This window comes from Acinetobacter towneri, assembly GCF_001758345.1.
GTDB lineage: Bacteria > Pseudomonadota > Gammaproteobacteria > Pseudomonadales > Moraxellaceae > Acinetobacter > Acinetobacter towneri_A.
Genome location: NZ_MKQS01000001.1, coordinates 1 through 57,671 on the forward strand (window position 1 = coordinate 1; position 57,671 = coordinate 57,671).

General features: G+C 40.6%; 49 protein-coding genes and 2 pseudogenes (1 of these 51 running past the window's edge). 33 read left to right on the forward strand and 18 right to left on the reverse strand.

What is annotated here, in order from left to right; all coding sequences use genetic code 11:
• The 6 genes from BJN41_RS00005 to BJN41_RS00030 form a co-directional block, all read right to left on the reverse strand.
• Positions 1 to 212 (reverse strand): transposase (locus tag BJN41_RS00005; protein WP_141730344.1); only part of this gene is annotated, 212 nt, incomplete at its 3' end.
• A gap of 182 nt (positions 213 to 394) precedes the next feature.
• Positions 395 to 3,034 carry a bifunctional aconitate hydratase 2/2-methylisocitrate dehydratase gene (locus BJN41_RS00010; protein ID WP_070151966.1) on the reverse strand — a complete coding sequence of 880 codons (2,640 nt, stop codon included), beginning with the start codon at positions 3,032 to 3,034 and terminating at the stop codon, positions 395 to 397.
• A 295-nt stretch (positions 3,035 to 3,329) separates the two neighbouring features.
• The gene (locus BJN41_RS00015; RefSeq protein WP_070151968.1) at positions 3,330 to 3,599 is read right to left on the reverse strand and encodes a hypothetical protein; all 270 of its coding nucleotides are present in this window, start codon (positions 3,597 to 3,599) and stop codon (positions 3,330 to 3,332) included.
• A gap of 198 nt (positions 3,600 to 3,797) precedes the next feature.
• A complete protein-coding gene (locus BJN41_RS00020; protein ID WP_019838252.1) occupies positions 3,798 to 4,157 on the reverse strand; it encodes a hypothetical protein in 360 nt (119 codons plus the stop codon).
• 114 nt (positions 4,158 to 4,271) lie between these two features.
• Positions 4,272 to 8,783, reverse strand: coding sequence for a translocation/assembly module TamB domain-containing protein (locus BJN41_RS00025; protein WP_070151972.1), 4,512 nt, complete (start codon positions 8,781 to 8,783; stop codon positions 4,272 to 4,274).
• 21 nt (positions 8,784 to 8,804) lie between these two features.
• The gene (locus BJN41_RS00030) at positions 8,805 to 11,603 is read right to left on the reverse strand and encodes an autotransporter assembly complex protein TamA (RefSeq protein ID WP_070151975.1); all 2,799 of its coding nucleotides are present in this window, start codon (positions 11,601 to 11,603) and stop codon (positions 8,805 to 8,807) included.
• A 172-nt stretch (positions 11,604 to 11,775) separates the two neighbouring features.
• Here BJN41_RS00030 and BJN41_RS00035 point away from each other — a divergent pair, with 172 nt between their 5' ends.
• Both BJN41_RS00035 and coq7 read left to right on the forward strand, forming a co-directional pair.
• On the forward strand, positions 11,776 to 13,095 hold the full coding sequence (locus tag BJN41_RS00035) for an MFS transporter (RefSeq protein WP_070151978.1): 1,320 nt from the start codon (positions 11,776 to 11,778) through the stop codon (positions 13,093 to 13,095).
• Positions 13,096 to 13,099: 4 nt separating this feature from the next.
• Positions 13,100 to 13,735: a 2-polyprenyl-3-methyl-6-methoxy-1,4-benzoquinone monooxygenase gene (gene coq7 / locus BJN41_RS00040; protein ID WP_070151981.1), complete on the forward strand. Its 636-nt coding sequence runs from the start codon at positions 13,100 to 13,102 to the stop codon at positions 13,733 to 13,735.
• Positions 13,736 to 14,055: 320 nt separating this feature from the next.
• Here coq7 and BJN41_RS00045 read toward each other — a convergent pair whose 3' ends face one another.
• From BJN41_RS00045 to BJN41_RS00065, 5 genes are all read right to left on the reverse strand, one after another.
• Positions 14,056 to 14,493 (reverse strand): 2-amino-4-hydroxy-6-hydroxymethyldihydropteridine diphosphokinase, encoded by a 438-nt coding sequence (locus tag BJN41_RS00045; protein ID WP_070151993.1) that lies wholly within the window; start codon positions 14,491 to 14,493, stop codon positions 14,056 to 14,058.
• Positions 14,450 to 14,830 (reverse strand): dihydroneopterin aldolase, encoded by a 381-nt coding sequence (gene folB / locus BJN41_RS00050; RefSeq protein ID WP_070151996.1) that lies wholly within the window; start codon positions 14,828 to 14,830, stop codon positions 14,450 to 14,452. The genes BJN41_RS00045 and folB overlap by 44 nt, the downstream gene beginning before the upstream one ends.
• A 152-nt stretch (positions 14,831 to 14,982) precedes the next feature.
• On the reverse strand, positions 14,983 to 16,281 hold the full coding sequence (locus BJN41_RS00055; protein ID WP_070152663.1) for an ABC1 kinase family protein: 1,299 nt from the start codon (positions 16,279 to 16,281) through the stop codon (positions 14,983 to 14,985).
• 58 nt (positions 16,282 to 16,339) lie between these two features.
• Positions 16,340 to 17,068, reverse strand: coding sequence for a HesA/MoeB/ThiF family protein (locus BJN41_RS00060; RefSeq protein ID WP_070152666.1), 729 nt, complete (start codon positions 17,066 to 17,068; stop codon positions 16,340 to 16,342).
• 325 nt (positions 17,069 to 17,393) lie between these two features.
• Positions 17,394 to 18,164, reverse strand: a complete 771-nt coding sequence (locus BJN41_RS00065) for a 3-hydroxyacyl-CoA dehydrogenase (protein WP_070151999.1) — start codon at positions 18,162 to 18,164, stop codon at positions 17,394 to 17,396.
• Positions 18,165 to 18,853: 689 nt separating this feature from the next.
• Here BJN41_RS00065 and BJN41_RS16035 point away from each other — a divergent pair.
• The 3 genes and pseudogenes from BJN41_RS16035 to BJN41_RS00075 all read left to right on the forward strand — a co-directional run.
• Positions 18,854 to 19,010, forward strand: a pseudogene (locus tag BJN41_RS16035) (AraC family transcriptional regulator); the annotation flags it as partial.
• A gap of 304 nt (positions 19,011 to 19,314) precedes the next feature.
• Entirely contained in the window at positions 19,315 to 19,665 is a 351-nt protein-coding gene (locus tag BJN41_RS00070; protein WP_070152002.1) for a hypothetical protein, read from the forward strand.
• 198 nt (positions 19,666 to 19,863) lie between these two features.
• The gene (locus tag BJN41_RS00075) at positions 19,864 to 20,775 is read left to right on the forward strand and encodes a bestrophin family protein (protein WP_070152005.1); all 912 of its coding nucleotides are present in this window, start codon (positions 19,864 to 19,866) and stop codon (positions 20,773 to 20,775) included.
• Between the two features lie 110 nt (positions 20,776 to 20,885).
• On the opposite strand, the gene prmC is transcribed toward BJN41_RS00075, so the two are convergent.
• Entirely contained in the window at positions 20,886 to 21,719 is an 834-nt protein-coding gene (gene prmC / locus BJN41_RS00080) for a peptide chain release factor N(5)-glutamine methyltransferase (protein ID WP_070152008.1), read from the reverse strand.
• Complete coding sequence (gene prfA / locus BJN41_RS00085; protein ID WP_070152011.1) at positions 21,719 to 22,807, reverse strand: peptide chain release factor 1; 1,089 nt, start codon at positions 22,805 to 22,807, stop codon at positions 21,719 to 21,721. The genes prmC and prfA overlap by 1 nt, the downstream gene beginning before the upstream one ends.
• Before the next feature lie 383 nt (positions 22,808 to 23,190).
• On the opposite strand from prfA, the gene BJN41_RS00090 reads away from it, so the two are divergent.
• The 5 genes from BJN41_RS00090 (at position 23,191) to BJN41_RS00110 (ending at position 26,869) form a co-directional block, all read left to right on the forward strand.
• The gene (locus tag BJN41_RS00090) at positions 23,191 to 23,616 is read left to right on the forward strand and encodes a glycine zipper 2TM domain-containing protein (RefSeq protein WP_070152014.1); all 426 of its coding nucleotides are present in this window, start codon (positions 23,191 to 23,193) and stop codon (positions 23,614 to 23,616) included.
• Positions 23,617 to 23,862: 246 nt separating this feature from the next.
• Positions 23,863 to 24,387: a hypothetical protein gene (locus tag BJN41_RS00095; RefSeq protein WP_070152017.1), complete on the forward strand. Its 525-nt coding sequence runs from the start codon at positions 23,863 to 23,865 to the stop codon at positions 24,385 to 24,387.
• Positions 24,388 to 24,609: 222 nt separating this feature from the next.
• Positions 24,610 to 25,614 (forward strand): LLM class flavin-dependent oxidoreductase, encoded by a 1,005-nt coding sequence (locus tag BJN41_RS00100; RefSeq protein ID WP_070152020.1) that lies wholly within the window; start codon positions 24,610 to 24,612, stop codon positions 25,612 to 25,614.
• 72 nt (positions 25,615 to 25,686) lie between these two features.
• A complete protein-coding gene (locus tag BJN41_RS00105) occupies positions 25,687 to 26,124 on the forward strand; it encodes a hypothetical protein (RefSeq protein WP_070152023.1) in 438 nt (145 codons plus the stop codon).
• Between the two features lie 190 nt (positions 26,125 to 26,314).
• Positions 26,315 to 26,869: a flavoprotein gene (locus BJN41_RS00110; protein WP_070152025.1), complete on the forward strand. Its 555-nt coding sequence runs from the start codon at positions 26,315 to 26,317 to the stop codon at positions 26,867 to 26,869.
• Positions 26,870 to 26,983: 114 nt separating this feature from the next.
• Here BJN41_RS00110 and BJN41_RS00115 read toward each other — a convergent pair whose 3' ends face one another.
• A complete protein-coding gene (locus BJN41_RS00115; protein WP_019837977.1) occupies positions 26,984 to 27,820 on the reverse strand; it encodes a pyruvate, water dikinase regulatory protein in 837 nt (278 codons plus the stop codon).
• Positions 27,821 to 27,975: 155 nt separating this feature from the next.
• Between BJN41_RS00115 and ppsA the strand changes: the two genes are divergently transcribed.
• The 11 genes from ppsA (at position 27,976) to dnaB (ending at position 39,548) form a co-directional block, all read left to right on the forward strand.
• A complete protein-coding gene (gene ppsA, locus BJN41_RS00120) occupies positions 27,976 to 30,354 on the forward strand; it encodes a phosphoenolpyruvate synthase (RefSeq protein WP_019837978.1) in 2,379 nt (792 codons plus the stop codon).
• A 74-nt stretch (positions 30,355 to 30,428) separates the two neighbouring features.
• Positions 30,429 to 31,226: an RDD family protein gene (locus BJN41_RS00125; RefSeq protein WP_019837979.1), complete on the forward strand. Its 798-nt coding sequence runs from the start codon at positions 30,429 to 30,431 to the stop codon at positions 31,224 to 31,226.
• 302 nt (positions 31,227 to 31,528) lie between these two features.
• Positions 31,529 to 32,602, forward strand: coding sequence for a ubiquinol oxidase subunit II (gene cyoA, locus BJN41_RS00130; RefSeq protein WP_070152028.1), 1,074 nt, complete (start codon positions 31,529 to 31,531; stop codon positions 32,600 to 32,602).
• Positions 32,603 to 32,605: 3 nt separating this feature from the next.
• Positions 32,606 to 34,594 (forward strand): cytochrome o ubiquinol oxidase subunit I, encoded by a 1,989-nt coding sequence (cyoB, locus tag BJN41_RS00135; RefSeq protein ID WP_070152031.1) that lies wholly within the window; start codon positions 32,606 to 32,608, stop codon positions 34,592 to 34,594.
• A gap of 3 nt (positions 34,595 to 34,597) precedes the next feature.
• Positions 34,598 to 35,215, forward strand: a complete 618-nt coding sequence (gene cyoC, locus BJN41_RS00140) for a cytochrome o ubiquinol oxidase subunit III (RefSeq protein WP_019837982.1) — start codon at positions 34,598 to 34,600, stop codon at positions 35,213 to 35,215.
• Positions 35,215 to 35,541: a cytochrome o ubiquinol oxidase subunit IV gene (locus BJN41_RS00145; RefSeq protein ID WP_004973158.1), complete on the forward strand. Its 327-nt coding sequence runs from the start codon at positions 35,215 to 35,217 to the stop codon at positions 35,539 to 35,541. Before cyoC ends, BJN41_RS00145 begins: the two co-directional genes overlap by 1 nt.
• 10 nt (positions 35,542 to 35,551) lie before the next feature.
• Positions 35,552 to 36,430, forward strand: a complete 879-nt coding sequence (gene cyoE, locus BJN41_RS00150; protein ID WP_070152033.1) for a heme o synthase — start codon at positions 35,552 to 35,554, stop codon at positions 36,428 to 36,430.
• Positions 36,431 to 36,784: 354 nt separating this feature from the next.
• Positions 36,785 to 37,174 (forward strand): 30S ribosomal protein S6, encoded by a 390-nt coding sequence (gene rpsF / locus BJN41_RS00155; protein WP_004973153.1) that lies wholly within the window; start codon positions 36,785 to 36,787, stop codon positions 37,172 to 37,174.
• 11 nt (positions 37,175 to 37,185) lie between these two features.
• On the forward strand, positions 37,186 to 37,413 hold the full coding sequence (gene rpsR, locus BJN41_RS00160) for a 30S ribosomal protein S18 (RefSeq protein WP_004719336.1): 228 nt from the start codon (positions 37,186 to 37,188) through the stop codon (positions 37,411 to 37,413).
• A 9-nt stretch (positions 37,414 to 37,422) separates the two neighbouring features.
• Entirely contained in the window at positions 37,423 to 37,869 is a 447-nt protein-coding gene (gene rplI, locus BJN41_RS00165; RefSeq protein ID WP_004973150.1) for a 50S ribosomal protein L9, read from the forward strand.
• 233 nt (positions 37,870 to 38,102) lie between these two features.
• The gene (dnaB, locus tag BJN41_RS00170; protein ID WP_004973149.1) at positions 38,103 to 39,548 is read left to right on the forward strand and encodes a replicative DNA helicase; all 1,446 of its coding nucleotides are present in this window, start codon (positions 38,103 to 38,105) and stop codon (positions 39,546 to 39,548) included.
• A 20-nt stretch (positions 39,549 to 39,568) separates the two neighbouring features.
• On the opposite strand, the gene BJN41_RS00175 is transcribed toward dnaB, so the two are convergent.
• Complete coding sequence (locus BJN41_RS00175) at positions 39,569 to 40,135, reverse strand: hypothetical protein (protein ID WP_070152669.1); 567 nt, start codon at positions 40,133 to 40,135, stop codon at positions 39,569 to 39,571.
• Positions 40,136 to 40,597: 462 nt separating this feature from the next.
• On the opposite strand from BJN41_RS00175, the gene alr reads away from it, so the two are divergent.
• Entirely contained in the window at positions 40,598 to 41,674 is a 1,077-nt protein-coding gene (alr, locus tag BJN41_RS00180; RefSeq protein ID WP_070152036.1) for an alanine racemase, read from the forward strand.
• Between the two features lie 179 nt (positions 41,675 to 41,853).
• Here the strand turns inward: alr and BJN41_RS15070 are convergent.
• Positions 41,854 to 42,068 (reverse strand): annotated as a pseudogene (locus BJN41_RS15070) (IS30 family transposase); the annotation flags it as partial.
• 258 nt (positions 42,069 to 42,326) lie between these two features.
• Here BJN41_RS15070 and BJN41_RS00185 point away from each other — a divergent pair.
• Complete coding sequence (locus BJN41_RS00185) at positions 42,327 to 43,505, forward strand: acetyl-CoA C-acetyltransferase (protein WP_070152039.1); 1,179 nt, start codon at positions 42,327 to 42,329, stop codon at positions 43,503 to 43,505.
• Positions 43,506 to 43,673: 168 nt separating this feature from the next.
• On the opposite strand, the gene BJN41_RS00190 is transcribed toward BJN41_RS00185, so the two are convergent.
• Entirely contained in the window at positions 43,674 to 44,273 is a 600-nt protein-coding gene (locus BJN41_RS00190) for a hypothetical protein (protein ID WP_004973138.1), read from the reverse strand.
• A gap of 398 nt (positions 44,274 to 44,671) precedes the next feature.
• Between BJN41_RS00190 and BJN41_RS15695 the strand changes: the two genes are divergently transcribed.
• Positions 44,672 to 45,670 carry a helix-turn-helix transcriptional regulator gene (locus tag BJN41_RS15695; RefSeq protein ID WP_070152042.1) on the forward strand — a complete coding sequence of 333 codons (999 nt, stop codon included), beginning with the start codon at positions 44,672 to 44,674 and terminating at the stop codon, positions 45,668 to 45,670.
• Between the two features lie 345 nt (positions 45,671 to 46,015).
• On the opposite strand, the gene mnmG is transcribed toward BJN41_RS15695, so the two are convergent.
• On the reverse strand, positions 46,016 to 47,896 hold the full coding sequence (mnmG, locus tag BJN41_RS00200) for a tRNA uridine-5-carboxymethylaminomethyl(34) synthesis enzyme MnmG (protein ID WP_070152044.1): 1,881 nt from the start codon (positions 47,894 to 47,896) through the stop codon (positions 46,016 to 46,018).
• Positions 47,897 to 48,149: 253 nt separating this feature from the next.
• Between mnmG and BJN41_RS00205 the strand changes: the two genes are divergently transcribed.
• From BJN41_RS00205 to BJN41_RS00245, 9 genes are all read left to right on the forward strand, one after another.
• Positions 48,150 to 48,506, forward strand: coding sequence for a hypothetical protein (locus tag BJN41_RS00205; protein WP_019837989.1), 357 nt, complete (start codon positions 48,150 to 48,152; stop codon positions 48,504 to 48,506).
• Between the two features lie 209 nt (positions 48,507 to 48,715).
• On the forward strand, positions 48,716 to 49,627 hold the full coding sequence (locus BJN41_RS00210) for a bile acid:sodium symporter family protein (protein ID WP_019837990.1): 912 nt from the start codon (positions 48,716 to 48,718) through the stop codon (positions 49,625 to 49,627).
• Positions 49,628 to 49,715: 88 nt separating this feature from the next.
• The gene (locus BJN41_RS00215; RefSeq protein WP_019837991.1) at positions 49,716 to 50,597 is read left to right on the forward strand and encodes a bile acid:sodium symporter family protein; all 882 of its coding nucleotides are present in this window, start codon (positions 49,716 to 49,718) and stop codon (positions 50,595 to 50,597) included.
• Positions 50,598 to 50,852: 255 nt separating this feature from the next.
• The gene (gene prmA / locus BJN41_RS00220) at positions 50,853 to 51,755 is read left to right on the forward strand and encodes a 50S ribosomal protein L11 methyltransferase (protein WP_070152047.1); all 903 of its coding nucleotides are present in this window, start codon (positions 50,853 to 50,855) and stop codon (positions 51,753 to 51,755) included.
• Between the two features lie 16 nt (positions 51,756 to 51,771).
• Positions 51,772 to 52,626 (forward strand): DUF3426 domain-containing protein, encoded by an 855-nt coding sequence (locus tag BJN41_RS00225; RefSeq protein WP_019837993.1) that lies wholly within the window; start codon positions 51,772 to 51,774, stop codon positions 52,624 to 52,626.
• Positions 52,627 to 53,016: 390 nt separating this feature from the next.
• Positions 53,017 to 53,286 carry a DNA-binding transcriptional regulator Fis gene (fis, locus tag BJN41_RS00230; protein WP_001086304.1) on the forward strand — a complete coding sequence of 90 codons (270 nt, stop codon included), beginning with the start codon at positions 53,017 to 53,019 and terminating at the stop codon, positions 53,284 to 53,286.
• Positions 53,287 to 53,378: 92 nt separating this feature from the next.
• Complete coding sequence (gene purH / locus BJN41_RS00235) at positions 53,379 to 54,953, forward strand: bifunctional phosphoribosylaminoimidazolecarboxamide formyltransferase/IMP cyclohydrolase (RefSeq protein WP_019837994.1); 1,575 nt, start codon at positions 53,379 to 53,381, stop codon at positions 54,951 to 54,953.
• Positions 54,954 to 55,121: 168 nt separating this feature from the next.
• On the forward strand, positions 55,122 to 56,405 hold the full coding sequence (gene purD / locus BJN41_RS00240; RefSeq protein ID WP_019837995.1) for a phosphoribosylamine--glycine ligase: 1,284 nt from the start codon (positions 55,122 to 55,124) through the stop codon (positions 56,403 to 56,405).
• A 787-nt stretch (positions 56,406 to 57,192) separates the two neighbouring features.
• Positions 57,193 to 57,671: the 5' portion of a MetQ/NlpA family ABC transporter substrate-binding protein gene (locus BJN41_RS00245; RefSeq protein WP_070152050.1), read on the forward strand. It continues 394 nt past the right edge of the window; the window shows 479 of its 873 coding nt (coding positions 1–479); the start codon lies at positions 57,193 to 57,195; its stop codon lies beyond the right edge, outside the window.

Consider the following 57,671-nt stretch of genomic DNA (forward strand, 5'->3'; position numbering starts at 1 on the left):
TGAGTAGGATCCTGCACGGCACCCTCATGATGGCTGAAGATCCTGATCCAACGACTGACAAGGTTGGCATTAATACTATGTTGCAGTGCGACCGAAGCGATCGAGGTATTAGGATTTTTACAGGCATTGACAATACTGAGTTTGAATTCTTTGCTGTATGTTCTGCGTTTTTTAGCAACAGGAGGTGTTGCTGAATATATATCCATGTTCATGGATTAAGTCCCCACTTGTTTTTAGGTGGGAACTAAATTAAGGCTTATAGGATCGCTTGGTAAGGCTGTGTTAGCCGGATGCTTACAAAATAAGGGCTGAATGATCAGCCCTTATTTTAGCTTGCTTATTGCTCAACACTCGAACAAATCATAGATTAGCTCTTGTGTTTGCTTTTCCCAACTTAGGTCAACTGAGCAGCAGCAATTTTCTTGGTGTCTACTTTCGCAGCAGCGTCTGTATAGCTTTCCATCTGGTCAAAGTTCAAGTACTTGTAGATGTCAGCAGACATGCTATCGATTTGAGAAGCGTACTGTTGGTATTCTTCTGGTGTTGGTAACTTACCAAGTACCGCAGCAACAGATGCAAGCTCAGCAGAAGCTAAGTAAACGTTCGCACCTTGACCTAAACGGTTCGGGAAGTTACGTGTAGAAGTAGATACTACAGTTGTGTTCGGTGCTACACGCGCTTGGTTACCCATACATAATGAACAACCTGGCATTTCTGTACGCGCACCCGCTTTACCATAAGTGTTGTAGAAGCCTTCTTCCATAAGTTGACGCTCGTCCATACGAGTTGGCGGCGCTAACCATAGACGAGTAGATAAAGAACCACCAGGAACTTTGTCTAATAACTTACCAGCAGCACGGAAGTGACCGATGTTTGTCATACAAGAACCGATGAACACTTCGTCAATTTTGTCGCCTTGAACGTCAGAAAGAAGTTTTGCATCATCTGGGTCGTTCGGGCAGCAAAGGATTGGTTCTTTGATGTCAGCAAGGTCAATTTCATACACTTTCGTGTATTCAGCGTCTGCATCAGCTTTAAGAAGTGATGGGTTCGCTAACCATTTTTCCATGTTCTCAACACGACGAGCCATAGTACGCGCATCGCCATAACCTTCAGAAATCATCCACTTCAGCATGGTGATATTTGAACGAAGGTATTCAGCAACTTTCTCTTCAGAAAGTGTGATAGAACAACCTGCAGCTGAACGCTCAGCAGAAGCATCAGACAATTCAAATGCTTGCTCAACAGTTAAGTCAGTTTCCATTTCTGTTAAGTCGATTTCTAAGATACGACCAGAGAAGATGTTTTTCTTACCTTTCTTCTCTACAGTTAAGTCACCTTCTTTAATTGCGTAGTAAGGAATCGCATGTACAAGGTCACGTAAAGTGATACCAGGCTGCATTTTACCTTTGAACTTCACCAGTACAGACTCAGGCATGTCAAGTGGCATAACACCAGTTGCTGCAGCGAACGCTACAAGACCAGAACCCGCAGGGAAAGAAATACCAATTGGGAAACGAGTATGCGAGTCACCTCCAGTACCTACTGTATCTGGCAGAAGCATACGGTTTAACCAAGAGTGGATAATACCGTCACCTGGACGTAAAGAAACACCACCACGGTTCATGATGAAGTCAGGAAGCGTGTGTTGCATTTGAACGTCAACTGGTTTTGGATACGCAGCGGTGTGACAGAAAGATTGCATCACTAAGTCTGCAGAGAAACCTAAGCAAGCTAAATCTTTTAATTCGTCACGCGTCATTGGACCTGTTGTATCTTGAGAACCAACAGTAGTCATCTTAGGTTCGCAGTAAGTACCTGGACGAACACCTTGACCTTCTGGAAGACCACAAGCGCGACCTACCATTTTTTGAGCTTGAGTGAAGCCTTTACCAGAGTCAGCAGGTTGTACTGGAGTACGGAACAAAGTAGATGGTGCAAGACCTAAAGCTTCACGCGCTTTAGTTGTCAAACCACGACCAACGATCAAGTTAATACGACCACCCGCACGTACTTCGTCTAGAAGCACTGGAGTTTTAAGTTCAGATTCAGCGATTTGTGCGCCGTCTTTGAACGCTGTTACTTTAGCAGCAGCATGGTCGATTTTAAGCGTGATTTCATCACCCATGTTCATGTTAGAAACATCGATCTCAACAGGTAACGCACCCGCATCTTCCATTGTGTTAAAGAAGATTGGCGCAATTTTACCGCCTAAGCAGTAACCGCCTTCTTTTTTGTTTGGAATGTGTGGAATTTCGTCACCGAAGAACCAAAGTACAGAGTTTGTTGCAGATTTACGGCTTGAACCTGTACCTACAACGTCACCGACGTAAGCAACTTGGTTGCCTTTGGCGATCAATTCTTTGATTTGGCTTAATGGACCAACTTCACCAGGAACTTCTGGGTTGATGCCATCACGTACGTTTTTCAACATCGCATTTGCGTGCAATGGAATGTCTGGACGGCTCCATGCGTCTTGTGCAGGTGACAAGTCGTCAGTGTTGGTTTCGCCAGTAACTTTGAAGACTGTAAGTTTGATTTCTTCAGGAACATCTGGACGCGATGTGAACCACTCAGCATCAGCCCAAGATTGTAAAACTGCTTTCGCGTTTTCGTTACCTGCTTTTGCTTTGTCTGCTACGTCATGGAATGCGTCAAATACAAGCAAAGTTTTTTTCAATGCTTCAGCTGCTAAGCCACCTAATTCAGCATTGTCTAAAAGGTCTACTAAAGGTGCTACGTTATAACCACCAAGCATTGTGCCTAGTAAGTAAACAGCACGCTCTTTAGAAACGAGTGGAGAGGTTGCTTCACCTTTTGCTACAGCAGCTAAGAAAGCAGCTTTAACGTATGCCGCTTGGTCAACACCTGCAGGCACACGGTTTTCAAGCAAATCAACCAAGTAAGCTTCTTCGCCTGCTGGTGGATTTTTTAATAATTCAACTAATGCAGCAGTTTGAGCATCATCAAGTGGCTTCGGTGGGACTCCGAGTGCGGCACGTTCTTCAACGTGTTGGCGGTAAGCTTCTAGCACGGTGTTATTCCTCTTTTTTAAAAAATTATTTGTGAATTCCTGCTTTTAAAGCATCACAAACAATATGGACTGCAAAATTTTACTAAACTTCCGGTTAAAAGTTAATGCAACTAGAGTGTTTCTTTGTGATGCCCATTATTTTATAACTAAATGATGCGCATATTTTCAATTTACAGGTAAAACATGTCTTAATTTTAACTTTTTCGGTATTTACACTAACTTTTCACCTAAAGTTTAACGCGTAAAAAAGGCAACACTCATGTTGCCTGTTCTAATTAATGAATGATATTCCACCTTAGTGTACTGTTGTGGCTTGAAGATAGTGCTGTAATTGTTCACGACTACCTTCAAACTTGACTTGAATTTCATCTTCATGCAGCATGCAATGTTCTGCGCTGGTAAATGTAATTTGAACTTGATATATCTTTGCAAGTGCATCAATTTGCTGACGTAAGTATAACCGATCACCTAAACTCAACACATAATAACTGCCGCCAATCACCGCGACACCTTGTTCATCTTCTAAGAGCAAATCTGCATTCTGCAGGTAAGCAACTACTTCCATTATGCGCTCCTACTGTTGTTGTTTTTTTATTATTCATGAAAAAGATAAGCATTACTAGTTTTAAGATTTAGATCTTGTCACAATTTATTTGTTATTTATTGTGTTTTAGACATTTGATTAACTTAGGCTATTTATCAGTAAAAAATAGTTAAAACATCAAAACATGTTTCAATTTTATTTAACAAAAAAACCGTTTCTTTAGAACGGTTTGTAATTAGGCATTTTATCATGCGGTGTTGCAATACATTTTTCGGTAAATTTAGCACGGACTTTTTCACGTGCTGCATCAACATCAGCATTAATTTCTTCAATTGGTAATGCATAGACTTGCGCAATAATCTCTAAGATAAAATTACGGGTAATGTCATCTTCAATTTTATTGGCATGCTCTATGGCACTTTCTTTTTCAATCGCATTTTGACGATCTAGCATAATGGTACGCGCTGCGTTGCCAACACTTCGACAATAGCCTTGCCATTGTTCTTCTGGGGTTAAGGGTTTCTTTTCTGCACAGCCCATTAATGCAAGCACTGCAGTCACCACTAAAATCTTTTTCATTGAAGCTCTCCTGTTGTGCTTATGATAATCAAAAGTTGGCATAAATACGCAACCATCCATACACAAGTTTGAAAAATGCGCTCGAGTTGAATACATTTTAAAGTAAGGTTGCTTTTAGAAACGCCAGTTATAGAAAATATCCACAGCGCGTTCTAAAGCTTGGCTGGCTTCCAAATACAATCGTTTGTTCATTTGATAACGCAAAGTCAATTTATTGACAGGTGTGAAAACTCCGACACCGTAACGGATAAACAAGTCTGGGGTGATATAACCCGTCAAACTGACTTGGGTATCATCTCCTGTACCCTGAGCATCAAGCGCCAAACCACTTAAACCGAAAGTACGCCCAATTTGATTGGTCAAGGCACGTGTACCCCCTAAGCCCATACTAATACCAGCCGCGGCAATGGTATTGTTGACGTCTGACTTAAAGCTTTCGGTCTGACTCAAGCCACTGGTACCTTCATTGATACGACCTGTAATCAAGGCATTTAATGCTTCTTGTTCAGATAAGCCTGCATCGTTATACACCTGAATATTCGGACTACTGGCTGTGCCTGTGACTCTAAAGCCGACCATACTGCCCTGCACGTTTTTATTGGCATCCATGTCTAAAGTTGGGTTAGAAATTGGGCCATTAAAACGCGCAATTGCACGGTTCAAATCCAGACTTTGTCCATAGGCTTCAATTTTCACACGTTGGCTTACCCCAATCGCACCATTGGCACGCATTGCAGTTTCTAAACCACGTTGGGATAAATACAAACGTCCAAGCAGTGGAATACGACTATTAAACCCTTGGAAAATAACCCGATCACCCAAATTCAGCTCAAGGTCGGCACGAATATCCCATGGACGAGCTGAACGCAACAATGCCAGCTGATCTTGTCCCTCATGCACCACACGCACATCCGAAGATACGTTGATCACAGGTGAAGAAACTTCAGGCATAGAAATCAAAGCTCGAGGTACATCCACACGCCCTTTTAAATTCAGTTTTTTCTGGAAAGGTAAAACATCTAACGATACATCTGGCGTAACCGTTGCAGTAATCAGTGGTGCTTGACGAATCAATAAATCTTTACCGTTTAGATTTAACTGAATTCGTGGCTCATTTTTCCAATCTACATTGCCCGTTAAACGGCCAACACCACCACCACTGTTAAATGCACCATTAATACTTGCCTGATCTTGGCGTATAGATGAATAAAGCTGCACATTGGTCAGATTTACAGGTAAAGAAATCATGCTGATCACACCATCTTTCAGGCGCATTTCACCTGTGAGCAATGGTGATGTTAAAGTCCCGTTGACTTTCCCTGCAAAAGACAAAGTCCCTCCCATTGTGCGCACATCGGCAATAAACGGTTTAAAAACTTTGAGTTGTACCTGATCAAAGGCAATTTCACCGCGCATTGGCATATTTTTAGCGTAAGGATCAATTAGTACATTTGCATAACCCGTACCAATTTCAGGCGTTTTCACATCTACACGCAATTTCAGCCCTTCGGCAATGCTTTTTGCGACCACAGCCACTTGTTCATAGCGCAAGGTAGAGCCAATATCTTGCGGATCGTCCCCAGCAAGTCCAATGACGCCATCACGCGTTACCAAATGAGCATCAATTTTTGGCTTTTGACCTTTTGCCCATGCCGCTTTGGCATATCCATTGACCTTACCTGTAATCGCCAAACCTTCAGGCATAAATGCAGAAAAGTCATTTAAGTCTAAGTTTTGAGTTACAAATGAAGCATTGGCTTTGGTTTTACTCACACGAATAGGTTGATCAAAACACAATTGACTTTGCTGACTCATCCAGCAATGCGCACCGACATACAGCTCATTGGTTTTATGTTGATAAATGACGGCTGCGTTTTGGCGCTGCGCTAAATGGGTTCTTAAAGAGTCAAAATCCCCTTTCTGAATTTGTCCCATCCAATCATTTTGTGCATTTAAACCACCTGCCAATTGCACATAAAACTTACTCAGCTTATTTTCGGCTTCAAGTTTTAAAATATGCGCCTGACGTGTACCTGCCAAAGAAATTTGACCGTGATCAATGCCGCGGTTACCACTGCGTAAATTTTCAATGGATGCCTTCATCAGTCTTGGTGTATTTTCTGAAGTTGGCAACTCACCTTGTAGGCGCAATTTACGCACACTAAAAATATTATTAACACTAAACTCATCAACAGCAAGATTGGCAGTGGCTTGTAAGCGTGGCTGCGACTGTACGTTGATATAGCCATAAGCACGCCCACGCAACCCTGAATAAATTTCGTATAAAGCAGGCGCATTGACTTTAATACGCAGATTTTGAGCATTCCCCGTCGCTTGTAATTGATTTTTGGCATAAGACAAAAATAGATTATTGGCTTCAAACTGTCGTGGAAAAAAGCCTTTTTGATTGTCATCAATCAACAAAGCTAAATTACCTGTACCACGTACAGGTTTATTATTGAGCATGCCTGCCAAATTCAGCCGCTCAATATTGATCCGTTTTTGAGTGTCTGACCAAATACCCTCGGTGCGAATGTTGCCCGATAATTCACCACGAACACTGGACACAAAATAGTGCGGTTTAAAGCGAATTAATGAGGCATTTAAACTCCAACCTATGCCATTATTCAAATGCAGCAAACCATCCGCCACAATTTGCCCTGCAACACCATTATGGCGTAAGTCGCTAATTTTAATTAGTTCAGGTGTACCTGATAATTTTAGTTTTAAATATCCTTTACTGCCTTGAATGCCACTGGCATTTAAGCCACCATCGTAATTTACAGCAAAACTTTTAAAGCCACCGCCAGCTTTGATATCATGGAATAATAATGCGATGGTGCTTTGCCCAGTTAAGTCTACGTTTTCGTTTTGGTTGACCAAACGCCCTGTTAAATTAATATCTTTTAAATTAATAATTTGCTGATTCGGCAATGCAAAACCATTGGCTTTAAACTGCCCATTCAACACATTAACAGGTGCTGCGGTGCTAATGCTTTGTGGGTTAAAGTTTTTTGCAGCCAATACTGCATTCCATTTCAACTGACTTTTATCGGTTGGTAAATCAATTACGGCGCTGCCTGCCAAATGACTATCTGCGGTATCAAATTTAAAATTGGGAATATTTAAGCGATTATTTTTTAAATTCAGTTTGGCTTGGTACATACCTGCAGGTAACATGGTTTTTTCATGTGTGCTGACTTTAGTCGCCACAAAAATATCTTGCTGACCTTCTACTAAGGCCAATTGCACATCACCCGATTCACTTTTTAACCAACCCACATACGGCACTGCACGGTCAATATTATTCCAACGCACATCCAATACCATTGGACTCGCCGCTTTACCTTGTGTAGGATTTTGGTCTAGTTTTAAGTTCCATGTTTCAAATCGGTCAAAATCAACTTGTGCAGTTAAATGTGTACCTTTTTCCAAATGACCTTTAGAAGTCAAATTGGCATCTAAACTTGGCGGTAAAAAGTCTTTGACCACTTGAGGAATTATTGGATCTTTAGGATTAATTTTATCCAAACGCCCTGCTAAATCCCAACTCACTTTTTGATCCCAACTGACGATACCCGCCAAGTTAGCTGCACCTTGCATGAGTTGTGCATTTAAATTACTGATATTCAGTTGATGAACTAAATCGGTATACATCAAACCTGTATATTGACCTTTAGGAATGTTTTTACCACTCAAATCCGTATTGACATCAATATCTAAACGGTTAATGTCGCCTTTAAATTTGGCTGCGCCCGCTTGAGTAAAAAGTTCCTGCTCGGTCAAAATCGGCCAACGGTAGTCTTTAAATTGTAACTCACCAAACATGGGCACTTGTTTGCGCATAGGGTGCAACACCACCCATCCTGTGAGCAAGTCAGGCGTATTTGTTGCAACACCTGCCTGAACTGTATCAAGCGTGCCTTTGCCAACCACCTTAATATCGTGAATATTTAAGCTGTTATGTAAAGATGGAATATTTAAAACCCCCACCACATTAAGCGGATATTTACCCTCAAACTTCATATTGCCTGTGGCATTACGTACATTCAAATACTCCATATCCATCTTGGAGTCTTCAAATTTAAGCTCTGTACCCGACCATAAGGCATTGTTTAAATGAATATCGTAAAAATCGATCTGAGTTCCAGAAGCGGTTTGAATCAATAAATGATCGACATCGGCAGTGTCTAAACGCAAAACAAAAGGTAAACGGATTTCATTGAATTTGAATGGATCATCACTCGGCGGGCCTTTTGGATAAATCCGCAGATTACGCACATCGGCACGGTTAAGATGGATTTCTTTATCTAGTATGGCACGCCAACCAAGAATGACATCGGCACGGTCAATTTTGACATCAACAGGTTTTAAGCTGACGATGATATTGCGCAAAATAATCCCGCGCCATAAATTACCGCCTTCATATTCATATTGAATAATTTCTTGGCGCTGCAACACACTATCTAATAAGAACTTTGACCCACGGTCTGTTGAGAACATCAACACCAAAGCGGACACCAATAACACCAGCATCAACAGCAGTGACAGTAAAACACTCCTGAGTATTCGACGCTTTTTAGGTGGCGTTACTGGGATTTCTGGTTGCTGTTCAACTTCAGCCATAATGTTCTCTAAGTCTTAAATTTATAGTTGAGAGCCAATAAAGAAATGTAAACGGATTGGATGATTGTCATCTGAAATGCCAGAAGCCACATCTATCCGAATTGGACCAATCGGTGATGCCCAACGTACCCCTAAACCTACGCTATATTCGGTGTCGTTGCTAAAGTCTTTATCGTAAGCATTACCAAAATCACTAAATACGGCTGCGCGCCAACCCTCTTTAAATTGATAGTTATATTCTAATGAACCCACTGCCAAAGCCTGACCACCAATTTTAAAGCCTTCGATTTGTGGTGATAAAGACTTATAGTCAAAGCCACGTAAAGACTGGTCGCCACCGGTAAAATAACGCAAGTTATACGGCACTTTATTAAAATCTTCGGTGTAGATATAACCTAAGTCACTGCGCCCGACAAACTGATGGTCGTCATTTTCACCAAATGAATATATAAAACGCCAACCTGCATTCAGAATGGCTAAATCTGCATCACTGAGCAGTGATTCACTTCCTAGTTCTACTTTATAAATTTGACGGAAACCTTTGCTTGGATTAACACGACGGTTGCTGTCGGTACGTGAAACTTCATAGCCAAGCAATAACGATTGTTGCTCGACATCCCCATTGGCAATAAACGCATCAGGTTTAGTTAAAAACACAGTGCCATCTTCGGTCAAGCGATCTAGTCGATAACGTAAACCAAAAGTATGTTGCCAACTGCCCATTGGTTTTTTAATCACACGGTCAACACCTGCAACCGCAGATTCAATCATCAAGCCGCCACCTTGTGCAACATCGTCACGTTCTTCACGCTCATAACCGCCAACCAACGCAACATAATCATTCAGTGGATGGTTATAAGGAATGTTATAGCGTCCATCAATAGCTTGACGAATTTGCGAAAGCTCCAAGTTAGCATCAAAAGAGTGACCACGTTTATTGACAATGGCACGGCGATATTGCCCACGCAAACGCACGCCTGTGTCAGTTCCAAAACCTGCACCGACTTCGGCACTATTTAAGCGGTCTGCATTTAAAGTCACAATCACAGGAATTTTTTTGTCGATACGTGCCTGTTGTTTTAAGCGTTCTTCTTCCGATTGTGTATCTTCTTGCTGTGCTTGTAGTATGCGCAGTTTATCGTTGCTAGTACCTTCTTCTGTGCCTGCAAACTCAGCCTCATTCACCACAGATTGTGTCACTTCCTGAGATGATACCACCCGTTTTTGATCGGCTGCTGTGGCCTCGTAAACAGAGAGTTTTTGTTGATCAACTAAAGCCTGAATATCTGGCGGCAATTCCAAAGGATGCTCTACAGGATCAGGACGAATTGTATCCACCAAGGTGTAGTTAAAATAACGTGAGTTGGTGAGGTTGTTGGCCAAACCATTCACACGCCAAAAAGTATAGTCAGCATTGTCCTGCCAAGTGACCAAACTTTGCAGAATATCCATATCCAAAGGGAATTCTTGGTTTGGATCGCTCATGCGAAATTCGACGTTACCTAGTTTATAACGCTCGCCTGTTTCGTAACGTAAATTGATATCGGCTGTATTTTGAGGTTGAGCGACTTTCACGTCATGCAGACGCCAGTAACTGTCAAAATAACCGTTATCTGAAGCCGCATCGGTAATACGTTTTTTGGTTTGTTCATACAAACCATGATTAAACACATCATCTACTTCTTGATCAGGCAAGACACCAATAACCTGAAATTGTGCCTCGTATTGTCCTTCGCCTGTAAATTCAATATTTTGCTGTTTAATCGCCACAGGTGGATTTGGCACAACATGCACTCGCACGCGGCTTTCGCTGAGTTTTTCAAACTTAAACTCGGCATTATAAAAACCCACCGCTTGCGCAGCCTGATTTGACAGCGTACGTAATTGTGGCAATGCAGATGGAAAATCTGCAAAAGATTCCTGGGTAAAACTGGACAATTTAGCCTTAATATTGGCACTTAACTGATCTACCGCTGTACGATAAGCATTGGGCGACACTTCTCCAATTGAGTCTTGTGTACCATTAGCGCTATTTGCGGTAATGACTACATCAGCACTAATACGCGGCACTTTGGCTGTGTTTAGCTCACGCGGTGGACGGACTTTATACAATAAACGTCTGAAAAAACCGGGTTTATCGGCATTTTCGACCTGCGTCATCCAACCCAATTCAGTCAAGGTGTCTGAAGGATTGGCTTCCACTACAAAATTTCTGTCTGCCTGAATGCTTGTCATGAGTTGATCAACATTTACAGGCGCTTGATCAATTTGTAGCACCTCCTGCTGTGTCGCATCTTGCACCAATGTTTCAGGCTCTTGACCATTGCGGTCTAGCATCGCTTCTTGTTTAGCTTGTTGGGCTACTTGAAAAATTTCATTGGCAAGTTGCTGATCTACAGGTGCAATGGGTAAATCTTCTAAGTCTTCAAACTCGATAGGCTGAAATTCAGCAAAAGATGCCCCTGCCTGTTGTTGCTGTTTCAGCATTTCTAGACTATTAAATTCAGGCGTTTGTGTTTGCTCTAAAGCTTCTTCAATTTTTTGCAGATCTTCGGCACTGTCTTTTCCTTGTGCTGCTGCCAATTGTTTAATTTCTTCAGCTAAATTTTGTGCTTCTTCTGTAGTTGGAGTCTGCAGTGGTGTAGGATTTTCAGCGAGTTGGGTGTTGGAGTTAGGTACCTTAAGACTTTCTGCAAAACTTGAGGATGCAACTAAACCTAAAAACAGACTTAGTCCGAGCTTTTTCGGCATATTCCAGCATAAAATTGCATGCATACTGGAACACAGTACTGATTTTTTAAAGTTTGTATTTACAAGCATAAAAAACTCTAAACTGATTTAATTTTTTGGATAAACCCCAATCAACCCGCGTATAAACACTATTTGTTTGATTTTTTCATTAGTGAAATACTTAAAACATCATACATGATTTTCTGTACAATTATATCAAGTGGCCACATTTCTTAATAAAACTAAATGAAGTTAATCACGCATGAAAAAAAATGAACATTTGTTAAAGAGTCGTCGCTTTTTGCCGATGTTTCTCACCCAATTCTTTGGCGCACTCAATGATAATGTATATAAACAAGCGCTGCTTTTGGTTTTTACCTATGGCTTGATTAGCCAGCAATCTGCAAATGTCAGCACCCTGAACAATTTGGCCGCCTTGCTGTTTATTTTGCCCTATTTCATTTTTTCTGCCACCGCAGGACAGCTGGCAGACAAGTATGAACGTGCCCAATTGGTACGTGCCATCAAATTGCTGGAAATTATTATCATGCTGATTGCGACTGCAGGTTTCCTGTTAGGAAGTTTGTGGTTGTTGCTGACTGCCCTTTTTCTAATGGGCGCACAATCGACCTTTTTTGGTCCAATTAAATATGCCATTTTGCCTGAAGTGCTAAAACCGCATGAACTGATGTCGGGGAATGCAATTTTCCAGTCAGGTACATCTATTGCAATTTTATTAGGGATGATTCTAGGCGGTGCAGTGATTTCAGTATCTGCAGGAAATTTAGTCTGGATTAGCTTAACTGTGGTGATAATTGCACTGATTGGTTATGCCTCAAGCCGTTTTGTACTGACGCAGCGCGTCACTGCGCCTGATATTCAAATTGACTGGAATTTTTTCCGTACCAGTTTTCAGACATTAAAATATGCCAAAAGCCTACCCATGATTTTTCTCATTTTATTGGGCAATTCTTGGTACTGGTTTTATGGGGCAACTTATTTAACCCAAATTCCCCAACTCACTCAACAAAATCTGCATGCCTCTGAAAACGTGGTGAGTTTACTACTGACGCTATTTTCTGTAGGTATTGGTGTAGGTTCTTTGCTGTGCCGTAAAATAGGCGGTACAGAGGTCAATATTAAAATGGTACCTATTGGCGCAGTCGGTTTAACCATTTTTGCTTTTTATTTGGCGGGCGCATTGGCTTTTGTACCGGAAAAAACGGGGGCATTTTTGGGCTTAAGCGAAGTCTTTCAGCAAGGATGGAGCTATTATCATGTCATGTGCGCAGTCACTTTGCTGGGCATTAGTGGCGGTTTTTACATTGTACCCTTATATGCCATGATGCAAGCTTATTCCCCTCGTTCGCACCGTGCACGTGTGGTTGCTGCCAATAATATTTTGAATGCGTTATTTATGGTGTCATCTGCCATTTTTTCGATTTTAATTTTAAGCGTCTTAGAAATTGATTTAAAAATTCTATTTAGTATTACTGCTGTTTTAAGTGCTGTTTTCACTCTTTGGCTCTTGTTAAAGCTCAAGCCAATGTTAGATACTGCACAAGACTCTTTGGAGGATTAATTTCATGCGTCATTACACAGACATCGACAAGTTTATTCATTCATTTGACCAAGCCTTGCGTAGTTTAGTACCTGGCACAACTTCGGCTCAACGTGAAAACCCAGGCAATACGGTTGAAACCAAATTGGCAGTGAGTGAAGCACGTCATGTTGCAGGCTTAATGCGGGTAAACCATAGTGGCGAAGTCTGTGCGCAAGCCCTATATCACGGTCAAGCTTTAACTGCGAAATTGCCTAATGTACGTCGTGAAATGGAACAAGCTGCGATCGAAGAACAAGACCATTTAGCATGGTGCGAAGACCGATTAAAAGAGTTAGACAGCCACACCAGTTTGCTTAATCCTGTATGGTATGGTTTATCTTTTGGGATGGGTGCAATAGCAGGTATTGCAGGTGATAAATACAGTTTGGGTTTTGTCGCAGAAACTGAACGTCAAGTGAGTCTGCATTTAGAACATCATATCAGCCAGTTACCCGAACAAGATGATCGTTCACGTAGAATTCTAGTCCAAATGAATGAAGATGAATTGCATCATCGCGATACGGCGCTCAAAGCAGGGGGTGTAGATTTACCTGTGCCAGTACGTTTGACCATGACTGCGATTTCCAAACTCATGACCAAGACCAGTTATTATATTTAATGAATTGATAACACTTAAACGCTCACGATTGTGGGCGTTTTTTATGCCAACAAATACAAAAATAACTCAATTAAAAAGATCAAGACATAACAGAGAAAGAGCCGATTGTGAGTTATCCCAAGATTTATCCGCAGATTTTGTGGATATTTTTTAAGTGCAAAGCCGTATAAATACAGAAAAATATTGTTTTTGATGGTTTTTCATACAAATATATCAGCAAGATATGACACGGTGATGTTAACCGAAACGAGATCACAGATCACAGATCACAGCCTAGACTGTACAGATACATTACTGATCTGCCACTTTTACTGGTTAATTTACTCTTCACAACTCACAATTGGATAGTCATGCACAGCATGCTCAAAAGCATCATCTTGCCAAATATCCCACATTGGAATTTTAACATCTAAAGCCAGTGGCAGTTTTTTCGGATTGAATTGCATTTGAGCTAAATTTTCACCCCACGCAATAATATCAATATCCAGCGGAATATCATGCGATGGACGCACACGCCCTGCTGCAACTTCCAATTCTTTGAGGATGATATTCAGCTGCTCAAAGCTTAAACGGCTTTTTAGCAAACAAGCAGAATTCCAATAGTCTGCACCAATCCCATCACGGCATGGAATCAGATAAATATGCGAAAATTGCACTTCACCCAATGCAGCAATTTGCTGATAGGCACTTTTAAACTGACGTGGTGCTTCGCAGTTACTCGCCAGTGCGAGGGCAAAAATCGTTTCGGTGGCGTTCAAGACGAATTCCTACAGAATTGGCTTCTGGAATAATGGCAGGTTTACGAATGGTGATGGTAATGGATTCAATAGCTGCAAAAGTCGTAAAAAGTGCATCCACAACCAATTGTGCGGCATGCTCAATCAATTTTGGCGCAGCCTGCTGAATCACTTGCGCTGAAATGCTGCAAATTTCTGCATAATTGAGCGTGTTTTGCAGCTCATCTGAAGCTGCAGCTTGGCTTAAATTGGTGGCAATGATCAAATCCAACATGAGCGGTTGTTGAATCTGACGCTCCCATGCAAAACAGCCCACGACTGTTTCTACCTTTAATCCTTCAATTATAATTGCGTCCATGATCACACTCTATATTTCATTTTAAAGCCACCGATCTCCTTCTACTAAAAGAGATGTTTACCCTATTTTAAAGCCACACTGAATTTATAAAACAAAAGATCGGTGGCTTTAAAATATGCAAACAGAATGCTTGATTCGACCAATATGGATAATTAATGCTTTAACAACAAGTTCGGATCAATGCTTTGTACCATCTGCAATCGTTGATCGGCATAAATATCGGTATAAGGTGCTAAAACGCGCATGAAACGGTCAAAGTACAACATTTGCTTGAACAGTAAAGCAAAGTCACGTGGGAAACGAATCCCATGACGCTCACCCACAGCAACCATATCAAGCATGATGTCATTTAAATCTGCAGGGTTAGAAGTCAGCAATTCTTGAGGATCAGCCAGCAATACGCCACTAAATAAACGCTCTAAATCTGCTGCCAAAACCTGAGTATCAATTTGTGTGTCAGTCATGCCCATTTTGAGCATATTTTCCGCCATAAGCGTGTAGTTGGTATTTTGCAAGGCATCCATAAAGGCCATACAAGCAGTCCACACTTCAGGATTTAGCTGTCCGACAATACCAAAATCAATAAAGCCGACACGTCCATCTTCAAGCAACATCAGGTTGCCTGCGTGTAAATCGGCATGGAAACTGTTACACATCATCAAACTACCGAACCATGTATTCATGGCAGTAATCAATACTTGCGATGGGTCGTTAGATACTTGTTTCACCACATCAAAATCGGTCAAAGGTACGCCATACAAACGCTGCATGGTCAATACGCGACGGGTGGAATATTGATGATAGACCTTAGGTGCAGTGGCTTTTTTGTTTTGGGTCACATTCAGATAATTAATAAAATCATCTAAGTTTCGTGCTTCTTCAATAAAGTCGACTTCACGCACCATACGGGTTTTGATTTCTTCGACAATATCGGCCAATGACGCAAATTTGACTTTAGGCACAGCTTTTTCGAGCAGTTTGGTCGCCCAGTGCAAAACATTTAAATCGGTATAGAGAATGGTTTCTACACCTGGTTTTTGCACTTTAATCACCACATCTTCGCCACTCACCAATTTTGCAGCATGTACCTGTGCAATCGATGCTGATGCTAAAGGCTTTTCATCTATTGATGCAAATATTTCATCTAAATTACGCCCTGCAAATTCAGATGCCAATACCTGCTGCACATAACTAAACGGCAAAGTTGGGGTTTGATCTAAACAACCTTGAAATTCTTCGACATATTCACGTGGGAACAATGACGGTGTGCTGGCAATAAACTGCCCAAGTTTAATGTAAGTTGAACCTAAAGATTCAAATGTTTCGCGCATGAGTTTGGCATTACTTGGCTTTTCAGTGGCATATTTAATGCCTGCTTTGGCTGCCACTACGGCTGTTTCACCCATGCGAGCAACTGAACGTAAACCATCTAACCAGATATTATTTTTCATCATGTCTGAGTCATATTAAAGTAGTGTGATTTTAACAAAAAATTGCCAAGTAAAAAGGCTATCTTGCCTGACAAACTGGACAGTTGTGATCTTGATCAAAAGACAATAAGCGTTGTTTCATGCTTAAACCATCCCATAGCAATAACTTTTGTTTCAGCGCGGTGTTGCCTAAACCCAAGTACAACAAAGCATGATGGGCTTGTAAACTAGCCATGACGTTGGGAGTGGTTGCCAATACGCCACTGTCTGCGCAGCGCAAACTTTCATTGGCATGCTGTTCTTTCGGGAACAGACACTCATAACACGCTGAGCCCCCTTCAACCATGAACATTTGCCCTTGAAAACCAATGGCAGAGGCACTGAGTAAAGGCACATTCAATTGTCGGCAATATTGATTGACCAAATATCGGGTACTGAAATTATCGCAACCATCTAAAACCAGATCTTGTTGGGCAATTAAAGTACCCGCATTTTTCGCATCTAACAGCGTGGTTAAACTAACAATTTCGAAATAAGGGTTAATTTGCATTAGTCTTTTTGCAAGAATTTCAGCTTTATAAAAGCCTAAATCTGCGGGGGTATAAGCAATTTGCCGTTGTAAATTACTGGTTTCAATCACATCGGCATCAATTAGTGTGATTTTACCCACGCCTGCACGTGCTAGTAATTCTGCACTTAAACAGCCAATCCCGCCACACCCCACAATCAGCACATTGGCAAGTTTTAATTTTTCTTGTGCTTCAATATCCCAGCCATCCAATAAAATTTGTCGGCTATATAAATGCATTTCTGCATCACTCAATTCTAACTGAATATCGAATATGCTTTCCAAGAAAATACCCTATGCTGCTAACCAAAACGTTAAGTATAACGGTTATTCAAAGCAAACCGTCTTGCTGGTGGTTGAATTGTTCTGTATTTAAACAGATACGAAATGTGCAGCGACTTGCTCAAAAGTGCATCGCAAACCTACGTGATAAGGGGTATGTTGCATAAATATGTAAGCATCTGATTTAGATAAATTTAATTCTGGATGAAAAAACAATCAAAACTTTTAAAATCAAATAGTTATGAAATCTTTGAGCAGCAAAGCCGTTCAGCATTGTCACTGCTTACTTCGGCTGCATACGAATTGCACCATCTAAACGAATCACCTCACCATTTAAATAACTATTTTCAAAAATATGGCCTACCAAATGTGCAAATTCTTCGGGTTTTGCCAAACGTGGTGGAAATGGCACCATTTGCCCTAAAGCATCTTGTACTTGCTGTGGCAATGCTTTCAGCATCGGGGTTTCCATAATACCAGGTGCAATCGTCATGACCCGAATAGCTTCACGTGCCAGTTCACGTGCTAAAGGCAATGTCATTCCCACAATTGCACCTTTTGATGCAGAATACGCGCTTTGTCCAATTTGCCCATCAAACGCAGCAACAGAAGCAGTATTTACAATCACGCCACGTTCTTCTTCATCGGCGACTAAGTCATATTTCGCCATAAGTTGTACTGCAAAACGGATCATATTAAAACTGCCCGTGACATTAATATTCAGCACTTTTTGGAACATCGCCAAATCATGTAAACCATCACGTCCCAAGACTTTGGCAGATGGTGCAATGCCTGCACAATTCACCAAACCATTTAACTGTCCGTATTTATGCTCGATATGGTTAAAGAGCTGCTGTACTTGGTTTTCATCAGTTACATCTACAGCCACAAAATCTGCATTTTCGCCCAATTTCTGTTGAAGTTGCTGCCCAAGCTCCTGATTCATATCAACCAAAATGACTTTTGCACCTTGCGTAACCAAATATCGTGCGGTCGCAGCACCTAAACCCGATGCACCACCTGTGACGACACAGACTTTTCCTTGAATTTTCATTATATTTTCCTTATAAATTTTCAGTTTAATACAACTTAAGAATTAAATTAATCACGCACAAGCTAGAATACAATTTCCAAACTCTGCATCTACTATGATGGATCTGAACACTCAACTTGTAAATGGAATACCGCACCATCCCAACAATGCAACTCAGCTCGCGTACAGCAAAGCTACAATTGTAATTGCTTTAGTCCATAAGGCTTTCACGCTGTACAGCAACAAGGGCTATACATACGATTTTTAATGACGGCGGAACTCCTATAGAGCTGTTAAACGCCAATAAATCTCTAGTGTCTAATCTTCAATACGGCAATTGTGGATTGCACTAGCGAATGCCATGAATGATGAATTTTTTGCATGGACAGCCACGAAATTCGTCCTGACAGTTATCAACTCTTGTCAAAATGGATGCACCCAGCTGAGCATTTAAAAACTAAATTGGAGGATATTTTAAAAATTTTTAATTTGGTACTGGGTATTTTCTAGGTGAATTAAACGTGGTTGATGAATATGAAGTCTTAATCATTTAGACAAACGTCTTTTAATTTTAATGCATTAAAAAAATCCCCATGCGCTGAGCCATGAAATCAGTAAACCATAAATTTGCTTAGCGCCAGTTGAATGGTGAGAACTGAACGAATTAACCCAATAATTTAATATATCTGAAGCGAAGTACCAACGCACATTTAAAGCAGGAAGGCACTAGCTATCAGCAATAAAAAATGAATTCCGTAGAGCTATGGCAATTGAATTATTGAGCAAACTCAACAATCACTTCAAGAAATTAGCGATCAAATAAATTTCCATGATCCTCGTGCTTTTCATCGTACATTAAAAAAATAGATCAGGCCAATCATGGTACATATCGACAATATCGAAAGCTCATAACTAAAAACTCATAATTGCGTGACTTATCACCCACTATCAACGCACTCTTTTCGGCATATTACAAACAACTTAATGATAAAAGAAGACTCCTCACAGGGCTTTCAATCATGGCAGTGAACTGAACGTTCATCGGCGTAGCATTGCCAAAGGATGAAATATAGTTTACTTTTCAATCTATTTAAAGCATAAATTTTATGCACTTCGGCTGTCATACTCCCCCTGTAATATTTAATGTAAGAGCATCTTTGGAGGTTTACCCATGCTTAAGATGATGGATGTACTTGAACAAACTCTAGTTCAAAATTTCTCTCACTCTCTCAACCAAGCTTCTGACCAATTAGACGAATTACTTAATCAAAGTATTCTAGATACCTCAGAAGAGCAGTTACATAAAGTCATGTCCGCATTTTTCAAACGAGAAGATGCACTTGAAACAGCGCAAGCCCTAGATATTTGTCAAGAAGATTTACAATCTTTGCAAGCGGGTTTAGCACTTAAAGATGAACACTTGGGCGATACCGCTAAAATTGTTGCGCTATGTTTAGCTTTAGAAACAGACAGTTTGGCACACGTTGAAATTCCTGACTGTTTGCAAGATTACCCGATGTAAACTTATATTTTTAAGCACTTATTGCTGAAAGTATTGAAAAGTGATGTCTTGATGGCATCACTTTTTTATTGCCTATTACATTATCGAATAAAAAAAGACTTTAAGTTGGTTGCTACTTTTTAAATCAAAAGCTAGTTACCAACTTGATAAGTGTTGTTTGTCTATGAAACACTAAGGAAGCTTTAAGGATGGATTAAGATGATTATTCGCAATAAAAACAACAGCTTTACTCTCCTGTTTGCATGGTATGGGACAATTTTGCCCACGGTATTACCGGCACTTGCAATTGTTGTCATCCTTTCTACTATTTTGGTGTATTTATCTTCCCACCACTTTTTTCAAGTGCCTAGCGTACCTGCTATTGGCTTTACTATTTTCGGGATTATTTTGTCTATATTCCTCAGTTTTAGAAATAACGCCAGTTATGAGCGTTGGTGGGAAGGTCGAAAATTATGGGGGACGTTAATCGCAACATCACGGCATATTTCACGTGACTCATACGTATTGCCAGATCAGCAGCGTCGAGTCTTGATGTATCGGGTGATGCTGTTTAGTAATTTATTGCGCAACCGTTTACGCAATCAAAACCAACCCATTGATTTTTACCAAAACAAAGTCAATCTGACACCTGCAGATTATGATGCTTTATTTCCACATATCAATGCTGCACAGTTTATTTTAGAAAGCATTCAAAAAGAGTTAGTCCGCGCACTTAAAACAGGTGAAATTTCCGATATTATTTATCAAGGCTTGAATCGACACATAGTTGAATTGGGTAATGTGCAAGCAGGTTGTGATCGAATTCTCAGCACCCCCTTGCCTTTTTCTTATTCGGTTCTGTTACACCGCACTGTGTATTGCTTCTGCTTTATTTTGCCTTTTAGTTTAGAAGCAAGTTTAGGAATCTGGACACCCATTTTAGTGGGTTTAATTGCCTATTTATTCTTAGGTTTAGATGCACTCAGCGAACAACTTGAAGAACCTTTTGGCTTGCAAGACAATGATTTGCCACTCAACTCTATGGTGCGTTTAATTGAACGAGAAATGCTGAGTTCACTTGGCGAGGAATTACCGCCTGCAATTTTGGCAGTGAAAGGCAACCTAAGCTGAAATCAGTTGAGTTGAGACTCGTATATGAGTCTTAAACCTAGACCCTGCTCGTCATTTGTCTATGTTTGCGAGCAAAGAAGTAAATCTCACAGGTTCTTTAGCTGATTCGATCATTCGCCAACAAGCCATTGCGCCAAAGTCACCCGATCATTGCCTGCATAATCTTTGACTGTACGAATTTCCGAAAAACCGTGTTCTGCAAAAATCGCTTGCACAGCTAATGCTTGGTCATAACCATGTTCCAGTGCAATCCAAGCATTTGCTTTTAGCCAGTACTTACCCTGCGAAATAATCTGCACAATATCTGCCAAACCCTGATCTGCTGCCACCAATGCACGTTCAGGCTCTGCTGCTAAAGCAGATATGTGTGCATCATTAGCATCTATATACGGAGGATTAGAGACAATCAAATCAAAACGTGGTTCAGCTTCAGAAGCTAATGCTTCAAACCATGCACCACAGGCAAATTGCACCTGATTTAAAGCATATTTACTTGCATTTTCTTGGGCAACTGCAAGCGTTGGCAGGTAAATATCGGTTGCAGTAATTTGCCAACCTGGACGTTCAGATGCTAAAGCCAAAGCAATTGCCCCTGTACCTGTACCTAAATCGACGATTACAGCATCACGTTGTAATGACAAAGCCAACACAGTTTCGACTAAAACCTCGGTATCAGGACGTGGCACCAAAGTATCGTGCGTGACTTTTAAGTCCAGTGTCCAAAATGGCTGAGAACCTGTGATATACGCCAAAGGCTCGCCTGCCGCTATACGTGCTAAAGCCTGCACGTACAATTGCTCTTGTTCGGCACTCAATTCCTGATCTGCACGATACTTTAATTCCAGCGCACTCAGTCCTAAAATATGCTCTAGCAACCAAATATTTTCTTGACGCTCGTAACTATCGACTTCACCACGTAGCGCCAAGGCTTGTACAATATTCATTAACCACCGTTTTGTTGTGCAAGCATTGCCAACTGATCTGCCTGATATTCACGATGCAGACTATCTAACAATTCAGTTAAATCACCTTCCATCACCGCATCCAACTTATATAAAGTCAGGTTAATTCGATGATCAGTTATACGTCCTTGCGGATAGTTATAGGTACGAATTCGCTCAGAACGGTCACCCGAACCCACCAAATCTCGTCGCATTTCTGAAGTCGCTGCATCTGCCGCTGCACGTTTGGCATTTTCTAAACGCGATGCCAACAACGCCATCGCTTTAGCTTTGTTTTTATGCTGTGAACGCTCTTCCTGACATTCCACCACAGTCCCCGTCGGAATGTGGGTAATACGCACTGCAGAGTCAGTTTTGTTGACGTGCTGACCACCGGCACCCGACGCGCGATATGTGTCAATTCGCAAATCGGCAGGATTAATATCTACCGTAGTATCTACATCTACTTCAGGTAAAATTGCAACGGTACATGCAGATGTATGCACTCGACCTTGCGATTCAGTCGCAGGAACACGTTGCACCCGATGCGCACCACTTTCAAACTTCAAACGGCCATATACACCTTCGCCATTCACCAAGCAAATGACTTCTTTATATCCGCCGTGTTCGCCTTCATTTTCAGATAAAATTTCGATTCTCCAGCCCTGACTTTCTGCATATTTACTATACATCCGGAATAAGTCACCCGAGAAAATCGCGGCTTCATCACCACCTGTCCCTGCGCGAATCTCTAAATAAGCTGAGTTGGCATCATTCGGGTCTTTGGGAATCATTAAAATATTTAAGTCAGCTTCAAGTTGCTGAATCAGCGCTTTATTCTGTCTAATTTCTTCTTGCGCCATCTCCTTAAAGTCAGGATCAGACAACATCGCTTCAGCTGTTTCAATGTCAGCTTCGGCTTGTGTGTATTGTGACCAAACTGCCGTAATTTCTTCTAAGTCACTGTGTTCACGTGATAATTCACGAAAACGCTTGTTATCTGAAATCACTTCAATATCTGCCAATAAAGCAGTCAACTCTTCATGCCTGTCAGAAAGCTGATCTAATCGTAAACGCAACGATTCTTTCATTGTTTAAAAAATCTCAATGCAAAGGCTGTTACATGCAACACGCAGCACAGCGAAATAAAAATTGCGCATAGTTTACCGATTCTGCCAATCAAATAACATCATTATTCCGTCTGTACGATGTTTGCAATACTCATCTGCTCAAGTGCAAGTGGCATTTTAGATTATGCTTTGGTGCACTGTGGTCCATGTAAGTTCATAAAATGCTGCAATTAGCGCATGTATTTGATTATTTTTTTTGCAATTTTAATCAAACTCATACAAAGCCCACACCAAAGCACATCAATCTCGTCTGTACTCTCCACATTTTATAAACGGTACTTTGTTAAATTGAGCCCATCGAAATTGATCATAAATAAGTCCTGTAAAAGGACATGGAGTTCAACATGAAACTTAATGCTATGTTAATGACTGCAGCTTTAACCTCAGCTTCTATGCTCAGTGCCAATGTCTATGCAGATAATACCACGCGCGTTGCCGCAGCTAGTGCTTTAGGCAGTGTTGCAGGTACAGCAATTGGTAAAAATATGGGCGGCAATACTGGAGCAACATTGGGTGCTGCATTAGGCGGTGCAGGTGGTGCAGCTGTGGCAAGTAATAAACRTCATCGTACTGAATCTGCAATTGGTGGAGCTTTGGGTGGTGGTGCGGGTTATACCGTTGGTAAAAATATGGGTGGCACCAATGGTGGATATATTGGTTCAGCTTTAGGTGCAGCCGGTGGTGCCGCACTCGGCAATAAAATCTCAAAAGATAAAGAATATGACCGTTACCAAGAACGTAAATGGAAGAAAAAACGCAACCGTCGTTAATTCTAAAGAATAGATAGAGCAAGTATAGATCAGCAAAAAAGCATCAACACAGGTTTGATGCTTTTTTTATAATTTTTTTCTTATATCCACTCAAATCCAATCCTAACCAATATGAAGTAATTTAGGAGTCCAATTACAAAGTCTTTACCAAATATAGCAAATTGACCTCATTAGCCTTCACGATCTTTGCCATCTGGTTCTATATCTTCATTACATAGCATATCGATAAATATTAGGAGCATCCGCATGAAACTTAATCGTGTTTTATTTGGTAGTGTTATCGCAAGTTCTGCCTTGCTTATGGGTACTGCACATGCCAACGGTACGCGTGTTGCTGTAAGCTCCGCCTTGGGTGGTGCTGTCGGCGCTGCGATTGGTCAGCAAATGGGCGGACAAACTGGCGCAATGATTGGGTCTGCCATTGGTGGTGCAGGTGGTGCGGCGGCTTCTGCCAATAAACGTGACCGTAATGGCGCCATGATTGGTGCTGCTTTAGGTGGGGCTGGTGGATATAGYGTTGGTCGCAATATGGCGGGCAACAATGGTGGCTATGTCGGTGCAGGGCTCGGTTCAGCAGGTGGTGCAGTATTAGGTCAAAAAGTTAGCGAAGACCGTCGTGATGACCGCTATGACAACAAACGCTACAATGATCGTTATGACCGCCGTTATGATAGCCGTGGCTACCGTTACAATGATTATCGTTATAATGACCGTTATCGCAAAGACAATGGCTTACATTTAGGTCACTATAAAAATGGTAAACGTCGTTAATTACTTGCGATACTTCTAACATTCAGCACCTTCGGGTGCTTTTTTTTGTTTGCTGACGACTTTCATGGATAAATGCATTTATAAAGCATGCTTTATTTGCTGAATGTCTTGAGTTCTTAAGCAGTAATATCTCATGACTCACCCATATATCGAAAATTTTCGATATACAAAACCAGTGCAGCATCGTATGATAAAACTATCTTTATCAAGCTGGAATAAATGATGCGTTCCCTACAAGACACAAAATTTGCCATTCTTGAGCTCGCGCCTGTACGTGATGATCAGTCAGTACAGTTTTCGCTGCATCATGCACTTGAATTAGTTCAACACGCAGAACAACTCGGCTATGATCGTTTTTGGTTGGCAGAACATCATAATATGGATGGCATTGCCAGCTCGGCAACAGCTGTACTTTTGGGTTATTTATTAGCAAATACGAAAAAAATTAGACTCGGTTCGGGCGGTATTATGCTCCCCAACCACGCTCCGTTAGTGGTCGCTGAACAGTTTGGAACTTTAGCGACTCTATATCGTAATCGTATTGAGCTGGGTTTAGGTCGGGCACCAGGCACTGATCAAGTTACCATGCGTGCACTGCGTCGTGGTCGCCAAGAAACTGAAGATCAATTTCCTCAAGATGTTTTAGAAATTCTTCATTATTTTAAAGATGCTGAACCACAACAACGTATTGTTGCTACGCCAGGACAAGGTACGCATGTTCCTGTATGGTTACTCGGTTCAAGTTTATTTAGCGCACAGCTAGCTGCAAAATTAGGACTACCCTACTCATTTGCCTCACACTTTGCGCCGCGTATGCTTGCTCAAGCCATTCAGTTATATCGGGACAATTTTGAGCCTTCGGAATATTTAGAACGACCTTATGTGTCAATGGGTGTGCCAACGGTGGTTGCAGATACCGACCAAGAAGCAGAATTTTTAGCGACCAGTGCCTATCAGCGTGTTTTAGGTTTAATGCGTGGACAAAGCCTAAAACTCAAAGCTCCAGTCGAAAGTATGGAAGGTTTGTGGTCGCCTGCAGAAAAAATGTCCGTCGATAGTTTTTATGGCATGGCACAAATTGGTTCTAAGGCTACAGTCAAAGCAGGATTAGAAAACTTATTGGCAAAGTATGATGTCGATGAGTTTATTTTTTCCTGTGATATCTATGACACAGAAAAACGCTTATACAACTTTGATTTGCTCATGCAAATGAAGAAAAATATTTAATTCATTCAACACACCTTACAGCCAAATCAAGGGCTGTAAGGTAACTAAATTCTTAGGGTATTATTGGATCATATGTTAATTTTCAAACAGAAGCTTCTACCCGTTTTCTTTGGCACTTTGTTTACAGTGCTAGGCTGTTCTGAATCGTCACTGAATAATCAAACAGAAATCATCATACCAAAACTACAATATTCAGGTGATGGAAGTAATGCTAGCTACAGTGAAGCAATAATTACCCTTGAAGGAAAATGTTTATACTTCTCAGTAAACCAGACGAATTTTTTGCCTATTTTTGCAACTCAACGTGCTTACTGGGATTCAAGAAATGATGTATTAGTCATAGATAATAAATCGTATAAAAATGGCGATAGAGTTGCCTATGGTGCTGGTGAAGCGGCTAATATTGATTTAGACTCATATATATGGATTACAAAACCAAACCCCGCTTGTATTGAAAACAACACCATTATTATCAATAAATTAATACCACCATTACCAGCTTCCAACTAGATTGGAAATAATTTCAAATACATAAAATTTGTATTTTCTTGTTTTCTGCTACTTAAATCTTCGTCGAATTAATTTTCAATCTTTAGGAATGACTGGCTCGCCTGCACAAAAGACTTTACCAAACAGCACTGCCCCAACAAAATAGAGCAAACGTTCTAATTTATAAAATGAATAAATCAAGAGATTCAGCATGGTCAGTCCTAAACACGACGTTCATAGACACGCTTTTCAAAACTGTTTGACAGATTTTCAAGAGTTCCAAGGCAAATGTATTCCTGCAACTGAAATCAAACACCATGATTTCACTGGTTTACGCGTTGCAGTTATTGGCGCAAATCAGGACAGCGTGGCACAACTCGACAGACTTTGTCAGCAGGCAACATCTGTTCAAGTCTTTCAAATTGCACCGCATTTTGTCTTACCTAGTACCGAGCGTGGTATCCATCGTCTAATTAGCCATCCTTTGATGTTTAAAAATCGACGTTTATTTAATAACCGCGTCAAAAATATTTTGGCTTTGCGCTTTTTAGATGCTCAAATCAAAGACACTTGGCTCAAACGTCAACTCACACCCAACATTGCTGATACTCATCAACACTATTTCAAATCTGATCATTATTATTTAGCTTTACAACGTGAAAATTGCCGTTTGATTACTTGGCCAATTACCAAAGTCTGCGCGAATAGTGTGCATAGTATTGATGGGCAAGAACATCCAATTGATACCATTATCACTACATTTTAAGTCACTCTAAAAGCTATATCATATAAATAAATAGTAGCTTGATTTTTATTCTATTAAAATCCAATAAAAAAGAGCCAAAATAATCTTTTGGCTCTTTAAATACATATAGTTTGTTTAACCAATACGACGTTTTAAACCTGTCATTTGTAAAATACGAGTTGAAATTTCTTCAATCGACATTTCAGATACATTTAAATATTTAATCCCTTCTGAAATATAAATACCTTCAATGGCACGCAATTCCATTTGGCACTGATTAAAACTTGCATAACGGCTATTGGCTTTACGTTCAGTACGGATCGCCACAAGACGTTCAGCATCAATCATCAAGCCAAATAACTTATGTTTATGCGGTTTCAGTACAGCTGGCAAACGGTTGTCATCTAGATCTTCTTCAGTGAGTGGATAGTTCGCCACGCGAATCCCAAACTGTAAAGAAAGGTAGATGGATGTCGGTGTTTTACCCGAACGCGACACTCCAATCAGAATCAGATCAGCCTTATCGTAATGACGTGTTCGTGCGCCATCATCGTTATCTAGGGCGAAATGCACCGCATCAATACGAGCCTTGTAAGATTCAGAATCTGTTACGGCATGCGTCTGCCCAACTAAAGTGGTTGGAGGTGTTCCTAACTCTTCAGAAAGCTTACTGATTAAGCCTTCAAATACATCTAAATTAATCGCTTTAGCGGTGTTTATAATGTCACGCACATATAGGTCAACCAAGGTATCAAACACCAAAGGTAATTGACCATCTTTTTGTGCTCGAGCATTAATTTCTGCCACCACATTCATAGCCGCTTCTTCAGACGTAATATAAGGATGAATATGAATATCAAAGTCCACATTTGGAAATTGCGCTAAAAGAGAATGTCCTAGGGTTTCAGCCGTTATTGCAGTTCCATCAGAAATAAAAAAAACACTCCGCTTAAATTGTTTACCTTCTGACATTAAAATTCTCCTTAAATATTTGTCTTAGTGCTATATAATCTTTATAGTAAACCGATCTTACATGACTGTCGCTTAGTAAAACCAAATTGCTAAGTAGATTTATTATAATTTCATGACAAGATAGTGATTAATACTGCAAAAGTGGAGTAACAACTTTGGAAGCGCGCGTAATTGGTCTGGAAAAATTAGGGAAACACGATGTTGAGCTCGTGGGTGGGAAAAACTCATCTTTGGGCGAAATGATCAGCCACTTATCTAATGCTGGTGTATCTGTACCAGGTGGCTTTGCAACAACAGCTGCTGCTTATCGTGAATTTCTCGAGCAAAGTGGCCTAAACGCTAAAATTCAAGCAGAGCTAAAAACACTCAATGTAGATGACGTGAATGCGCTTGCTGAAACTGGTGCAAAAATTCGTCAATGGATTGTCGACACTCCGCTTACTGCTTCACTAGAACAAGAAATTCGAGTTGCTTTTGAAGCACTCTCTAACGGCAACCCAAACATCGCGGTTGCCGTTCGTTCATCTGCAACTGCAGAAGATCTACCAGATGCATCTTTCGCAGGTCAGCAAGAAACATTCCTCAACATCCGTGGCATCGACAACGTATTAATTGCCATTAAAGAAGTTTTTGCATCTTTGTACAACGACCGCGCGATTTCTTACCGTGTACACCAAAACTTTGACCACGATGTCGTTGCTTTATCTGCAGGCGTACAACGTATGGTGCGTTCAGAAACAGGCGCAGCGGGTGTTATGTTTACCCTAGACACAGAATCTGGCTTCCGGGATGCCGTATTCATCACAGCTTCTTATGGTTTGGGTGAAATGGTGGTTCAGGGTGCGGTTAACCCAGATGAATTCTATATTTCTAAGCCTTTATTAAAAGCAGGCAAACATGCAGTTTTACGTCGTAACCTTGGCTCTAAACACCAAAAAATGATTTATGGTGAAGAAGGCGCGGCTGGTAAATCTGTAGTTGTGGTCGATGTTGAAAAACAAGATCGCCAACAATTCTCTTTAAACGATCATGAACTTCAAGAATTAGCAAAACAAGCTTTAATTATTGAGGAACACTATCAAGCGCCTATGGATATTGAATGGGCAAAAGATGGTGATGACGGTCAAATCTACATCGTTCAAGCACGTCCTGAAACTGTAAAAAGCCGTGAAAACGTCGGCACTATGGAACGCTACCTATTAAAACAAAAAGGTACGGTCATTTGTGAAGGTCGTTCAATTGGTCAGCGTATCGGTTCTGGTAAAGTTCGCGTTGTAACGTCTATTAAAGAAATGGACAAAGTTCAGGAAGGTGACGTACTTGTTTCTGACATGACTGACCCAGACTGGGAACCAGTAATGAAACGTGCTGCGGCAATTGTCACTAACCGTGGTGGTCGTACTTGTCACGCTGCAATTATTGCACGTGAATTAGGTGTACCTGCAATTGTAGGTTGTGGTAATGCAACTGAAGTTTTGACTGATGGTCAGGAAGTTACTGTTTCTTGTGCCGAAGGCGACACAGGTTTTATTTATGAAGGTGCTTTAGATTTTGAAGTTCAAAAGAACTCTATCGAATCTATGCCTAAACTTCCGTTCAAAATCATGATGAACGTCGGCAACCCAGACCGCGCATTTGACTTTGCTCAAATTCCAAACGAAGGTATTGGTCTTGCACGTTTAGAATTCATCATCAACCGTATGATTGGCGTGCATCCTAAAGCATTACTTAACATTGACAGCTTGCCACGTGAAACACGTGCGGCAGTTATGGCGCGTACTGCGGGTTATTCATCACCAATCGAATTCTATGTAGAAAAATTAGTTGAAGGTATTTCTACCCTTGCTGCTGCATTCGCTGACAAACCAGTGATTGTGCGTATGTCTGACTTCAAATCAAACGAATACGCAAACTTAATTGGCGGTAAGTTATACGAGCCTGAAGAAGAAAACCCAATGTTGGGCTTCCGTGGTGCAAGCCGCTATGTGTCTGACAATTTCCGTGACTGCTTCGAGCTTGAATGTCGTGCCTTGAAAAAAGTACGTGACGAAATGGGCTTAACCAACGTACAAATTATGATTCCATTTGTACGTACCGTTGCTGAAGCAAAACGTGTGATCGAATTGCTTGCGCTGAATGGTTTAAAACGTGGTGAAAATGGTCTAAAAGTGATCATGATGTGTGAATTACCAACCAACGCATTATTGGCTGAACAATTCCTTGAGCACTTCGATGGTTTTTCTATCGGTTCAAATGACTTAACTCAGTTAACACTTGGTTTAGACCGTGATTCAGGTATTGTTTCTCACCTGTTTGATGAACGTGACCCTGCTGTGAAAGCATTACTTTCTATGGCAATTCACGCATGCCGTAAAGCAGGTAAATATGTCGGTATCTGTGGTCAAGGTCCTTCAGATCACCCTGACCTTGCGCGTTGGTTGATGGAACAAGGTATTGAATCTGTATCTTTAAACCCAGACTCAGTTTTAGACACTTGGTTCTTCCTTTCTGAAGAAAAAGCTCAACAAGCGTAATAAAACGTGTTAAAAGAAAACCCATGCACCTGCGTGGGTTTTTTTTCAAATTCATTTTTTGAGATTTTATATTTATGCAAATTTACTTGGCACGAAATAATCAACAAGCTGGGCCATACACCTTAGAGCAGCTCAACCAAATGCTCGCAAGCCAACAAGTGTTGCTGACAGATTTGGCTTGGCACCAAGGCATGAGCGAATGGAAAGCTTTAGGTGAACTCACCCAAGGTAAACTTGTATATGAACCACAAGGCTATGTCAGCACGCCACCTGCCCCTGAACATTCACCGTTTCAAAATACAGATTACACGGCTACAAACACATCACGACCAAATTCAGCATTATCAAATTCAAGAACACAGGCAACGAAAAATGAATTGGCGAGCATTAACCAACGTGCTTTAGCCAAAATTATAGATATGTTGTTATGGTTGCCTGCAGCAGCGCTTCCCTCTTTTTTCTTAAGTGCTGACCAGTTTGAACAATTGTCTGGTTTGCAACAAAAAATGCAGACCGCAACAACGTCTGATCAAGCCATTCAATTGCAAACTGAACTCTTTCAGCTGATTCCAATGCAAGCTTGGCAAGCCATGGCAATTTACTTATTGATTATGCTGGGCATACAAGCCTTCCTATTGGCTAAAACTGGACAAAGTATTGGCAAACGTCTGACTAAAATTAAAATTGTCGATGCTGAAAGCAATGAAAAAGTCAGCCTAATGCGTGTGTTTACTATTCGCTCTATCATTTTCATTATTTTGAATATGATGTTTATGCCCTTTATCACAATTTTAGATTATGGCTTTGCATTTGGTGCAAAACGACAAGCGTTACACGATAAACTTGCCAAAACCAAAGTCGTAAAGCAATAATTTGATTTTTATTTACTCAGGGATGATTGATCATCCCTTTTTTCTTACAGCATTGATAAATATAAATAAATTAAAATTAGCACAAATAATTCCGAGTATAAAAATTGGTTTTTATTCCTTCCACTTAAAGCCGCTTTATGTGTAGCTTAGTTTGTCGATATCAGGCATAATGCCCTACAACGTAGCGGTGTCCGATGATTAAGAAGACTTTTTCATCTTTTTGATATCTTTTTAATCATGTGACACTTTAATCGCTATCCCATATTAAATTAGGGAATGGGACTCTTCACCGAGGTTGTAAAATGAGACAAACGATTTTAGCTGTATTGTCTTTATCTACGATGGCTGCACTCTTAACTGGGTGTGGCGGTGATTTAGTACTTCTGAACTCAAAAGGTCCAGTTGCAGCAGGTCAAAGTAACCTGATGATGACTGCGATTTACCTGATGCTATTGGTGGTTATTCCATCTGCAATTATGGCATTGTGGTTCGGTTGGAAATATCGCGCATCGAATAAAGACGCAGACTATCAACCAACATGGTCACACTCTACTGCAATTGAAATTGTAGTATGGGGTATACCTGTTATTATTATTTGTATTTTAGCTTGGTTAACTTGGTGGGGTTCCCACAAGTACGACCCTTACCGTCCGCTAGAATCCGAAAAAGCTCCTTTAACTGTTCAAGTTATTGCTGAACAATTTAAATGGATCTTCATCTACCCAGAACAGAACATTGCGACTGTTAACGAATTGCGCTTCCCAGAGCAAACGCCTGTAAGCTTACGTTTAACATCTAACTTCACAATGAACTCGTTCTTTATCCCTGCATTATCTGGTCAGATTTATGCAATGGCGGGTATGCAAACTCACTTGAACGTTTTAGCAGACAACACGGGCGAATTCCGTGGTTTCTCATCTAACTACTCAGGTTATGGTTTCTCGCAAATGCGCTTTAAAGCTCACTCTGTAACTCAAGCTGATTTTGAGCAATGGGTAGCAGCTGTTAAAGCAGGTCAAGGTACGACTATCAATCCTCAAGCTGTTCAAAAAACAGTTTTAGATCAAGCTGAATTTGCTTCTTTACGTGACGGTAACCGTTCACAGAAACAAATTGACGCAATGGTTCGTAACGCCAAAACTGAATTAGAGAAAAAACTTGCTGCAACAGCTTTAAAAGAAGGTCCATATAAGACTCAGCCACATCCTGTGACTTATTACTCTTCTGTTGAGCAAGGCTTGTTTGAATCAGTGATCAATAACTATATGAGTAACTACCATGGTGCTGACCATTCAGCTCCTGTAGTGGCTGGTGAAGCGCCTGCTTCTGAAACTCATGTAGCAGTTGAACATACGACTGCTTCTCAAGGGGAATAAGACATGAGCTTTTTAGGTAAGTTAGGTCCAGATGCAATTCCTTACGATCCAATCGTATTGGTAACTGTTGCAGCGATGATCTTAGGTGGCCTTGCAGTTGTTGCTGGGATTACCTACTTCAAAAAATGGGGCTACTTGTGGAACGAATGGTTCACCACTGTAGACCATAAAAAAATCGGTATCATGTATATCTTTGTATCTGTCATCATGCTACTGCGTGGCTTTGCAGATGCGCTTATGATGCGTCTTCAACTGTTCCTTGCAAAAGGTGGTGGTGAAGGCTATTTACACCCAGAACACTATGACCAGATTTTCACCGCCCACGGTGTAATCATGATCTTCTTCGTGGCAATGGGTCTTGTTGTTGGCTTAATGAACATCTCTGTACCATTACAGATTGGTGCTCGTGACGTTGCCTTCCCGTTATTAAACTCTTTAAGCTTCTGGTTATTCGCTGGTGCTGCAGGTTTAATGATGGTTTCACTTGCATTAGGTGAGTTCGCTGCGACAGGTTGGATGGCTTATCCTCCTCTATCTGGTATCGAATACTCTCCAGGTGTTGGTGTTGACTACTATATATGGGCACTTCAGGTTTCTGGTCTAGGTACGCTTCTTACTGGTGTTAACTTCTTTGTTACCATCATCAAAATGCGTGCGCCTGGCATGAAACTTATGGACATGCCTATTTTCACTTGGACAGCATTAGTTACTGCGGTACTTATCATTGCAACTTTCCCGGTTTTAACTGCGACAATTGCGATGTTAACGCTTGACCGTTACTTCGGTTTCCACTTCTTTACCAACGACATGGGTGGTAGCCCAATGTTGTATGTAAACTTGATTTGGACATGGGGTCACCCAGAAGTATATATCTTAGTATTACCAGCATTTGGTATTTACTCTGAAGTAACTGCGACTTTTGCGCGCAAAACTTTGTTCGGTTACAAATCAATGGTGTACGCAACCGTTGCAATTGGTGTGTTATCACTTGTTGTATGGGTTCACCACTTCTTTACCATGGGTGCAGGTGCCAACGTTAACGCGTTCTTCGGTATCATGACCATGATTATTGCGATTCCTACTGGTGTGAAAATCTTCTCTTGGTTATTCACTATGTACAAGGGTCGTATTACCTACACTACCCCAATGCTATGGACACTTGGCTTCCTTGTGACTTTCGGTATCGGTGGTTTAACAGGTGTATTAATGGCAGTTCCACCAGCGGACTTCCTTGTACACAACTCTTTATTCTTGATTGCTCACTTCCATAACGTAATTATTGGTGGTGTTGTATTCGCGATGTTCGCAGGTATCATTTTCTACTGGCCAAAAATGTTTGGTTGGAGACTGAATGAGACTTGGGGTAAAGCAGCATTCTGGTTCTGGTTCTTCGGTTTCTACTTTGCATTCATGCCGTTGTATATCCTTGGTTTCATGGGTATGACACGTCGTTTGAATACTTATGACAACCCTGAATGGGATCCATACTTGGCAATTGCATTCTTTGGTTCTGTGTTAATTGCTATTGGTCTATTCTGCTTCGTTATGCAGATCGTGGTTGGTTTCTTACAACGCAACCAACGTTTAGACCTTACAGGCGATCCATGGGATGGTCGTACGCTTGAATGGGCGACTTCTTCTCCAGCACCGTTCTATAACTTTGCTCACCTTCCAAAGATCAATGGTATTGATACTTTCTGGACTGACAAAGAAAATGGTGTTGCATACGCGCGTCCAACGAAGTATGAAGACATCCACATGCCAACCAACCGTGCAGCTGGTTTCATTATTGCAATGTTTATTACAGTAATGGGCTTCGCGTTAATCTGGCATATTTGGTGGTTAGTATTCGTTACATTTATCGCTGCAATCATCAGCTTCATCGTGAGCTCTTTCACGAAGAAAGTGGACTACTATGTTCCTGCTGCTGAAGTTGAGCGTATTGAAAACGAACGCTATGCGCTCCTTGAAAAACACTTGAAGAAGGACTAAGACATGGCTGAAGTACTTCATCACGACAACCACGGACATGATGATCATCACCACGATGATACAGACATCACCGTCTTTGGTTTCTGGACATACTTGATGAGTGACCTTGTACTTTTCGGTACACTCTTCATCGCGTTCGCTGTATTAAGTAGCCACGTTCCAGTAGGCACTCCAACAGCTAAAGATTTGTTTGGCGAGTCATTAGGCTTTGTTCTAACAGAAACTTTTGCCCTGTTGATTTCTTCTGTAACTTTCGGTTTTGCTGTTTTAGCTGCTTACAAGAAAGATGTTGCCAAAGTTCTAACTTGGTTAGGCGTGACATGGGTTTTCGGTGCGATCTTTATTGGTATGGAACTTTACGAGTTCAACCATTTAGTTCATGCTGGACATGGACCTAGCGTGAGTGCGTTCTTATCTGCGTTCTTTACTTTGGTTGGTACGCACGGTATTCACGTAACTTCAGGTTTAGTTTGGATGATCGTGTTAATGGTTCAAATCAAGAAATATGGTTTGACTATTCCGAACATGCGTCGTTTAGCTTGCCTAAGCTTGTTCTGGCACTTCCTTGACATCGTTTGGATCTGTGTATTCAGCGTAGTTTACTTGATGGGAGTTCTCTAATGAGTCACGATCACAACTCTGCTGGTGCATCACACGGTAACACTAAGCAATATACGATTGGCTTTATCCTTTCTGTTATCCTTACCATTATTCCTTTTGGTATGGTTATGGCAGGTGGTTTTGGCCGTGGTATTTTAATTACTGTTATTTCGATTACAGCAGTTGCTCAGATTCTTATTCAATTAATTTATTTCTTGCATATGAATTCTTCTTCAGAGCAACGTTGGAACGTGATTGCATTCGTGTATACCATTCTGACCATTGCCATCCTTTTGGTTGGTTCTGTATGGATCATGAACTACCTACACTACAACATGATGATCTAAACTGGTTGTCATGCTAAAAAAGTATTTATTCCTGACAAAGCCAGGAATTCTCTTTGGTAATTTTATTACCACTTTGGGTGGCTACTTTGTAGCTGCCCAAGGTTCTGTAGATTTCCTTCTCCTACTGCTTACTCTGCTTGGTACAACGCTTGTTGTCGCCTCAGGATGTGTGATCAACAATATTATTGATCAAGACATCGACCAAAAAATGCAACGCACACAAAACCGTGCTTTAGTGCAAAAAACTGTTTCTGTTCCTATTGCGCTGATTTATTCAGTGGTATTGGGCGTCATTGGTTTTAACATTTTATGGTTTGGAGTTAACGCATACGCTTTTCTTTTTGCACTGATTGGTTTTGTGGTTTATGTCGGCTTTTACAGTCTATGGACCAAACGCACAACAATTCATCAAACCATTATTGGCAGTATTTCAGGCGCAAGCCCACCTGTGATTGGTTATACCGCTGTTGCAAATCAATTTGACTTAGCTGCTCTACTTATCTTTTTAGGTTATGCACTTTGGCAAATGCCCCACTCTTGGGCGATTGCAATTTACCGTTTTGATGATTACAAAAATGCGGGTATTCCAATTTTGCCAGTTGCTCGTTCAATTTTACGAACGAAAATTGAATCACTGATTTATGTGGTGTTATTTACTATTGCCATGAATGGACTGTTTGTATTTGGTTATACAAACTGGCTGTATCTGGTTATTTTAAATGCACTTTGTGTTTATTGGTTCTATATTGGCGTCATTGGTTTTAAAGCAGAAAATGATCAATTATGGGCAAAACGCTTTTTCCTGTTTTCGGTTATTTTAATTACGGTTGTGAGTTTATGTTTTAGCTTTACAGCAACTGCACCAAGCACGCAAATCATACTTTTTTAAAAGATAGAGTTTAGCTCTATCTTTTAATGGAGTGCCTACCCTCTCCACACTTCAATATTTAAATAATAACAATTTATCTGTCTTTGAATTATTCGTCCTTAATAATTTTTGCATTAAACACTCTAAAAGTTAGTGACATACCAATACAAAGCATAAAATTTAAATTCCAATCATAGATGCAATATATTACATTCCCTTTTTACCCAAGCCGATCTTTTCTTAGACAAAGCCTTGTATTTACTTGGCAAAAGCTCTAGAATTCACGCTTCGCAATTTTGCGACACAACTTCGGTTGTGACTCCTTGCTTCTGGCTCAATTTAGTCAGGGGCTGCATAAACCGTAAGGAGCTGACAATGCGTCACTACGAAATCGTACTTTTGGTACACCCAGACCAAAGCGATCAAGTTGTGGGTATGGTAGAACGTTACCTAACTCACATCAAAGAAGCTGAGGGTCAAATTCACCGTTTAGAAGATTGGGGCCGTCGTCAATTGGCTTACCCAATTAACAAAATTCACAAAGCGCACTACATTCTTATGAACGTTGAATGTGGTCAAACTACGCTTGATGAGTTAGAAGAATTGTTCCGTTATAACGACGCGATCCTTCGTAGCTTGATCATCCGTCGTGAAAACGCTATCACTGAAGAGTCATTATTGGCTAAGAGTGCTGAAGAAAAACGTGCGCGTAAAGCTCAACGTGAAGAAGCACAACACGCTAACCAAGACTCTGCTGAAGCTTAAGGAGAACATCAATGGCACGTTTTTACCGTCGTCGCAAGTTCTGCCGCTTTACAGCTGAGAACGTTACGTACATCGACTACAAAGATATCGATACACTAAAACAGTACATCACTGAAAATGGCAAGATTGTTCCTAGCCGTATTACAGGTACTAAAGCTCGTTACCAACGTCAATTAGCGCTTGCTATTAAACAAGCTCGCTACTTAGCGTTGATCCCTTACACTGACAATCATAAGTGAGGTTGAGCTGTGGATATTATCTTATTACAACGCATTAAGAACCTTGGTAAATTAGGCGATAAAGTTTCAGTTAAAGCTGGTTACGGCCGTAACTACTTGATCCCTCAAGGTAAAGCAGTTGCTGCAACTGAAGCAAACACTGCTGCATTTGAAGCTCGTCGTGCTGAACTTGAGAAACAAGAAGCTGAAATTTTAGCTGCTGCTCAAGCACGTGCTGACCAATTGAACGAAGTTAACATCGTAATCACTGCTAAAGCTGGTGATGAAGGTAAACTTTTTGGTTCTATCGGTACTCGTGACATCGCTGACGCGTTAACGAATGCTGGTCTTGAAGTTGACCGTGCAGAAGTTCGTTTACCAAACGGTGCGCTTCGTCACACTGGTGAATTCAACATCGCAATCCAATTGCACCATGATGTTGTTGCTGAAGTTCTCGTTACTATCGTATCAGAGTAATTTTCTGCAAAAAGAAAGAGCATGCCTAATCGCATGCTCTTTTTTTGTCTTTAGAATATGCAAATTATACAAATTTCCTAAATAGTCCTGCACGCTTTGACTTCTCCTTCGCCAAAATCTACTCGCTTTTTTTTCTAGAGGGCGTATCATCGGGAAGTGGAAAGAATATGAGTTTCAAATTCTATCCCCCGTGCATTATTCAGCATTTACTGTTTTAAAAATCAGGGATTTATATGTCACAGGCGACTGCTAGCGCAAAGCAACATACCGCAAAGTCTGATCTAAAACCAAATGAGAACAGCCCGCTTAAAGAGTTTCGTACCCCACCGCATAACTTAGCCATTGAACAAGCTGTTTTGGCTGCATTGATGACTGTGGCCGAATCTTTTGAACAAGTGGGTGATGTGTTACAAGAGTCTGATTTCTACGCGACACGCCATAAATATATTTTCCGTGCCATTGATTCTTTGTCTAAAGAAAACTCACCTTATGATGCCGTATTGGTGAATGACTGGCTAATTAAACAAAATTTGCTTGAAGCTGCGGGCGGTGAAGAGTATTTAATGCAGCTCATGGCGGACTCGCCTTCTAGTTTTTATAACCTAGAAACCTATGCCACGAAAATTAAAGAATTCTCGACCCTCAGAAACATGATTAAAGTTAGTTCTGAAATTTTACAAAATGCCTATGACACCAAAGGTCGTAGCGTGAGTGAAATTTTAGACTTGGCTGAAACTAATATTTTCCAAATTGCCGAACAACACAATAACAATGCAAAAGCACAAGGCCCAAAAGCCATATCGAGTGTCGTTGCCGACGTATTCGACAAACTTGACGAACTTTCTAAAATGGAAGGTAACATCACAGGCTTAACCACAGGCTTTGTAGAGTTAGATAATAAAACCTCAGGTATGCAAGCGGGTGATTTGATTATTGTCGCTGCGCGTCCATCTATGGGTAAAACCACGTTTGCCATGAATTTGGTCGAAAGTGTTCTGTTTAACAATGACTTGCCTGCTCTTGTCTACTCTATGGAGATGCCTGCAGATTCAATTGCAATGCGTTTGATTTCTGCGTACGGCAAAGTGCATCAGGGGAATTTACGTTCAGGCAAACTCAGTGGCGATGAATGGTCAAAAGTCACAGGCACGATTTTACAACTGCAAGAAAAGCATTTGTATATTGATGACTCATCTGCCCTACCCCCTACGGAAGTACGTGCACGTGCACGACGCATTGCCAAACAACATGGGGGTAAAATTGGCTGCATCATGGTCGATTACTTGCAATTAATGAAAGTCCCAGGCATGGGCGATAACCGTGTCGGTGAGATTTCAGAAATTTCACGTAGCTTAAAAGCCTTAGCCAAAGAGATGAACTGCCCTGTGATTGCTTTGTCGCAGCTGAACCGTTCCTTAGAGAACCGACCTAATAAACGCCCTGTAATGTCAGACTTGCGTGAATCTGGTGCGATTGAGCAGGATGCGGACTTAATCATGTTTATTTACCGCGACGAAGTTTATAATAAAGAGTCTAAAGAAGCTGGCACTGCCGAAATTATTATTGGTAAACAGCGTAACGGCCCCATTGGTACGGTACGTCTTGCTTTTGAAGGACAATACACGCGTTTTAGTAACTTATCTCCTGAGTATTATGCTCAGTATGATGATGAAGAGTAATGCTTGCATTGCTCTTTTTATTAAAACCATAGTTTAATCTGACTTATTAACTTAGCCCACCATAGTTTCCAACTTGTGACTAATTTTAAATTTTGACTATTGTCTTCCATTTCAAATGATGGAAATGCTTTATTGAGTTGTTCACATGTTGGATATTTTTGTTGAAGTTTTGCTAAGTAATGCGATTGATCATATTGTATAAACCCATCCAAGATACCAATTGTTTTCCGCCCCCCGATTGTACACTTTGCCATCTGTTGATTCCAAGCTAAAAACGGCTGCACTGGTCTAGAAACACTGAGCTGATTATGAGCACAACTCAAAATTGCAAATGAAGCGATTTGATATTGTTCAAGTTTATCAAAGTCAGGAGTATAAGCTAAACCGATGATCAAACTGCCCTTTTCAATATTTTGACTTGAAAATGTACTTTTCCATTGTGTAGGTTTTTTATATTTAACTTCATCTAGATTTGAACGAAAAATAAATTGACCTGAACTCAGTTGAAAGATGAAGTCTGAACTCCCTTGTATTGCCAATGAGTCGTGGTAACTGGCGATGAATACGTCATTGGGTGAAAGTGGCATACAAGCGCTAACTGACTGACAAAAATATAATTTAGTCCATCCCAGATAACAAAATTTTTTCATCATTTGTTCAACATATCCTAGTTTAAAATACATTTTTTAATCTCTTTGAGTTCATTTAAATTACAAACCCACTCTCCGCACTCATTTGATTCTTGCCCAACTCGTACAGTTCAGAATTTTCCTGAGTGAGAGCATCTAAAGCCAGGATAGCTTTTAGAATGTATAATTTTATATAAAATAGAGCCTGAAACTTTTACAAATTATTTGCAATCAATAACCTAATAGATTTTTCGATCTTAAGTTAATTTATGATCAAAAACTTAAATGTTCATGTCTATTTGAGGTCGATAAGTCTACAATAGTGAATATTTTTAAATAGAACTATTTTTAGTATTTATTTATCACTCCACAGTGTATCTAACACAAATTACCAATTGTCATTCCCAAGGAGTATTTAGGGTGCGCCAAGCAACAGTTTATATTGACAGTCAGGCACTGCAATATAATTTAAACCGTGTCAAACAACTTGCCCCAACAGCAAAAATTGTTAGCATGGTCAAGGCCAATGCTTACGGACATGGTGTAAAAGACTGCTTAGCAGCTTTAAAAGACAGCGATGCCTTTGGTGTCGCTTGCGTTGAAGAAGCCTTAGAAATTCGTGAATTGGGATATACGCAGCCCATCACCCTGATTGAAGGTGTTTTTTCTGCCGATGAAATGCAAAGTGTGTTGGCACACAAATTGGAATGTGTAGTGCATCATCAAGCACAGCTCGATTGGCTACTACAACATAAAGCTGATTATATCGCACAAGGCTTAAAAGTCTGGGTCAAACTCAACAGCGGCATGAATCGTTTAGGTTTTAAAATTCCTGAAATTATTGATGTGATTCACATGCTCAAAGCCGAAGGTTTTACCTGTGTGTTGACCATGCATTTTGCCAATGCCGATGGCGACCATGCTTTGAATGATCAACAAGTCGCACAATTTTTGCATGTCAAAGACAATTGCAGCCCTATTCTTGCTTCTTGCTGCAACTCTGCTGCAATCTATCGTTATCCCGAATTGCATTTTGATTATGTACGCCCAGGCATTATGCTTTACGGTGCAACGCCTTTTGCCGCACATAATGTGCATACACTCGACTTAAAGCCTGTGATGACTTTAAATGCAGAAGTCATTGCACTCAATGAAATTGATGCAGGTGAACACGTTGGCTACGGTTCAACCTTTACTGCAGAACAAGCCATGCGAATCGCTATTGTTTCAATTGGCTATGGTGATGGCTATCCACGTACATTTGTGCAGCCGAATTTTGTTGCGATTGGTTCAAAACTGACGCCTGTACTTGGTCGTGTGTCAATGGATATGATTGCTATTGATGTCACAGGTTTGGACGTTGAATTAGGCACACAAGTTGAATTATGGGGCAAACACCGATTGGTGGATGATGTTGCCACGGCCAATGGCACGATTGGTTATGAGTTATTATGTCGTTTAAGTTCTCGTCCACAGCGTAAGGCAACCAGCATTTAGCATTCTTTTCTGGATCTGTTGCATGTAGCAGTTTTGTTGCATGCAATCGTCTAAGCGACTTTCTTTTCTTGCTTCGATATTTTCTTCTCGCTTTTAATTTGGTGGATTCAAGAAGCATGCGCAGCAGTTTAAAATCTAGCCATAACTTTCGTTGGCGTATACCGACCTCATGTTTTTCATGGATGATGGTTGAGTGCAAATTCTATCTGCTCTATTTGTTCGTGTGATATGTCATCAAACGATGCTGATTTTGGCAGATTTTGACGGGTCAAAACATTCGTAAACCATCTTATACATAAGTAATCTTTCTTATTAATCCTCTCGTTAGCCCTAAATGAAAAATAGGTACATACAGGCTCTTTCGGTCAACGAGTGTTAATAAAGCACCTTTATTTTGAAAACATCAAACAATGCAATAGCTCGCATGTACAGAGTATCATTCTAAGTCTTGGTGGCAGACTTGTGTCACACCGTATGCGGGCGAACAAGTTCCAGCCCATACCCTGTTTTACGCATTACCTACGATTGAAGCAGCACCAAGTCGCTCAGTTTTGGTAAATTTATTTTAAGCAGTCATATATCAACAGCCAAGCACATGTTATAAATCCTTGTGCTTATACAAAAAGATGTACATTAAATTTAAGGATATAAAATGAACGATGTTGTCATTGTTGCTGCAAAACGTACTGCAATTGGTAGTTTTTTGGGTAGCCTCTCTTCTTTATCTGCACCACAATTGGGGCAAATAGCAATTCGTGCGGTATTAGACAGTGCCAAAGTACAGCCTGAACAAGTTGATCAGGTGATTATGGGCAACGTACTCACTACAGGTGTAGGACAAAACCCTGCGCGTCAAGCTGCAATTGCTGCGGGTATTCCTGTGCAAGTTCCTGCAACAACACTAAACGTTGTATGTGGTTCAGGTTTACGTGCCGTACATTTGGCTGTACAAGCGATTCAGTGCAGTGAAGCAGAAATTGTAGTTGCTGGTGGTCAAGAATCCATGTCACAAAGCGCACACTATATGCAGTTGCGTAACGGGCAAAAAATGGGGAATGCACAGTTGATCGACAGCATGGTGGCTGATGGCTTAACCGATGCTTATAACCAATATCACATGRGCATTACCGCAGAAAATATTGTAGAAAAACTTGGTTTAAACCGCGAAGAGCAAGATCAATTAGCACTCACGTCACAACAACGTGCGGCTGCAGCACAAGCGGCTGGTAAATTTAAAGATGAAATTGCAGCGGTCAGTATTCCCCAGCGCAAAGGGGATCCAATTGTATTTGCTGAAGATGAATACATCAAAGCCAATACCTCCCTTGAAAGTTTGAGTAAATTGCGTCCCGCATTCAAAAAAGAGGGCAGCGTAACTGCAGGTAATGCTTCTGGAATCAATGATGGTGCAGCTGCAGTATTAATGATGAGCGCAGACAAAGCTGCAACTTTAGGTCTACAACCTTTAGCACGCATTAAAGCCTATGCAATGTCAGGTATTGAGCCTGAGATTATGGGTCTTGGTCCGGTTGAAGCAGTGAAGAAAACCTTAAATAATGCTGGCTGGAGCATAGATGAAGTCGATTTATTTGAAGCCAATGAAGCCTTTGCTGCACAAGCGTTAGGTGTTGCCAAAGAACTGGGCTTAGACTTTGATAAAGTAAACGTGAATGGGGGTGCGATTGCCCTCGGTCACCCGATTGGTGCTTCAGGTTGCCGTATCCTCGTGACGTTACTACACGAAATGCAACGCCGTGATGCGAAAAAAGGCATCGCAACGCTTTGCGTAGGCGGTGGCATGGGGGTTGCACTTGCGGTTGAACGCGACTAAGTAACCGAGCCGAAAGTACTGCACGAGTCAAATCTGTAAAATTTGGCAGCTACTCAATGCCAGCAATAAATTTTAGACCTAATGGGAGCTTCGGCTTCCATTATTTTTTAGCTACGCAGAGCTTATAAATAATATTGTTGCCGATCAGTTTTATATGACAAGTACGACTTAATCTACCGAAAGCAAGTGCTGAATATGATCACTAAAGTGATAAAAATGCATGGTATCGGGTTGCTGTTTCAGTTGTTGCCATGCATCTACAAACGACGTCCAACCTAAATCTTTTAGGCATTGCACAATCATTTCCAATTGCGACAAAGTCTTTTCAGTCGATTGTTTTAACCGAATTTGTCGGTCTAATTGTTCAATTTTTTGCCCCAATTGGAAAAATAAATATATCTGCTGTGGTTCTGCATCTAATAGTGCTTCGCAGTCTTGTACCACATCACAAATATAACTCGCGTTATCGCACGCATTTTGAATACATTGCTGTAATTCAACATAAGTAGCTTTAGAAAACACCTGTGCCAAGTTTTGAATTTTTGTCCGTGTTTGCTCAAACTGCATCGCAAATGAAGCAGGCTGTTCTTCGTTTAAAATCAATTCATTTAAAGAAGCTGCATCAAATGCAGGCAAACAAAAGGCATGTGCATAAGTCAAAGCAGCATCATTTTGTTTAAATGGAAATTGCTGACATACATATTGAATACGGGTTAAATATCGGGCTAACCAAAAAATTTCTCGCGCATCGCTGCTAGATAAATTCACGGTTGTTTCATCCTCCTAACTCTAAGGTCTGTTGATAATTCATCGCGATAAAGCACCTCAATCGCCTTGCCCAATTAACCTACAGCACTCATCCACTCAGACCGCTTTTATTTACATAAACCTGTATCTACCATACAAAACAATGACGGGTTTTCACTTAAACACAACTATTCAATCTTGCTTTTCTAATTGATCCAAGTATGGCTTGAGGTCATAGTTTCTGATTCACTTCTATTATTTGATTAACTTTGCCCGTCCAAATTTTGTGATATTTACTGCAAAATCTGCGGTTATATTTTGCCCTTTTTCAGTAAAAAACTTGCTAATCATTCCGAGTTTTCTTATTGTGTGGAGGAACAAGTTTTCCTCAGTATGCATTGATCTAGTAAATATTGAATATGTCTATACAAGAAAAAGAAACATCGAATAGTTTGTATCGCCAATGGCAAATTTTATCGCGCCTTTCTACAGGTAAATGGATGGGCACACGTGAATTACACGATGTCTTGCAACGTGAAGGTATCGATATTAGTTTGCGTACGATTCAACGTGACTTAAATCAAATTTCACAGCGCTTTCCAATTGAAAGTAATGGTACCGTACCACAAGGTTGGCGCTGGCGTTCAGATGCACCGATTCAAAGTTTACCGCACATGACCAGCTCTCAAGCGGTGACCTTCATGATGGTTGAGGAACATTTAAAGCACTTGTTACCACCAAGTTTGATTGAAGAAATGAACCCTTGGTTTGATTTAGCTAGACGCAGCCTGTCGAATCAAAACAATGTCCGCCAATGGATTAACCGCGTGAGGATTGTGCCTGCAACTCAACCGTTAATTCCGCCCGTCGTAGACCGCAATGCACAGCAGGCAATTTATGAGGGTTTGCTGCAAGACAAACAACTGGAATGTATTTATCAATCACGTAGCAGTTCAGGCGAAGATAAAACCTATGTCCTGAATCCTTTGGCTTTAGTGCAAAAAGGTGCAGTAATTTACTTAATTTGTACCCGATTTGATAAAACTGATATTCAAACCTTTGCCCTGCATCGTTTTAAAGCAGCTAAAGTTTTAGATTCACGCGCCCTGCATCCAGTTAATTTTGATATTGATGCCTATATTGAATCTGGCGAATTGGGTTTCAGAGTCGATTACAGCAAAGCCACTGAAAATATTCAGCTCAAACTCACCATGCAAAAAGCTGATGCGATTTACTTTGATGAAAGCCAATTAAGCAAAGATCAAACCATGGAAACACTGGAAAATGGCGATGTGTTGGTGACAGCCACTGTTCCTTTTACCTCACAATTGGTTTGGTGGTTGCGTAGTTTTGGTAAAAAGCTGATTCAGATTGAGCCTGTAGAAGTTGCCAATGCGGTGCATCAAACTCAGGAATAAAAAAGCCCCAAATATTGGGGCAATAATATTATCGTTTTCTTTTAAACTTAGTTATTGTGATTACTGATTGAAGTTAAAGTTAAAATTGACTCGGCATTGCACAACATGGGCATGCTAGTTCAGCTGTATTATAACGAATGATTTTTAAAGTGATCTTTTACTCCTCTGTGTGTCGATAAGTGTTAATTTAACTGCTCCTGATTTAGCTGTGAAATCAAAAGATATGCAGTAGTAATCAAGTTTTTTCTTATACACCTTTTCTTCTTTACATAGCAGATGATTTACTTTGTGGCACAAAAATGCCCGCGATATTTAAATTGCGGGCATTTATCAAACTATCAAATCTTATGCAGATTTACGGGACTGTGCATTTTTACGAATGGTGATCATCACCAATTGAACAGCGGCTGGAGTTACACCTGGAATACGACTGGCCTGTGCCAAAGTTTCTGGTAAAACATGCTTTAACTTTAGGGTAATTTCGCGCGATAAACCTGAAACTGCATCATAATCAAAATCTGCGGGGATTTTGGTATCTTCCAAGCGTTTTAATTGTGCAACATCTTCATGCTGACGGTTAATATAACCTGCATATTTCACCGCAATTTCAATTTGATCACCTACTTGTGCAGAAACATCTGAACCCGTTAATTCAGCAATTTGCGCAAAGCTGATATTTGGACGTTTTAACAGATCAATTGCAGAACATTCTTTAGACAAATCTGCACCTGTCATTTCAACAAATTTTTTGCCCATTGGGTTGTTCGGTGCAGCCCACAAATGTTGTAAACGCCCTGTTTCACGTTCTACTGCTTCCATTTTTTCACAGTAAGCCGCCCAACGGGTGTCATCCACCAAACCAAGCTCACGACCAATTGGGGTCAAACGCTGATCGGCATTGTCTTCACGCAACATCAAACGGTATTCCGCACGTGAGGTGAACATGCGGTACGGCTCTTTGGTACCCAGTGTGATCAAATCATCAACCAATACACCAATATAAGCTTCATCACGTTTTGGTGTCCATTGTTCCTGATCCCAAGCGCGACGTGCCGCATTCAAACCAGCCAACACACCTTGAGCACCTGCTTCTTCATAACCCGTCGTGCCATTAATTTGACCTGCAAAATACAAGTTATTAATGGCTTTGGTTTCCAAAGTAAATTTCAAGGCTTGTGGATTAAAGTAATCATATTCAATCGCATAACCTGGACGCAAAATATGCGCATTTTCCATACCACGAATTGAACGAACTAACTCGAACTGCACATCAAACGGTAAAGACGTTGAAATCCCATTTGGATACAATTCATGTGTATCTAAACCTTCAGGCTCCAAAAATACCTGATGCGAGTCTTTATCAGAAAAACGGTGAATTTTATCTTCAATCGATGGGCAATAACGTGGACCAACACCTTCAATTACACCTGTATACATAGGTGAACGATCTAAACCACCGCGAATAATTTCGTGAGTACGTTCATTGGTATGCGTGATATAGCAGTTCACTTGTTCAGGGTGCATCGACACATCACCCATGAATGACATGGTTGGCGATGGGAAATCACCCGGCTGCGGAATCATGACTGAAAAATCGACTGAACGTGCATCAATACGTGGTGGCGTACCTGTTTTTAAACGACCAACAGGCAAATTTAATTCACGTAAACGCGCCGCCAAAGCAATTGATGGAGGATCACCCGCACGACCACCACTGGATTTTTCTAAACCAATGTGAATCACACCACCCAAGAATGTACCTGTGGTCAATACCACGGTTTTCGCATTAAAGCGAATTCCCATTTGGGTGACGACACCTTTTACGGTATCGCCATCTACAATCAGGTCATCTGCTGCTTGTTGGAAAATATCTAAATTAGCTTGATTTTCTAAAGTAGCGCGAATCGCAGCTTTAAAGCGAACACGGTCTGCCTGCGCACGTGTTGCACGAACCGCAGCACCTTTACGCGAGTTCAAAATACGGAATTGAATCCCGCTTTTATCGGCAGCTAATGCCATTGCACCGCCTAATGCATCAATCTCACGCACCAAATGCGACTTCCCAATTCCCCCAATTGCAGGGTTACAGCTCATCTGCCCTAAAGTCTCAATGTTATGAGTTAAGAGTAAGGTTTGACGACCCATACGTGCTGCTGCAAGCGCCGCTTCGGTGCCTGCATGACCGCCACCAATAACAATGACATCGTAAACTTTAGGATAGTGCATAATGGTCAATGAGAGATAAAAAATAAAGACAGAATATTATAGCAAAACTTGTGGCATAAGTTGACAGATTCAGTCGATTTTATTGAGGTTTATTACCCCTAATCCCTCTACAAAATTAATATTTTGTAATGTAAATTTGCATTTTTACTGTACATAAAAACATTTAGACCTAAAAATTAACCAGATCATCATTGTTTTAATTTGTCTATTTTTTATCCTTATAGCACAGCTATGATAAACAAAGGGAAACATCATGAATAAGAAAATTTTACTGTCCTCTATGCTTTTTAGCTTATTGTTCAGTCCATTTGCACTGCAGGCAAATGATAAAGTCGAAACCGTCTATAACGCACAAAAATTCCAGCAAGTATGTAAAGGTAAAACTCAGGGCGCACCTGTAAGCTTTGCCTATCGCGGAATTATCTGGAATGGTACTTGCGAACCACAGTTCTTTAGTTCATCTAAAGCAATTCAATTACAAGGCAATGAGCCTGAATTATATCGTTCTTGTGCGGCAGATGCACAAACTACAGTCATTACATTTAATGGTACGGAGTTAAAAGGGAAATGTGCTTTAGGCTTTACGCCACCACGTCCTGCTGCAATGTGAGCCCCATCGTCGGATGTCACATTTCTTCACGAAGGGATCGTTTTTCCCGAACTGATGGGTTACCCTACTCACCTGAATATAAGCATAAAACCTCCAAAGCAGTCATTGTAAAGAAATGACTGCTTTGTTTATTGCACAATCAAAAAAAACAATTACACTACAAAAGAGAAGGAAAACTTAAAACCAAAAAAAAGAATAAAGGATGTGCTATGGATTCAGGCTTTTTTACCTTTTTTCTATCATTGACCTTGTCTGTGATGATGATGGGCTTAGGCTTACAACTCACGCCAAGAGATTTCATTCGGGTTAGTCAATTTCCTAAAGTCATTTTTTTAACGCTTTTGTCACAATTGGTCATCTTGCCTGTTTTAGCATTTTCAATTTGTTTGTTTTTAGAATTACCACCACTATTGTCAATTGGATTAATGCTGCTTGCTGCCTCACCCGGGGGACCTACTTCGAACTTATTTAGCTATGTCTATAAAGGTGACGTTGCCCTAAATATTACTCTAACCGCGACGAATTCTGTAATGGCAACCTTTACCCTGCCTTTTATTGTCAATTTGTCTTTTCTGTATTTTATGACCGATCAACAACAAATTGGTATGCCCATTGAAAAAATGGCTCAGGTCTTTTTACTGATTATCGTGCCTGTATGTGTAGGAATGGCTATACGTAATGCGATTCCACAAATTGCATTACAATTGGGTAAACCTATGCGTTTGATGTCCATTTATTTTATTTTAGTTTTATTCTTTTATGCACTTTTCCGCGAACGCGCCAATGTTTTTGACTATTTCAGCGCCATTGGTATCGCAACAGCACTATTTTGCTTTTTAAGTTTGCTCATTGGTTATCTTGTACCGTATTTAGCGGGGGTGCCTGATCAACAAGCACGCTCTTGTTGTTTTGAAATTGGCATTCATAATACTGCTGTTGCTTTAACCATTGCACTATCGGTTTTGCAAAGCACTGAAATTGCTATTCCTTCTGCGATATACACCATTTTTATGTATATGTTCAGCTTTATTTTAGGGAATATGTTGGCTAGACAATCTGCAAAACTTGCCCTTCGACACAAACAGGAACAGAGTTTCAACCACAACAAAAACACAATTTAAGACGTGCGCAAGATTAAATTAACCACAGATTGAACAAACAGTTAAATATCAAATAAATTATTGTAGATATAAAAACAAAGGAGTGTTTATGGATTCAGGATTAATCACAATATTTTTGCCACTGGCTTTGGCTGTGGTCATGGCTGGACTTGGCTTAGAACTCACTCCTAACGACTTTAAACGGGTGAGCAAACACCCAAAAGCAGTATTTATTGCTTTATTTTGTCAATTAGTTGTTTTGACCACAATTGCTTTCTTCATTTGTAAACTAATGAATTTACCACCACTGCTTGCAGTGGGACTCATGCTACTGGCAGCATCTCCTGGTGGGCCAACGGCCAACTTATTTAGCTATTTATATAAAGGTGATATTGCCCTAAACATTACCCTTACTGCCGTAAACTCCGTGATTGCAGCATTTACCTTGCCACTCATTGTCAACTTTGCCATTCAGCATTTTATGCAGGATGGGCAACAAGTCGGCTTACAGTTTACCAAAGTGTTGCAGGTGTTTTTAATTATTATTATCCCTGTCACTTTAGGGATGTTGGTACGTCATTTTAGCCCGCAAACGGCAGACCGCTTAAACAAACCTGTACGTATTTTTGCTGTGGTTTTTCTGATTGTGATTATTATTGGCGCAATCGCCAAAGAGCGAAATAACATCATGCTTTATTTGGCAGATGTAGGACTTGCCACTGCCCTGTTCTGTGCCTGCAGTTTATTGATTGGTTATTTTGTCCCGCGTTTCTTTGGTGTAAATAGCCAACAAGCCCGAGCCTGCGCCTTTGAAATTGGCATTCACAACAGCACACTTGCAATGACCATTGCCCTAACTGTTATGGCAAGCTCTACGATTGCCATGCCTGCTGCGGTGTATTCTATTTTCATGTATATCTTTGCGGCAATTTTAGGCACCTTACTCAATCAATTTGCGCCGACATCTGCCTCTGAACAGTCTGTATTCTAAAACAAGTCCCTCAATCATCCCCAATCCAGCAATTTGACTGTTTTGGGGATGATTGAGCGATGATGGTTCAAACAAATTCTTAACTTATATTTTTTAGAGTTATATTTTTGTCACATTATTCGACTATAAGCATAAAGCGAATTTGAAACTTCCAATCGTATAGAGTTTTCCCTTTCGCAATCAGAATAAAAAATAACAGCGTCTGCACCAGTTCAGTTACAATAGCGCTTTCGCATTAAATTTTAGGTTATCTCCGTGAAGTGGTTACAAATACATATTACTGTTGATCAAGCGCAAGTCGATTTTACTGAAACCCTGCTCAGTTCATTGGGTGCAGTCAGCGTAACCTTAGATGATGCGGAAAATCAGGACTTACTTGAGCCACTGCCAGGTGAAACACCACTCTGGAACAAAGTCATTGTGACAGGTATTTATGCACAAGACGAAGGTGAAGAAATTGATGTTGCAGCCTTAAAAACCTTTATTCGTGCGCAAATGCCAGATGCCCCTTTACGCAGTGAATTTTTGGAAGATCAGGTTTGGGAACGCTCATGGATGGATTACTACGAGCCAATCCAGATTGCAGAGAAATTCTGGATTGTACCTGAATGGCTAGAACCACCTGAGGCAGATGCAGTCAATATTAAACTTGACCCAGGTTTGGCTTTTGGTACAGGTAACCATGCCAGTACGTTCCTGTGCCTGCAATGGTTAGGTAAAACCAATGTAAAAGATAAAGTCGTGATCGACTACGGTTGTGGTTCAGGCATTTTAGGGGTAGCAGCTTTGTTGCTCGGTGCAAAAAAAGTCTATGCGACTGATATTGACCCGCAAGCAGTTTTAGCGACCAAACAAAATGCTGAGCTCAACGGCGTACTTGAAAACTTATATGTTGGACTTCCAGAAGAGTTCAATGAAACCATTGGCAATCAAAAAGCAGACATTTTGGTTGCCAATATTTTGGCAGGCCCATTGATGATGCTTGCGCCAGAGTTTGCAACTTTAATTAAATCTGAGGGCGAGTTCGCACTTGCAGGTGTAATTGAAGAGCAAGTTGCTGAAGTTTCTAGTGTTTATTCTAAATTCTTTGATATAGTACAAGTCGAAAAACGTGAAGAAAACTGGTGTCGTATTTCGGGAAAACGCCATCCCCACTAACTGTAATTTTTTAGTTATGAGTGACAAGCAAACCAAGTGCCCAAAATGCCAGTCTGTTTATAAAGTAACCGTTGCGCAGCTGACCGTTGCGCAAGGGATGGTTTGTTGTCCTAAATGCGACAATACCTTTAATGCTCTTTCGCATTTGGTATTTGCCTATCCACAAAATAAAAATTCAGTTACATCACAGTTAAATCACATTCAAAACCACAGTTTTGTACAGGCAACAGCTGAACTTGCGCAAACGCAACATATTTTAGATATTTTTCAGCGTAAAGCGGAACATTCCAATATTGATCTGAAAACCTATCTGAATAACCTAAATTATTTTAGTACCGAACCGATTGGCAACATTCCTGCAATGAACTTGTCTGCGCCTGATCTTGAAAGTGAAAAAAAGCAGGGCAATGGTTACTACTTACTTTGGGGAAGTATTAATTTTTTATTGATTGGTTTGTTGATCTTTCAAATTCTGTTGTTTAACCCCAAGTTTTTAAATAACAGCCCTGCACTGAATTCTGTGTTCACCCAAGTCTGTCAATTTTTCAACTGTAATAATTTTGAAGAACGCTTTAGCCTAGTTTCAGCAAATCGCGTGAAGGTGAAACGTGTAGATAGTGTGAATACACAATTTACGGGTGAACTGATCAATTACTATGACAAAAGCTTGGCTTTACCTAATATCAAAATCACTTTAAAAGAAAAACAACAAACATTATCTACTTATGTTTATTCTCCACAGGAGTATTTGATCGAAAGTCTTTCGCGCATTCAACGCATTCCTCAAAACACACCATTTAAGTTTGACATTGTTGTTCCAGTGTCACGAAACGACTTCGATAACTATACTTTAGAAATTATCAAGCCTTAATTTCCAAAAAAAAGTGAAAAAATAGCGAAAAAAAATAAAAAAAATTGCAGTTTTATTGCTCACTTTTTCTCATACAATGGTATCATACGCGCCACGAAAGCTTTGTGCTACAAACTCCTCGCAAGATTCACAACAAATATTAATCTGTCTAATGCGCTTTATTTTTATATATCGCGTACAGTGTGGATTTTTTTGTTTTGATTTTGGTCTGTAACAATTATTAATGTATTGTTACGCTTAAATTTCGACCAATGTGTAGAGTTGTGGCAAGCTAAATGTTCCAGTTTTAGAACTTCCCGTTTTAGGATCTAAAACGGAGTTCATTTATTTTATAGACCACATTGATATATCACTTTATCCCAGTGATATCTGATTTTCGGATTAATTCGCATGAATAGCAAATCTCCTATTTTTACTGCACAATCTGATGTTGCTTTACGTATTCACGTAGATCGCGCAGTTCGCCATTATTTTGCACAACTACAAGGTGAACAGCCTTCACAAGTGTATGACATGGTGTTAGCAGAAATGGAGAAACCTCTTTTATCTGTTGTTCTGGAATACACTCGCGGTAACCAAACACGCGCTGCTGAAATTCTTGGACTAAACCGTGGAACTTTACGTAAAAAGTTAAAAGCTCACGGTTTAATGAGTGAATAAGTGATAAAATGCTTGCGGCCTCCGCAGGCATTTTTTTTATCTGCATTTTGCTAGTTTGTTTTAATCTGTAATTGAAAACTGTGACGAAGATCATGACTATTAAACGCGCTTTAATCTCTGTTTCTGACAAAACAGGAATTGTTGAATTTGCACAAGAACTTGCTGCTCTTGGGGTAGAAATTTTATCAACTGGTGGTACTTATAAGTTGCTTAAAGATAACAATATTGCTGTCGTAGAAGTATCAGAGCATACTGGTTTCCCTGAAATGATGGATGGTCGAGTAAAAACGTTACACCCTAAAATTCATGGCGGTATCTTGGCTCGTCGTGGTCTAGACGAAGCAGTCATGGCAGAACACAATATTGATGCCATCGACTTGGTAGTAGTTAACCTTTATCCATTTGCTGCGACTGTTGCAAAACCAAATTGTTCACTTGCAGATGCGATTGAGAACATCGACATTGGTGGCCCTACTATGGTTCGCGCTGCAGCAAAAAACCATGCTTCTGTTGGTATTGTAGTAAATGCTTCTGACTACGCGACTGTTATTGCAGAAATGAAAAACAGCGGTGCATTGTCATACGAAACTCGTTTTGATTTAGCAGTGAAAGCTTTTGAACACACTGCACAATACGACGGTATGATTGCCTCTTACTTAGGTGCACGTGTAGGTAAAGAAGAAGGTACTGCTGACAAGTTTGCACGTACTTTCAATACTCAATTGAACAAAGCGCAAGATTTACGTTACGGCGAAAACCCGCATCAATCTGCAGCATTCTATGTAGACCCTGCTGCAACTGAAGCTTCTGTTTCTACTGCGAAGCAGCTTCAAGGTAAAGAATTATCTTATAACAACATTGCAGATACCGATGCCGCACTTGAATGTGTGAAATCATTTGCAAAACCTGCTTGTGTAATCGTAAAACACGCTAACCCATGTGGTGTTGCCGTATCTTTAGATGGTATTCAGGCTGCTTATGACCTTGCCTATGCAACTGACCCTGAATCTGCATTCGGTGGCATTATTGCGTTTAACCGTGAATTAGACGTTGCAACTGCACAAGCAATTGTAGATCGTCAATTCGTTGAAGTGATCATTGCACCAAGTATTGCTGAAGGCGTGCTTGAAGTGACTGGCGCGAAGAAGAACGTACGTGTATTGGTATGTGGTGAGCTTCCTGCGATTGATGCACGCGCTCCACAAATGGATTACAAGCGCGTGAATGGCGGTTTATTGGTTCAAGACCAAGACTTGGGTATGATCAGTAAAGATGACTTAAAAGTTGTGACCAAACGCGCACCAACTGAACAAGAAATTGACGATATGATCTTTGCTTGGAAAGTTGCGAAATACGTAAAATCGAACGCAATTGTTTATGCAAAAAACCGTCAGACCATTGGGGTTGGCGCAGGTCAGATGAGCCGTGTAAACTCTGCTCGTATTGCTGCTATTAAAGCAGAACATGCAGGTTTGGTAGTTGAGGGTGCAGTTATGGCATCTGACGCGTTCTTCCCATTCCGTGATGGTATTGATAACGCTGCTAAGGCTGGTATTAAATGCATTATTCAACCGGGTGGTTCTATGCGTGATGAAGAAACGATTGCTGCAGCCGATGAAGCTGGTATTGCAATGGTCTTCACTGGCATGCGTCATTTCCGTCACTAATTAAACTCATTAATTAGAAGTCGTATTTAATAATCCCCCGAAATCCCCCTTTAATAAAAAGGGGGACTTTTCACGTAAGGGAACTGTGTTTTATGCACAATCCCCTTTCTTTTCTAGTGTGAAAAGCAACGCTTCGCTATGGGGATTTATTCTTTGAGGGATTTTTAGATGAATATTTTAGTTTTAGGTAGTGGCGGTCGTGAACATGCTTTGGCATGGAAAATCGCACAAGATGACAAAGTCGCTAAAGTCTTTGTTGCACCTGGCAATGCAGGTACGGCAACAGAAAACAAATGCGAGAACGTAGCGTTAGATATTCAAAATAACCCTGCGATTATCGACTTTGCCAAAAATAATGCTGTTGATTTAATCATTGTTGGCCCTGAAGCACCATTGGTCAACGGTGTGGTCGATGCCTGCCGTGAAGCGGGTTTAAAAATTTGGGGTCCAACCCAGTTTGCTGCGCAGCTTGAAGGTTCTAAAGCGTTTGCCAAGCACTTCTTAAAACGCCACAACATTCCTACTGCATTCTATGACGTATTCACTGAAGTTGATGCGGCAAAAGCATTTGTTGAGAAAAATGGCGCGCCAATCGTGATCAAGGCGGACGGTCTTGCTGCAGGTAAAGGCGTGATCGTGGCGATGACAAATCAAGAAGCATTCGATGCGATTGATGACATGCTGGCAGGCAACAAATTTGGTGATGCGGGTTCGCGTGTAGTTATTGAAGAATTCCTTGCAGGTGAAGAAGCTTCTTTCATTTGTATGATTGATGGCGACAACATCCTTCCTATGGCAACTTCACAAGACCATAAGCGTATTTTTGAAGGCGACCAAGGTCCAAATACAGGTGGTATGGGTGCGTACTCTCCTGCCCCTGTCGTGACTGCAGACGTATTTGAAAAAACCATGAATGAAGTGATGCGTCCTACTGTTGAAGGTATGAAAAAAGACGGTCATGTTTATACAGGTTTCTTATACGCTGGCTTGATGATTGATGAACAAGGTCAACCTAAAGTGATTGAGTTTAACTGCCGTTTTGGTGACCCTGAAACGCAGCCAATTATGATGCGCTTAAAGTCATCTTTGGTCGATTTGGTTGAAGCAGGTATTGCTGGCAACTTACCTGCCGAAGCAGACTGGGATGAACGCAAAACTGTCGGGATTGTATTAGCGACTGCGGGTTACCCTGAAACTTCAGGCAAAGGTGATGTGATTTCTGGTTTAGAAACACAAATGGCAGATGCGAAAGTATTCCACGCAGGTACAGCAAGCAATGCCGATGGTGAGATTGTGACCAATGGTGGTCGTGTACTGTGTGTAACTGCGCTCGGTAATACCATTGGCGAAGCGCAAGCTAGAGCCCTTGAACTGTGTGAAAAAGTTACCTTTGATGGTGTGCAATATCGTAAAGATATTGGTTATCGTGCCATTGCGCGTGAAAATGCTTAATGTTTTTAGTTTAGTCTAAAAATTTAAGCCCATCAAAAAGCTCGTCACTGTACGAGCTTTTTGTTTATCAGGTTGTAACTCATGTACATTGTGGTAATCTACGTTTATAAAATACTTTAGATCAATAAACATGCAAAAAATAAAAAGCTTCAAAGAATTTTTAATTTCAATATTCGTTGAGTTTACATTGCAAATACTTTTTATTTTTGCAGGATTAATATATTTGGCTTATGTTTTTATAGGGATAGGTTCATTGTTACTCTGTTTGCCTTATATATGGGCGATATATTATCGTTGGAAAAATCATTCATAACTTCTTTTATGTATTTACAGCCATGTTCTGATTCTTGTAACTAAGCCGATTTCATACCGACAATTTCATATCTCGTTTTTTACTATCGATTGCAGAATAAATTTTAAAGCACCTAAATATTTAAACACTTGTTCAAATCCTTAATCTTTACAGAATATATTTATTTATAAGAACTTATTTTGACTTATTCGCTTTCTGTTGTAAAAACAGTGATATGCATAACATACGCAGCACTATATAGAATTATTTTTTATTGTTATGATGGTGCATCTTTTGAAAAAAGTGAAATGCCCATCCATCTCAAAATTATTGATTGAGCTGCATGCAGACTTTTTTCAATACTCAAACAATACCTACAACGTATTTGGGAAACATGCAAAATCTTCATCATGCGATTCCATCCATCTTGCTGATTTAATCTTTCTCAATCATTGGCAACTTTAGGCACGGCTTAAACTTGCTCGGGATATATTCATGAAAAAGCTCCTTGGTCTTGTACTTGGTCTTTCAGTTGGCTTGGCTGGCTGTGGCAAACAAGATGCGCCTGCGACTGACGCGGCACAAAAAGATTCTTCTGCTCTACACACTGTCACTATGGCATCGACTGGTTCAGATGCAGATATTTGGCGTTTTATTGCCGACTTACCTGAAACCAAAGCAGCAGGTATTCAACTTGAGGTGAAAAACTTCACCGATTACGTGTCAATGAACACAGCGGTAGCAAATAAAGAAATTGATCTTAACGCATTCCAATCTTATGCTTATATGGTTGCGTTTAATGCCAACAATAAAGATCAAATTGCACCGGTCGCAACAACTTACTTAGAGCCAATGGGTATTTACTCAAGCAAAGTGAAAAAGTTGGATGAGTTCAAAACGGGCGCAACGATTGCTATTCCAAATGATGGTGCCAATGAATCACGTGCGTTGTTATTACTTCAATCGGCTGGTTT

What these genes read in the sequence shown, in the direction of transcription:
- coq7 (WP_070151981.1), top strand. Translation starts at nt 13,100, where the DNA reads ATGCGTCATTACACAGACATCGACAAGTTTATTCATTCATTTGACCAA.
- purH (WP_019837994.1), top strand. Translation starts at nt 53,379, where the DNA reads ATGACTATTAAACGCGCTTTAATCTCTGTTTCTGACAAAACAGGAATT.
- BJN41_RS00125 (WP_019837979.1), top strand. Translation starts at nt 30,429, where the DNA reads ATGCAAATTTACTTGGCACGAAATAATCAACAAGCTGGGCCATACACC.
- BJN41_RS00100 (WP_070152020.1), top strand. Translation starts at nt 24,610, where the DNA reads ATGCGTTCCCTACAAGACACAAAATTTGCCATTCTTGAGCTCGCGCCT.
- BJN41_RS00145 (WP_004973158.1), top strand. Translation starts at nt 35,215, where the DNA reads ATGAGTCACGATCACAACTCTGCTGGTGCATCACACGGTAACACTAAG.
- BJN41_RS00110 (WP_070152025.1), top strand. Translation starts at nt 26,315, where the DNA reads ATGGTCAGTCCTAAACACGACGTTCATAGACACGCTTTTCAAAACTGT.
- BJN41_RS00030 (WP_070151975.1), bottom strand. Translation starts at nt 11,603, where the DNA reads ATGCTTGTAAATACAAACTTTAAAAAATCAGTACTGTGTTCCAGTATG.
- cyoA (WP_070152028.1), top strand. Translation starts at nt 31,529, where the DNA reads ATGAGACAAACGATTTTAGCTGTATTGTCTTTATCTACGATGGCTGCA.
- BJN41_RS00020 (WP_019838252.1), bottom strand. Translation starts at nt 4,157, where the DNA reads ATGAAAAAGATTTTAGTGGTGACTGCAGTGCTTGCATTAATGGGCTGT.
- cyoC (WP_019837982.1), top strand. Translation starts at nt 34,598, where the DNA reads ATGGCTGAAGTACTTCATCACGACAACCACGGACATGATGATCATCAC.
- BJN41_RS00210 (WP_019837990.1), top strand. Translation starts at nt 48,716, where the DNA reads ATGGATTCAGGCTTTTTTACCTTTTTTCTATCATTGACCTTGTCTGTG.
- mnmG (WP_070152044.1), bottom strand. Translation starts at nt 47,896, where the DNA reads ATGCACTATCCTAAAGTTTACGATGTCATTGTTATTGGTGGCGGTCAT.
- rpsR (WP_004719336.1), top strand. Translation starts at nt 37,186, where the DNA reads ATGGCACGTTTTTACCGTCGTCGCAAGTTCTGCCGCTTTACAGCTGAG.
- rpsF (WP_004973153.1), top strand. Translation starts at nt 36,785, where the DNA reads ATGCGTCACTACGAAATCGTACTTTTGGTACACCCAGACCAAAGCGAT.
- BJN41_RS15695 (WP_070152042.1), top strand. Translation starts at nt 44,672, where the DNA reads ATGTCTATACAAGAAAAAGAAACATCGAATAGTTTGTATCGCCAATGG.
- cyoE (WP_070152033.1), top strand. Translation starts at nt 35,552, where the DNA reads ATGCTAAAAAAGTATTTATTCCTGACAAAGCCAGGAATTCTCTTTGGT.
- prmC (WP_070152008.1), bottom strand. Translation starts at nt 21,719, where the DNA reads ATGAATATTGTACAAGCCTTGGCGCTACGTGGTGAAGTCGATAGTTAC.
- BJN41_RS00225 (WP_019837993.1), top strand. Translation starts at nt 51,772, where the DNA reads ATGAGTGACAAGCAAACCAAGTGCCCAAAATGCCAGTCTGTTTATAAA.
- BJN41_RS00035 (WP_070151978.1), top strand. Translation starts at nt 11,776, where the DNA reads ATGAAAAAAAATGAACATTTGTTAAAGAGTCGTCGCTTTTTGCCGATG.
- BJN41_RS00025 (WP_070151972.1), bottom strand. Translation starts at nt 8,783, where the DNA reads ATGGCTGAAGTTGAACAGCAACCAGAAATCCCAGTAACGCCACCTAAA.
- purD (WP_019837995.1), top strand. Translation starts at nt 55,122, where the DNA reads ATGAATATTTTAGTTTTAGGTAGTGGCGGTCGTGAACATGCTTTGGCA.
- BJN41_RS00070 (WP_070152002.1), top strand. Translation starts at nt 19,315, where the DNA reads ATGCTTAAGATGATGGATGTACTTGAACAAACTCTAGTTCAAAATTTC.
- BJN41_RS00015 (WP_070151968.1), bottom strand. Translation starts at nt 3,599, where the DNA reads ATGGAAGTAGTTGCTTACCTGCAGAATGCAGATTTGCTCTTAGAAGAT.
- BJN41_RS00065 (WP_070151999.1), bottom strand. Translation starts at nt 18,164, where the DNA reads ATGAAAATTCAAGGAAAAGTCTGTGTCGTCACAGGTGGTGCATCGGGT.
- BJN41_RS00205 (WP_019837989.1), top strand. Translation starts at nt 48,150, where the DNA reads ATGAATAAGAAAATTTTACTGTCCTCTATGCTTTTTAGCTTATTGTTC.
- dnaB (WP_004973149.1), top strand. Translation starts at nt 38,103, where the DNA reads ATGTCACAGGCGACTGCTAGCGCAAAGCAACATACCGCAAAGTCTGAT.
- BJN41_RS00075 (WP_070152005.1), top strand. Translation starts at nt 19,864, where the DNA reads ATGATTATTCGCAATAAAAACAACAGCTTTACTCTCCTGTTTGCATGG.
- cyoB (WP_070152031.1), top strand. Translation starts at nt 32,606, where the DNA reads ATGAGCTTTTTAGGTAAGTTAGGTCCAGATGCAATTCCTTACGATCCA.
- folB (WP_070151996.1), bottom strand. Translation starts at nt 14,830, where the DNA reads ATGGACGCAATTATAATTGAAGGATTAAAGGTAGAAACAGTCGTGGGC.
- BJN41_RS00115 (WP_019837977.1), bottom strand. Translation starts at nt 27,820, where the DNA reads ATGTCAGAAGGTAAACAATTTAAGCGGAGTGTTTTTTTTATTTCTGAT.
- fis (WP_001086304.1), top strand. Translation starts at nt 53,017, where the DNA reads ATGAATAGCAAATCTCCTATTTTTACTGCACAATCTGATGTTGCTTTA.
- BJN41_RS00175 (WP_070152669.1), bottom strand. Translation starts at nt 40,135, where the DNA reads ATGCCACTTTCACCCAATGACGTATTCATCGCCAGTTACCACGACTCA.
- BJN41_RS00055 (WP_070152663.1), bottom strand. Translation starts at nt 16,281, where the DNA reads ATGAAAAATAATATCTGGTTAGATGGTTTACGTTCAGTTGCTCGCATG.
- BJN41_RS00215 (WP_019837991.1), top strand. Translation starts at nt 49,716, where the DNA reads ATGGATTCAGGATTAATCACAATATTTTTGCCACTGGCTTTGGCTGTG.
- BJN41_RS00060 (WP_070152666.1), bottom strand. Translation starts at nt 17,068, where the DNA reads ATGCATTTATATAGCCGACAAATTTTATTGGATGGCTGGGATATTGAA.
- BJN41_RS00105 (WP_070152023.1), top strand. Translation starts at nt 25,687, where the DNA reads ATGTTAATTTTCAAACAGAAGCTTCTACCCGTTTTCTTTGGCACTTTG.
- prfA (WP_070152011.1), bottom strand. Translation starts at nt 22,807, where the DNA reads ATGAAAGAATCGTTGCGTTTACGATTAGATCAGCTTTCTGACAGGCAT.